This is a genomic window from Roseateles sp., from assembly GCF_965229315.1.
Classification (GTDB): Bacteria; Pseudomonadota; Gammaproteobacteria; order Burkholderiales; family Burkholderiaceae_C; genus Pelomonas.
On the sequence record NZ_CBDDJA010000002.1, the window covers coordinates 3,681,253 to 3,735,697 of the forward strand.

Here is a 54,445-nt window from a genome sequence, read left to right on the forward strand (position 1 = left end):
CAGCCTTCCATCCTCCAGCTTCTGGTTGCCGGCGTTGACGAGCGCGACGGGCCGGCTGGCGCTGGTGTCGCGCAGCGCGTAGAAGCGCTTCACCAGCGACTGCAGCGCCGGGTCCATCGCCACGAGGCGCTCGCGCACGATCTCGCGGCCGTCATAGGCATCGCGCCGCGGCGAGGCCTCGGCGTTGGCGCCTTCGGCGAAGTACTCCCACACCGAGCCGCCCGCGTAGCGCGACAGGAAGCCGTTGCGTGTCGCGGCGTCGCGTGCCTTGGCTTTTTGGTACAGCGCCTCGATCTCGCGCGCCTGGTTGGCCGTCATCACGCCATGGACCTGGTGCGTCAGCTCGTGCAGCACGGTGTTGTACTTGTCGAAGATGCTGCGCTCCACGTCCTCGATGCCGGTGACCGTGAAATAGCCGCCCATGCCGCGCACGTCGTCCCACAGCCGCGAGTCGTAGTCGATGCGGGCGTCCTTCAGCGCATGGGCCTGCGGCGTCTCGGACAGGCGCATCCACATCGGCTTGATGAAGTGCGTCGCGCCGCCCTCCACCAGCACGGGGATGAAGGCCTTCCACGGCGCGACGGACAGCGCCACACGCTTGCGGTGGCGCGGCGACAAGTCGTTCCAGTTCAGCACGTAGCGCTCGATGCCGGGCACGACGGGCATGGGCGTGGCGGCAAAGCGGCGCTCGTAGTCGGCGCGGTGCACGTCGATGGCGAAACGCTGCGACTCCAGTGCCTTGGCCGCGATGGCGTGGGCGCGGCCCAGCTGCGGGCAGCGCTGCAGCACACCCAGGCTCAACGCCAGCGCGGTGTCGAAGTCGCCCTGCTCGAACGCGTCCGACGCGCGCCGCACGTCGGCCAGCAGCGGCGCGAAGCCGTCCCCGAGCCGCGCGGCGAGCTGCGTGTAGTTCTCGCGCGCATAGCCGTTGCCCAACAGGTAGTGCGCGGCCTCGTGGTGGCTGTTCAGCGCCACGGCGCCTTCGGCCGCGGCGATGGCATCCTCGGTGCGGCCCAGGCGGATCAGCGTGTCGGCCAGCGCCGCCAGGCCATCGGCCGTGCGCTCGGCGGCCAGGCCTTGTTCCAGCGCTTTCAGCGACGCATCGAACTCGCGCAGCTGGTAGTGCCGCTGGCCCAGGCCGCGCAGCGCCTGCGCGGTGTCGACCGGTCGCGTGGCCTTCGCCAGCGCACGCTCGAAGCAGGCCCTGGCGCGCGCGAAGTCACGCCGGTCCAGCGCCAGCCGGCCAGCGGCCAGCAGGTCGACAGCGTCTGCCTTGGCGTCGGTCAGCACGCCACGCGTGCGGCGGTCGATGGCGGCACTGTCGTCGCGGGCGTACAGCCATTGGTAGATGACCGCGCGCTCGGCCGCGTCGGGCCGCGGCGCCCGCAGCAGCGCGTCGAGATCGGCACCTGCCGCGGCGAACTGCTGTTCGGCCAGCAGCCGCTGCAGGCGCACGGTGTCGGTCGCCGCATGCGCGGCGGGAACGGTCAAACAAGCGGTCAAACAAACGGTCAAACAAACGGCAAGGCCAACGGCCAGTCGACGCCAGGGCATTCAGGCAGCTCCTCTTGGAGCCGGCATGCTAATCGTCCGACGAGAAACCCGACGCCTTGACCACCGGGCCCCAGTAGTCGCGCTCGGCGGCCAGGCGCGCCGCGTAGTCGGCCGGCGGCAGCGACAGCGGCTCGAAACCCAGCTTGGCCAGCGCCTCCACCACGGCCGGCTCATGCACCGCGGCGCGCGCCAACGCAGCCAGCTTCTCGACCTGCGCCGCCAGCAGACGGGCCGGCGCGAACAGGCCGTAGCTCTCCACGCCGACGATGCCCTTGAAGCCCTGCTCCTCGAACGTGGCCACGTCCGGGGCGAAGCGCGAGCGTGCCTTGTCGGTCACGCCCAGCAGCCGCACGCGGCCGGACGGCAGGTGGGGCAGGAAGTCGCCGATGGAGAAGCAGCCCGACGCGATCTGGCCGCCCATCAGGTCCTGCATGCCGGGCGCGGCACCACGGTAGGGCGCGTGGATGAGCTTGAGGCCCGCGGCACGCTCGAACTGGTTGCCCAGGAAGTGCGGCATCGCGCCGGCCGCGGGCGATGCATAGGCGGCCTTGTCGGGGTTGGCGCGCGCCCAGTCGGCGAACTGCGCCAGCGTCTTCACCGCGGCCGGCACCATCGGGCCCACGCCGAAGCCGCAGGTGGACAGCGCCAGCGGTGCGATGGGCAGCACGTCGGTCACCGGGTTGTAGGCCAGCTTGCGGTAGGCGTGCGGGTAGATCGTGAACATGGACGACGGGCTGACGAGCAGCGTCTGCCCGTCGGATGCCGCGTCCTTCAGCGCGGCGATGGCGATGCGCCCGCCGGCGCCGACCTTCTGCTCCACCAGCACGGTGTCGGCCAGCTTGCCGCGGCAGAACTCGGCGAAGCGGCGCGCGGTGGCGTCCACGGACCCGCCCGCCGGGAAGCCGACGAGCAGCCGCGACGGCTGGCCCTGGGCGCGTGAGACCGAAGGTGAGGCCAGCGGCAGCGCCGCGAACGAGGCAAGAACATGGCGACGGTCGATCATGGTTTCTGTCTCCTGGGCTTGTTGTGGTGCGGAGCTTCGGTGGACTGCGCGGTCGCAGCCCAGGCCAGGCGCTCCAGGCCTGCCTTCAATGCCGCCCCCTGGTCGCCGAGGGCGGCGATCAACATGCGGTCATGCTCGGCGACGGCGGCTTCGAGCTTGGCGAGCAGGCGCCTGCCGGCGGGCGTCAGGTGCAGGCCCCAGGCGCGGGCGTCTTCCGGCGCATCGCGGCGCTCGGCCCAACCCTGCGCGGTGAACCAGTCCGTCAGTCGCAGCGCGCCGCTGCGGTGCAGGCCCATGGCCTGGGCGAGCAGGCCCTGGCGCAGGCCGGGGTTGCGGGCGATCAGCACCAGCGCCGCGAAGCGCTGCGGGCTGATGTCCCAGGCGGCGGTGGCGCGGTAGAAGTCCAGGTACAGCGCGTTCTGCGCGCGGCGCAGCGCGTAGCCCAGCAAGCCGTCCAGCAGGCCGTAGTCCACGCCGGGCACAGGCAGCATCAGGCCTTCGGGCGTGATGTCTCGAAGGCTGTCTGTCTTGCTCACAGCCTCAGGGTAGGTTTTGTTGCATACCGCAACCATCTCGCTTACCCTGAACTGATGGACATCCTCATCGCAGGCGGCGGCATCGGCGGGCTGACGGCGGCGCTGGCGCTGCAGGCGCGCGGCCATGCCGTGACCGTGCTGGAGGCCGTGCGGGAACCCAAGCCCCTGGGCGTGGGCATCAACCTGCTGCCGCACGCGGTGGCCGTGCTGGACGAACTGGGCTTGCTGCCGGCGCTGCGCGCGATGGCCGTCGAGACCTCGGCGCTGGTGTTCGCCAACCGCCACGGCCAGGCCATCTACCGCGACGCGCGCGGCATTGCCGGGGGCTACAGCCACCCGCAGTTCAGCATCCACCGCGGTGAACTGCAGATGAGGCTGTGGCGCGAGGCCGGCGCCAAGGTCACGGTGTTGAGCGGCCAGCGGGTCGCCAACGTGCGCGACGAGGGCAGCCAGGCCATCGCCGAGATCGACACGGCGGACGGCCCGCGCGAGCTGGCGGCGGACCTGGTCGTCGGCGCCGATGGCATCCACTCCGCGCTGCGCCGCCGCCTGGCACCGGACGAAGGCGGGCCCTGCTGGCGCGGCGTCATGATGTGGCGCGGCACGTCCTGGGCGCCGCCCTTCCTGGACGGCCGCACGATGGTGCAGGCCGGCCACAGCCGCGCCAAGTTCGTCGTCTACCCGATAGCCGCGCCGCGTGCCGACGGGCTGCAGCTCATCAACTGGATCGCCGACCGCCGCGTGCGCGAACCCGAGCCGGGCCTGACCGCACCCGACCGCGCCGACTGGAGCCGCGCCGGCCGGCTCGACGACCTGCTGCCCACCTTCGGCCGCTGGCGCTTCGACTGGCTGGATGTGCCGGGCCTGATCACCCGCGCCGAACAGATGCTGGAATGGCCCATGGTGGACCGCGACCCGCTGCCGCGCTGGCGTCTGGGCCGCTCCACGCTGCTGGGCGATGCGGCGCATCCGATGTTCCCCATCGGCTCCAACGGCGCGACGCAGGCCATCCTGGATGCCAAGGCGCTGGCCGATGCGCTCGCGACGCATGCCGACCTCGACACGGCACTCGCCGCCTACGAGGACGCGCGCCGGCCCCTGTGCGCCCGCATCGTCGACATGAACCGGCGCGAGGGGCTGGACGCGATCCTGGACCGCGTGGAGGCGCTGGCGCCCGGGGGGTTCGAGCAACTGGCCGACGTGATCGACCCCGCCGAGGTCGCCGCCGAGATCGCCGCCTACAAGCTGGCAGCAGGGCATCGCATCCGCAGCACAGCCGCCTGAACGGCAGCGCGCGGTGCCTGCCGGGATCAGGTACCGTGTCGGGCATGACAATGCCTCCCCGCCTGCTGGCTGCGGTCGCGCTGGCTGCAGCGACGCTGCAGCCAGCGATCGCACAGCCGCAGCCTGCGGCGTCGGGCGCCGGGGCGGAGGTGCAATGGCTGCGCTACGAGTTGCCGCCTCTGTACATCACCGAGGGCCCGCAGAAGGACGAGGGCGTGCTGGACCGGTTGCTGCGCGACGCGCTGCTGCCGCGGCTGCCTGGGTTTCAGCACCGCATCCTGGCCGTGCCGCCCAAGCGCCTGGAGGCCAGCCTGCAGAACATGCCCAACAGCTGCGCCTTCGGCCTGCTCAAGAACGCCGAGCGCGAGGCCTACCTGTACTTCTCGCGGCCTTTTCCGATCCGGGTGTCGCCCTTGCTGGTGGTGCGCCGGCAGGACCTGCCGCGCTGGCAGGCCATGCTCGACGAGCAGGGCCGGCTGCCGCTGACCGAATGGCTGGCCCGGCCGGACAACCGGCTGGGTCACGCCCCGGGGCGCGCCTACGGTGCCACGCTGGATGCGCTGGTGGCCGCCCTGCCGGCCGGCCGCGTGGAGAAGGTGACCAGCCAGAACCCGGCGCTGAACCTGATGCTGATGTTGCGGCACGGGCGCATCGACGGCATGCTGGCCCTGCCCTTCGAGCTGGCACAGCTGACCCGCGAGGCCGGCATGGCCGGCGAGGAGCTGCAGTTGCTGCCCTTGGTGGAGCAAAGCTCGGCGCGCCAGGGCCATGTGGCCTGCGCACGCAGCGCCCTGGGCGCCGAGGTGGTTCGCCGGGCCGACGCCGTGCTGGCCGAGGCGCCTTTCAAAGACGGTGTCATCACGGCCAAGCGGCGCGCGGTGCCGCCCTGATCAGGCCAGCATCTGCGCCGCGATGAGCCGCACCGGCGCGCTGCCGTAGCTGAGGAACTGCTCGTGGAAGGCCTTGAGGTCGAAGCCCGGGCGTGACTTCAACTGCTCGCGCAGCGCGAAGATCTCGCTGTAGCCGCTGAAGTAGCTGGTCAGCTGCACCGAGCTGAGCTGCACGCGGCGCCACTTTTCCTTGGCCTCGCGCGCGGTCTGGAAGGCTTGGGCGGTCAGCAGGTCCACGGCATCCGCCTCGCTCATGCCCAGCACGTGCACGCTGTAGTCCAGCACGGTGTTGGTCACCGAGCGCAGATGCCACTTGCCCCACATCAGCGTCATCTCGGGCGAGGCGCCGTAGCCGCTCTCGATCATCATGCGCTCGCCGTAGACCGCCCAGCCCTCCACCATCGCGCCGTTGCCGAACAAGGCCTTGACCTTGCTGGGCACGCGGTTGGCGTGCACGAGCTGCGTGTAGTGGCCGGGGATGGCCTCGTGGATGTTGAGGATCTGCAGGATCCAGTGGTTGTACTCGCGCAGCGAACTCTCGGCCTGCTCGGGCGTCAGGTCGTCCAGCGGCGTGACGTTGTAGTAGGTCTTGTCCTGCGGCCGGTAGGCGCCGGGCGCCTCGATGCTGGCGCCGGCGATGCCGCGCTGGTACTCGGGCGTCTCGCGCACCTGCAGCGGCTTGCTCGCATCCTGGCTCAGCAGGTCGTGGTCGCGCACCCAGGCTTCGAGCTGCGGGATCTGCGCGCGGATCTCGTCGACAAACTGCTCGCGCCTGACGTGCTTCTCGCTGAGCTTGTCGATGACGCGGCCGATCAGCGCGAAGCGGTCGGCGGGCGGCGGCTCGCTGCCGATGACCGTGGGCCACAGCGCCGTGGCCTGCGTGTGCATGCTGGCCAGCACCTCCTCACGGCGCTGCTGCGCCAGCTCGTAGGTCTGCCTGGCGGTGCGCGCCGACTGGATGTCGTGCGCGAATTTGGGCTCGTACAGCTCGCCGCCCAGGCGGAAGCTGCGCGCGGGCTTGAGCTTCTTCAGTTGCGCCACGTAGCCACGCACGGCGGCACGCGCGCCGGCCAGTGGCTTGGCGAGGTCCACACCCGCCGCACGCGCATGCTTGGCGATGTCGTCCAGCACGCCCAGCACGCCGGGCGCCTGTTGCAGCGCCAGCTCGGTGTGCTCGCGCGTGACGCCGCTGAGGCTGGCCGCCGCGGCGCGGTAGTAGGCCGGCAGTTGCGCCAGGCGCGGCGCCAGCGCGCGCAGCCGCTCGGGCAGCGGCGCGTAGTCGGTGTTCAGCAGCAGGTCCAGCAGCGCGGCCGGGTTGTGCTCGGCCGGGCTCCACGACCATTCGCGCAGCACGTCCAGCCGCCACAGGTCGGCATCGATCTTGGCAAGCAGCAGCGCACTATCCATGCGCTGGCTGGTGTTCAGCATCGCCTCGGACTGGCTCTGGAAGGTGGCGTGCCAGCGCTTCAGGAAGGCGCGCATGCGGTCGCGTTGCGCGGCGCTCGGCAGCGTCACGCGCGGCGCGAACTCGAACCGGCCGGCGGCGACGGCGGCGTCGGGGTCGATCTGCCACAGCGCCTCGAGGAAGGCTTCGGCCTGCTGGTCGAAGGCGGCGTCCTGGGCGAATGCAGGGAATGCGAAGCCGGCAAGGCCCAGCGCCGCGAAGTCGCGCCTCCTCATGCGAGAGCTGCCTCAAGTGCGTCAATGAACATCTTCGCGACGTCGAAGCCGCTCTGGTCCGTGATCTCCTGGAAGCACGTCGGGCTGGTCACGTTGATCTCGGTGATGTGCTCGCCGATGACGTCCAGGCCCACCAGCAGCAGGCCGCGCGCGGCCAGCGTCGGGCCCAGCGCCTCGGCCAATTCGCGGTCGCGCACGGTCAGCTCGCGGGCCACGCCCTTGCCGCCGACGGCCAGGTTGCCGCGCACCTCGTTGCCCTGCGGGATGCGCGCCAGGCAGTACGGCACCGGCTTGCCGCCGATGATGAGGATGCGCTTGTCGCCCTCGGTGATGGCGGGGATGAAGCGCTGCACCATGACGGTCTGCGTGCCGTCCTTGTTCAGCGTCTCGATGATGCTGCCGAGGTTCAGGCCGTCGTCCTTGACGCGGAAGATGCCCATGCCGCCCATGCCGTCCAGCGGCTTCAGGATGATGTCGCGCTGCTCGGCGTGGAAGGCGCGGACCTCGGCGGCGTCGCGCGTGACCAGCGTGGGCGCGATGAACTGCGGGAACTCCAGGATGGCCAGCTTCTCCGGATGCTCGCGCAGGCTGCCGGGCTTGTTGAAGACCTTCGCGCCCTCGCGCTCGGCCTGGCTGAGCAGGTGGGTGGCGTAGAAGAACTCGCTGTCGAACGGGGGGTCCTTGCGCATCAGCACGGCGTCCACATCGGCCAGCACGAGGTCGGCCGTCGCGGTGACGGTGTACCAGTCCTGCGCATCACCCGTCAGCGCGATCTCCTGCGCGCGCCGCGCCGTCACCCGGCCGCCGCGCTGCCAGACGAGCTGGTTGACTTCGCAGGCGACGAGCGTGTGGCCGCGCTTTGCAGCTTCCCGCATCATCGCGAAGGTGGAGTCCTTGTAGGTCTTGAAGGTGGCCAGGGGGTCGGCAACGAAGAGCAGCTTCATGGTTCAGGCGAGTCAGTGCGGCGTCGGCCAGTGTTGCACAGCACCGGCATCGGGACGCACGCAAGGACTAGCGCCGCGCCACCGCCGGCACTTCGCCGGACCGGCCCTGCGCTTGCCACAGGTGCACCCCCCCCAGCACCAGCACCACCGTGACGACGGCGCCGGCCGCAAGGCCCAGGCGCCGTTTTCTCTGGGCATGCCGCGCGCGCCCGCGGGCTCCGCCCGTGGCTTCGCGCAGTGCCGGATTCAGGGTTGGTGAACGCAGCCGCTTCAGGTTCGCGGCCTGCTTGCGTCCGTCACGTCCGGTCACAATTTCGAAGCTGAGCGTCTCGTCCGGGCGCGGCCCCTCACCATCGGTCGGGAACGCCGCCAGCCCCACGAAGACCTCTTCGCCCCCGTTCACCGGCCGGATCGCGCCATAACCGGCGTCGTGGTTCCACGCGCTCAACACCCCTTCGAATCTCATAAGCACCTCAAGACGACTCCAGGATGGTGGCGTCTTGCGGACCGCGCGGCGCAACGGGATGTAAGCCCGACAATCCACAGCCCTGCAGCCCACGACCCCTGAACCGCATGCCCATCAACTGGTTCCCCGGCCACATGAATTCCACCCGGCAGGCGATCAAGGATCGCGTGCAGGCGGGGCTGGACGTGGTCATCGAGTTGCTCGACGCGCGGCTGCCCGGCTCCAGCAGCAACCCGATGCTGGCCGCACTGACGACCGGCCGGCCGTCGCTGAAGGTGTTGAACAAGCAGGACCTGGCCGACCCGGCCCAGACCGACGCCTGGCTGGCCTTCTACAACGCCCAGCCGCACACGCGCGCCATCGCGCTGGATGCCGGCGAGAAGGCGCCCGCCCGCGCCCTCATCAAGGCCTGCCGCGAACTGGCTCCGCTGCGTGGCGACATGCACAAGCCGCTGCGCGTGATGATCTGCGGCATCCCCAACGTGGGCAAAAGCACGCTGATCAACACGCTGGTGGGCCGCAAGGCCGCCAAGACCGGCGACGAGCCCGGCATCACCAAGCTGGAGCAGAAGTTCGTGCTGGAGCACGGCTTCTACCTGTTCGACACGCCCGGCATGCTGTGGCCGCGCATCGCCATCGAGCAGAGCGGCTACCACCTCGCCGCCAGCGGCGCCATCGGCCGCAATGCGTTCGACGAGGAGGAGGTGGCGCTGGAGCTGATCGCCGTGCTCAAGCGGCGCTACCCCGAACGGTTGCAGGCCCGCTACGGCCTGGCCGAGCTGGGTGCGGACGACTCCGTGCTGGAAGCCATCGGCGTGAAGCGCGGCGCCAAGATCCGCGGCGGCGCGGTGCAGATGCACAAGGCCGCCGAGGCGCTGCTGGTCGACTACCGCCAGGGGTTGCTGGGCCGCATCACGCTGGAGACGCCCGAGGAGATGGCCGCCTGGCGCCGCGAGGCGGCCGAAGCGCAGGACCGCAAGGCGGCTGAACAGGAAGCCGCGCGTGCCGCGGACAAGGAACGCCGCAGCGGCAAGCGCTCGGCGGCCAGCGGCGACGCGTGAATCCCCGGCCTTGACCGTCTCACGGGCGCGCCTATGCTGGGTCGCACCCATAACGACAAGAGACATCATGAGCCGACTCTCCCTGCTCGACCTCGCCTTCTTCATCGCCGAGAACGAGGCCAGTCCCAAGCATGTGGCCGGCCTGCACATCCTGCAGATTCCTAAAGGCGTGAAAGGCGGCGCGAACTTCGCGAAGCAGCTGTACGAGGAATTGCTGACGCACACCGACGTGCAGCCGCCGTTCGACCGCGTCATCCACTTCGTGTCGTCGGCGCTGATGCCGAGCTGGGACACGGCCGGGTCGGTGGACCTGGCGCAGCACGTCTTCTTCCACAAGCTCGCGCGCGGCGCGAACGACCGCGAGGCGCTGTACGCGCTGGCCGCACGGCTGCACGAGCCCATGCTGGACCGCAGCCGGCCGCTGTGGGAGGTGCACGTCATCGGCGGGCTGTGGGACCGGCAGGTCGCCGTCTACTACAAGATGCACCACGCGGTGGCCGACGGCATCACGATGACGCGCTGGGTCGTCGAGTCGCTGCAGGCGACGGCGGACGACGCGACCCTCACGCCGGTCTGGACGCTGGACCACACGCGCCGCGGCCGCAGCCCGTTCAAGAAGCGGCTGGACCCGCAGATGGCCGGCACCGTGTGGAAGCAGCTCACCGCCAACAGCAAGCGCGCCGTCGGCATCGGCCGGCTCACCGCCATGCTGGCGCTGGAGGGCATGAAGCTGACGAAGAACGCCATCGCCCTGCCCTTCATGGCCAGCTGCGACACGCCCTTCACCGGCAACGCCACGCCCGGCCGCCAGTTCGCCACTGCCGCCGTGCCCATGGCGCGCATCGACGCCATCCGCCAGAAGGCCCGCGCCACGCTCAACCACGTGGCGCTGACCTGCCTGGACGGCGCCATGCACCGCTACCTGGCCGACGAGGGCGTGACCCTGGACCGGCCCATCACGATCCAGATGCCGGTGAACCTGCGCCGCGAAGATGAAAAAGGCGCCGGCAACAAGATCGGCATCATCCTCGTGGACCTGTCGCCACCCACCGACGACGCCTACGTGCGCCTGCGCAACGTCGGCTACTCGCTGCGCAGCGTGCGCGCCATGATCGATTCGGTCGCGCCCGAGGCCGTCGAGACCTACACCATCCTGACCGGCCTGCTGGGCCAGGTCGCCGGCATGCTCAAGCTCGCCGACACCCTCACGCCGCTGGGCAACACGCTGGTGTCCAACGTGCCGGGGCCGGCCAAGCCGCTGTACATGAACGGCGCCCTGGTGCGCGAGATGCACCCGCTGTCGACGATGCCGGCCACCCATCTGATGAACATCACGCTGTTCAGCTACGCCGGCACGCTGTACTTCGGCCTGATCGCGACCGACGCGCTGCCCAACCTGCAGCGGCTGGCCGGCTACGTGGAAGACGAGATCGCCGCGCTGGAGAAGGCCGTGGGGCTCTGAGCCCGCTTACTGCGGCGGTGGCGGCGGGGTGCGGATTTCGCCGGCGATGCGCTGCGCGGATTCAGACGCCTTGTTGTACTCCTCCTTGCTCATGCAGCGGCGCACCTTGCGGTTGGTGCCGGTGGGCGCCTCGAAGAAACACACCACGTCGGCCTGAGCCGCGTCGGATGCCGCCACCTTGTCGCCGGCACTGGGCGCGGCACATGCAGCGAGCAACGCCAGCAGGGACAGCGCGCTGGCGAACGAAAGAGAAGGCATCACGTCGAACTCCCTGGTCGGTTGACCGCGCGAATGTAGCGGCAGCCGGGGCGCCGCACCCTGGCAACATCCCCAGATCGCCTGACGAGACCCGACCCATGTTCGATGCCTACCTCTACGACCACTGCCGCACGCCGCGTGGCAAAGGCAAGCCCGAGGGATCGCTGCACGCGGCCACACCGATCTGGCTGATGCGCACGCTGCTGCAGGCGCTGCGCGAGCGCATGCAGCTGGACACCGCGCTCGTCGACGACGTGGTGCTGGGCTGCGTGACGCCGATCGCCGAACAAGGCGGCGACATCGCCCGTATCGCCGTCCTGGACGCGGGCTGGGCCGAGACGGTGGGCGGCGTCACGCAGTCGCGCTTCTGCGCGTCGGGGCTGGAGAGCGTCAACCTCGCGGCCGCCAAGGTGGCCAGCGGCTTCGAGCGGCTGGTGGTGGCCGGCGGCGTGGAGAGCATGAGCCGCGTGCCCATGGGCAGCGACGGCGGCGCATGGCTGCTGGACGAGCGCGTCGTCGACACCGTCGGCTTCGTGCCGCAGGGCATCAGCGCCGACCTGATCGCGACGCTGGAAGGCTTCTCGCGCGCGGACCTGGATGCGTGGGCCGCCCGCTCGCACCAGCGCGCCGCCACGGCCCGCGCCGAAGGCCGCTTCGCGCGGGCCCTGGTGCCCGTGCATGACGAGACGGGCGCACTGCTGCTGGCCGAGGACGAGACCATCCGGCCGCAGACGACCGGCGAGACGCTGGCCGCGCTGAACCCGAGCTTCCTCAAGCTGGGCGCCCGGTTCGACGCGCTGGCGCTGCGCAAGTACCCGCAGGCGTCCGCAATAGCGCACCGGCATCACGCGGGCAACTCCTCGGGCATCGTCGACGGCGCGGCGCTGGTGCTCGTCGGCTCCAGGGCTGGTGGCGACGCGGCCGGCCTGAAGCCTCGTGCGCGCATCCGCGCCGCGGCCGTGACCGGCAGCGAGCCCACGATCATGCTGACCGGCACGACGCCGGCCTGCCGCAAGGCGCTGCACCAGGCCGGCATGGCGGCCGGCGACATCGACCTGTGGGAAATCAACGAAGCCTTCGCGGCCGTGCCGTTGAAGACGGCGCGCGACCTCGGCGTGGACCCGGACCGCATCAACGTCAACGGCGGCGCCATCGCGCTGGGCCACCCGCTGGGGGCGACCGGCGCGATGCTGCTGGGCACGCTGCTGGACGAACTGGAGCGCCGCGACCTTCAGACCGGCTGCGTGACGCTGTGCGTGGGCGGTGGCATGGGCATCGCCACCGTCATCGAACGGCTGTGATCAGAGCCTGACCCACGCGCCCGCGTGCAGGTGCCAGCGGCCACCGTTGTTCTCCCAGCGGTGCGGCTCGTAGCGGTAGCCCGGCCGCGGACGCTCGTAGTAGCCCGGCACCCATTGGTGGCGCCCGCCCGTCCAGCCCCAGTAGCCGTTGATCCAGACGGCGCCCGGGTAGGGCATCACCGGCACGACCTCGGCATACGGCGCGGGCGGCGGCGCGTCGACCACGACGACGCCGGGCGCGGCCACGTAGCCGCGGTGGGAGGGCACGACAACACAGCCCGACAGCAGCGCCGTCATCAGCAGCGCCGGTGTGGCGATCTTGAGCAGCGGCTTCATGTCACCAGCCCCGGCGCGGTGTCTGCTGCGGGCCGTCGTCGCGGCCGCCGCGGTCGTAGCCGCCGCCGTAGCGCGGCGAGTCCACCACCGTCACGTGGGCCGTGCCTTGGTAGCGGCCATAGGGGCGGGGCGGCACGATGATGCAGCCGGACAGCAGCGCGGCGGCGATCAGGACCAGTCCCAGGGTGGTTCGTTTCATGGTGTTCACTCCGGCTGCGAAAACACGCAGCCCGGGTGCTCTAACCCCCGGCGGGCCGCGGCCGATGACCGCGCTCACAACCCGTTACCCCGGCTTTACTTGAGATCACGGTCCACCAAGGCAATGCAATGCGCCGCGCTCAACGCGACTCGCGCTGCACCGCCACCAGCAGCGCCATGCCCGTGGCGAGCACGCCGGCCGTCAGCCACAGCGCCGCGTCGAAGCTGCCGCTGGCCTGCACCATGTGCCCCGTCAGCGCGGGCGCGCTGACCTGCGCGACGCCGTAGCTCAGCGTCAGCCGCGCCATCGCCTTGCCCGGGTTGCCGGGCGAGCGCCGGCCCACCAGCGCCAGCGTCAGGCTGACGATGCCGATGAAGGTGGCGCCGTACAGCAGCGCGCCCGCCAGCGCGGCGACCAGCCCACCGGCCAGCACCGGCAGCAGCACGCCCACGATCTGCACGCCGAACGCGATCAGCAGCGCGCCCACGTCGCCCGTGCGCCGCGCGATGCGGTCCCACACGAACACCGCCGGCGTGGCCGCCAGGCCCACCAGCAGCCAGGCCCAGGGCCCCTGGCCGGCCAGCAGCGGCTGCTTCTCGACGATGGCGACCGTGAAGGTCGCGTTGATGACGAAGCCCCAGCCCGCGCAGAAGTAGGCCGCCACCATCAGCGCCATCCAGCGCCGGCTGGGCGCGCCGGCCGCTGCGGCTTTCGTCGCCGGGGGCGGCACCGGCGGGCGCCACAGCCAGGCCGGCACGAGGAACACCAGCCCCAGCAGCGCAAAGCCTTCCCACTGCGCCGCCCAGCCCAGGCCCAGGCCGCGCGTCATGCCCATCGCGCCCAGCGCCGACACGACGATGCCCAGCCCCAGGCCGATGAAATACAGGCCCAGCTCCGGCCGGCGCCCCGCGCGGATCAGCCAGCCCTGCACCAGCCCCGAACCCAGCAGCATGCCGCAGGCACCGCACAGGCCGCCCACGTAGCGCGACAGCGCCCACACGCCGAAGGAGGTGCTCCAGCCCATCAGCGCCGTGATCCCCAGCGCCAGCGGCAGGCCCCAGACGTAAAGCCGCTGGCGCCACGCGGGGCTCTCGATCCACGCGGCCAGCAGCGCGCCGCTCATGTAGCCGGCGTAGTTGATGGCCGCCAGCAGCCCGCCGTCGGCCACACCCAGGCCGGCCTGCGCCTGCATCTGCGGCAGCATGGGCGTGTAGGCGAAACGGGCCAGGCCGATGGTCAGCACCAGGCCGCAGATGCCCCCCAGCAGCACCTGCCAGGCCTGCAGGCGGGACTCGTGGGCGCGCGGTGTGGTGGACATCCCGACAGGCTAGCGCAGGTCGCCACGCCTGCGGCTAACCCCCTCATGGCCGGGCCCCGGGGTCAACCCGTACTTGCAAAGCCCGCAGTGACACCCCAGTTGACAGGATTGGCAGGGTTGCCAGAGTTGGCAGGCATGAGCCAGCGGGACCGCCCCCTGCCGCTGCACATCTGCGTCATCCGGCCTGCCCCGTCACCGAGCCCGCCCATGTTCCTGCTGATCTTCTTCTCGTCCGTCCTGCTGCTCGCCGCAGGCGTCGCGCTGTGGCCGCGGTGGGTGCGCCACCGCCGCGAGCGCATCGCCAGCCGGCCATTCCCGCCCGCGTGGCGGCGGCTGCTGCGGCGGCGCGTGCCGCTGGTCGCGCGGCTGCCGGCGCGCCAGCAGCTCAAGCTGAAGGCGCTGATGCAGGTCTTCCTGGCCGAAAAGCCCATCCTCGGCTGCCGCGGCCTGCGCGTCACGGACGAGATCCGCGTGACCATCGCCGCGCTGGCCTGCCTGCCGCTGCTGGGCGCGGCGCGCGGCGTCTATCCGGAGCTGCGCCAGGTGCTGGTGTACCCCAGCGCCTTCATCGTCGACCGCCCGGTGACCGAGGCCGGCGGCGTGCTGTCGGACCAGCGCCGCGTGCTGGCCGGCGAGAGCTGGAGCCAGGGCCAGGTGCTGCTGGCCTGGGACGAGGTGCAGCGCGGCGCGGCCACGCCGGGCAACGGGCACAACGTCGTCATCCACGAGTTCGCGCACCAGCTCGACCAGGCCAACGGCAACGCCAACGGCGCACCCGCATTGCCCACGGCCGAGGCCTACCGGCGCTGGTCCACGGTGATGCAGAACGAGTTCGATGCGCTGCGCTGGCGGCTGGCGCGCGGCGAACCGGGGCTGATCGACCCCTACGGCGCCACCGACCCGGCGGAGTTCTTCGCCGTCATCAGCGAGCTGTTCTTCGAGCGGCCCGTGGAGCTGGCCGCGGGCCACCCGGCGCTGTATGCGCAGCTGAGCGACTACTACCGGCTCGACCCGGCCTCCTGGGTCTAGGCTTGCACCCCCGCAAGGGCTGCACGCCGTCAGCGGCGCTCGAACCCGCCCTCGGTGAGGCGCACTTCGTCGCCGACGCGCAGGCCGGGGTCGGCATTGCGCTCGAAACGGCGCAGGCGGCCATCGCGCTCCTGCACCTGCACGACCCACACGGTGTAGGTCTTCTGGTTCTTCTCGATCTCGTTGCCGGCGTAGCCACCACCCACGGCACCGGCCACGGTGGCGATCTTCCTGCCGGTGCCGCCACCGACCATGTTGCCCAGCAGGCCGCCCACGACGGCGCCACCCACGGCGCCCACACCGCTGGCATGGCCTCGGCGCGATTCGGTGTGCACGCTGGTCACGCGACCGCAGCTCTGGCACAACGCCACCGTGTTGCTCGGCTCGACCGGGCGGGTTTGCACTGGCTGCGGCACCTCGGCAGCGGCCAGGCGCTGTGGCGCCGCAGCCTGCGTGGCTGCAGCCACTTGCGCGGCCGTCTCGGCAGGCTGCGTGTCCGCCAGGCGGTCACTGTTCGCCGAACGGCCTACCGCGTAGGCGCCGCCCAGCAGCGCCAGGACGATGGCCGTGCCGGCAACGATCTGCGTGGACTTGAGCGGGATTGACATGCGGGCTCCGGATGTTTTTGTGGTGCCCGCAGCATGCTTGCGCCGCGCGTCTCGACTTGTAGGACGCGACCGCACGGCCAAGCCGGCGATGTCAGCGAATGTGTCAGCCGCGCAGCGGCGCCAGCGCCCGCTCAGCGTCCTCGCGCGTCAGGCCCATGCGCCGCGCCCAGTCGTCGAGCTGGTCGTCGCCGATGCGGCCCACGTTGAAGTACGCCGCGTCCGGGTGCGCCAGGTAGAAGCCGCTGACGCTGGCGGCCGGCGTCATCGCCATGCTGTCGGTCAGGCCCATGCCGATCTCGTCGGGTGCCAGCACGCGGAACATGTCGCGCTTGGCGAGGTGGTCCGGGCAGGCCGGGTAGCCCGGTGCGGGGCGGATGCCAGCGTACTTCTCGGCAATCAGCGCCTCGTTGCTCAGCGCCTCGTCGGCCGCATAGCCCCAGAACTCGCGGCGCACGCGCTCGTGCAGCCATTCGGCGGCGGCCTCGGCGAGGCGGTCGGCCAGGGCCTTGAGCATGATGGCGGCGTAGTCGTCATGCTTGGCGAGGAACTCGGCTTCCTTCTTGTCGACGCCCAGGCCCGCCGTGACGGCGAACAGGCCGACATGGTCGCCCTCGGGCGCGACGAAGTCGGACAGGCAGCGGTTGGGGCGCCTGATCTTTTGACCTTCGGGGCCGTCGATGACCGGCCGCTCGCTCTGCATGCGCAGGCCGTGCCAGGTCATCAGCGTGCCGGTGCGCGAAGCATCGGCATAGACGGCGATGTCGTCGTCGTTGACGCGCGCGGCCGGGTACAGGCCGAACACCGCATGCGCCTGCAGCCAGCGGCCGTCGATGATCTTCTTCAGCATCGCCTGCGCATCGGCGAACACCTGGCGCGCCTCGCTGCCGACGATCTCGTCGTCCAGGATGGCCGGGTACGGCCCGGCCAGGTCCCAGGTCTGGAAGTACGGCCCCCAGTCGATGTAGCGGGCCAGCTCGGCGAGGTCCAGGTTCTTCAACACGCGCCGGCCGATGAACTTCGGCGGCGGCGCCACGCGGCCCAGGTCCAGCACGGCCTTGTTGGCGCGCGCCGCGGCCAGCGTGACCAGCGGCGTCTGCTTCTTGCTGGCGTGCAGCGCGCGGGTCTTCTCGATGTCGGCACGCAGCTCGGCGATGTAGGCCGCGGCGCGGTCGTCGCTGAGCAGTTCGGTGCACACGCCCACGGCGCGCGAGGCGTCCGGCACATACACCACAGGGCCGTCGTAGTGCGGCGAGATCTTCACGGCCGTGTGCACGCGGCTGGTCGTCGCGCCGCCGATCAGCAGCGGCATGTGGCGCGACGAGAAGTACTCGTCGCGCTGCATCTCGGCGGCGACATGCTGCATTTCTTCGAGGCTCGGCGTGATGAGGCCGGACAGTCCGATGATGTCCGCGCCCTCTTCCTTGGCTTTGCGCAGGATGTCCTGGGCCGGCACCATGACGCCCATGTTGACGACCTCGTAGTTGTTGCACTGCAAGACCACCGTGACGATGTTCTTGCCGATGTCGTGCACGTCGCCCTTGACCGTGGCGATGACGATCTTGCCCTTGGGCTTGGCGTCGCCGCCGCCTTCGATGAGCAGGCGCTTCTCTTCCTCGATGTAGGGCAGCAGATGGGCGACCGCGGACTTCATCACGCGGGCGCTTTTCACCACCTGCGGCAGGAACATCTTGCCCGCGCCGAACAGGTCGCCGACGACATTCATGCCGGCCATCAACGGGCCTTCGATGACGTGCAGCGGCCGGCCGCCACCGGCCGAGATGGCCTGCCAGGCCTCCTCCGTGTCGGCCGTGATGAAGTCGGTGATGCCATGCACCAGCGCGTGGCTCAGCCGCTGGTTGACGTCGCCCGCGCGCCAGGCCAGCCGCGCGGAATCATCCTTGCCGGCGCTCTTGGCGCGGTCGGCGATCTCGATGAGGCGCTCGCCCGCCGACATCGGAGGCTCGCCTTCGGCGAGCCGGGGCCGGCGGTTCAGCACCACGTCCTCCACGCGCTCGCGCAGCTCGGCGTCGAGGTCGTCGTACACGCCCACCATGCCCGCGTTGACGATGCCCATGTCCATGCCCGCCTGGATGGCGTGGTACAGGAACACCGTGTGGATGGCCTCGCGCACCGGCTCGTTGCCGCGGAAGCTGAAGCTCACATTGCTCACGCCACCCGACACCTTGGCGCCGGGCAGGTTCGCCTTGATCCAGCGCGTGGCCTCGATGAAGTCCACCGCGTAGTTGTCGTGCTCCTCGATGCCCGTCGCGATGGCGAAGATGTTGGGGTCGAAGATGATGTCCTCGGCCGGGAAGCCGACCTCGTCGACGAGGATGCGGTAGGCCCGCGCGCAGATCTCGGTCTTGCGCGCGAAGGTGTCGGCCTGGCCTTTCTCGTCGAAGGCCATCACCACGGCCGCGGCGCCGTAGCGGCGCACGAGGTTGGCCTGGCGGCGGAACTCGTCCTCGCCTTCCTTTAGGCTGATGGAGTTGACGATGCCCTTGCCCTGGATGCACTTCAGCCCGGCCTCGATGACGCTCCACTTGGACGAGTCGATCATGAGGGGCACGCGCGCGATCTCGGGCTCGCCGGCGATCAGGTTCAGGAAGCGCACCATGGCCGCCTGGCTGTCCAGCATGGCCTCGTCCATGTTGATGTCGATGACCTGCGCGCCGTTCTCCACCTGCTGGCGGGCCACGGCCAGCGCCTGCTCGAACTGGCCGGCCAGGATCATGCGGGCGAAGGCCTTGGAGCCGGTGACGTTGGTGCGCTCGCCGATGTTGACGAACAGGCTGCCGGCGTCGATGGCGACGGGTTCCAGGCCGGAAAGTTTGAGAGGGGGCGGCGAGAGGGTCATCGATGGCGGTCCACAGGGGAGATCGATGAGCGCCGTTGCAGAAATCCGAGCCTGGCAGGCAAAACCCGTCGCAGCGCTCCTCGGATGGGCGGGAATTCTACGCAGCCGCCCCTTCGCACACGGTCAAGCCTGCCTCAAGCCGCGTGAAGCCATGCCGACAATGCAGAAGACATGTCCTCCGACCTGATCCACCTCCCCGCCGGCAAGCTGCGCCTGGGCATGACGCTGCCGCATGACATCTACGACCCCAGCGGCAAGCTGCTGTTCGCGCGCGGCCAGGTGCTGCGCGACTCGCCGCTGGTGCGCGGCCTGATGGACGGCGGCGCCTGGGTCCTTGCCGAGGACACCCCCGAGTACCAGCGCGCGCTGGCACACCGCATGGACACCCTGGTCCACCGGGACTCGACGCTGGCCGACATCGCCTCGGCCGACAGCCAGTTCCACTTCGACCCGACGCCGGTGCGCGTGGAGCAAGGGCCGCGCGAGGCCTGGTCGGACCTGCTGCTGCGCCTGCACAACCTGCTCAAGGCGCCCGACCCCGACGGCTTTGCCGCACGGCTGAACACGCTGCGCGACGCGGCGCTGAAGCGGTTGAACGCGCAGCCCGACGCCACGCTGATGCTGCAGATCTTCGAGAGCAGCCAGGAGTACGACGACTACAGCGCCCGCCACGCGCTGCTGACGCTGCTGCTGGCCGACCTCGTCGCGCAGCAGCTCCAGCTGTCGCCGGCGCTGCGCGAGTCGCTGCAGGGCGCCGCGCTGACGATGAACTACGGCGCCGGCGCTGCGCACGACCGGCTCGCCAGCCAGGCCGAGCCGGCCACCGCTGCGCAGCGCCAGTCGCTGCACGACCACGGCGTGCATGCCGCGCAACGGCTGGCCCAGGTCGGCGTCGACGACCCCGTGTGGCTGGCCGCCGTGCGGCTGCACCATGACGCCGGCCCCGGCCCGCTGGCCGCGCGCAGCGACGGCGAGATGCTGGCGCGTCTGCTGCGCCGCATCGACCTGTTCGGCGCTCGGCTGTCGCCGCGCCGCAGCCGCCAGGCGCTCAGCGGCGCCGCGGCGACGCGCGCCGTGTTCCTCGACGAACTCGGTCAGCACGACGAAAGCGGCATGGCGCTGATCAAGACCGTGGGCCTGTACCCGCCCGGCACCATCGTGCGGCTGGCCAACGGCGAGATCGGCATCGTCTTCAAGCGCGGCTTCAGCGCCACCGAACCGCAGGTGGCCGCGCTGATCGGCAAGAGCGGCAACCCACTGAGCAACCCCGTGCCACGCGACACCCGGCTGGCCAGCCAGGCCATCGCGGCCAGCCTCACCCCGGCGGAACTGAAGCTGCGCGTGAACCTGGAGGCGCTGCTGAAGCTCTGAGCGGCGGCAGCGGTGCGTTAAGTGATCTGCAGGCTGCGCCAGATCAGCCCGGTGATCAGCGCATGCGCGGCGTCGAAGTCCTCGTCGTCCAGCGCGGGCTTACCCATGTAGAGCGAGAACTGCGGCCCCAGGTCGGCGTAGGCCTGCGTGGACGACCAGATGAGGAACATCAGGTGCGTGAAGTCCAGGCGCCGGATCAGGCCCTGGTCGGCCCAGTGCTCGAAGCGCTCCACGTCGGCATGCAGCAGCGGCATGACCTGGGCCTTCAGCACGTCCTGGTAACGCGGCGCGCCGGCCATGATCTCGCGAGTGAACACCGCGTTGCCGCTGGGCCGGTCGCGGCTGAAACGTAGCTTCACCGCCACATACGTGTGGATGGCCGTCTCGGGTTCGTCGGCCTCGGCGATGGCCGTCATGTTGGCCATCCACTCGCCCATCACACTGTCCAGCACGGCGCGGTAGAGCTCTTCCTTGCTGGGCCAGTGGTACAGCAGGTTCTGGCGCGACAGATCGAGCACGGCCGCGATGCTGTCGAGGCTGACGCCCTCGAAACCATAGCGCGCGAACTGGCGCTCGGCTTCGGCCAGGATGGCCTCCTGCTTGCGCAGCGTGGCGGCGCGCGGGACGCGCAGGGCGGATGGGAGGGCTGACATGCACCGATTCTGACGAGCGCGCACCAACGCGAGGCTGCGGGTTTTTACGCTTCGGTCAATTTTTACAGGGTAGTAATGTTTGCCCAGTTTCCAGGAGACTTCCGATGGACCTTGCCGACCTGAAAGCGGGGCGCTTGAGCGCTGCCGACTATGCCAGCAACTTTGCCGACGCTCATCCGCCACTGAACCGGCCACAGGCGCTCATTGAAGCAGAGCGCTGCTACTACTGTTATGACGCCCCGTGCCAGACGGCCTGCCCGACCGGCATCGACATCCCGACGTTCATCCAGCGCGTCGCGCAGGACAACGTGCGCGGCGCGGCCGAGGCCATCCTGACGGCCAACCCGCTGGGCGGCATGTGCGCCCGCGTCTGCCCGACCGAGGTGTTGTGCGAGCAGGCCTGCGTGCGCAACACCAACGAAAGCAAGCCGGTGGAGATCGGCCTGCTGCAGCGCTACGCGGTGGAGGGCTACCTGGCCCACCCGGGCAAGCCGCTGTTCACGCGCGCCACGCCGACCGGGCGGCGCGTGGCCGTGGTGGGCGCAGGCCCGGCGGGCCTGGCTGCGGCGCACGGCCTGGCGGTGCACGGGCATGACGTGACGCTGTTCGATGCCAATGCCAAGCTCGGCGGGCTGAACGAATACGGCCTGGCGACCTACAAGGTGGCCGGCGGCTTCGCGCAGAAGGAAGTGGACTGGCTGCTGTCCGTCGGGGGCATCACGCCGAAGCTGAACTGCCGGCTCGGCCGCGACATCACGCTCGACGGCCTGCTGGCTGAGCACGACGCGGTGTTCCTGGGCTTGGGCCTGGCGGGCGTCAATGCGTTGGGCATTGCCGAACCCGAGCTGCCCGGCCTTCGCGATGCGGTGGACTTCATCGCCGAACTGCGCCAGAGCGAGCCGTCGCAAGTGGCCGTGGGCCGCCAGGTTGTCGTCATCGGCGGCGGCATGACGGCGGTGGACGCCGCAGTGCAGAGCAAGCTGCTGGGCGCCGAGCAGGTCACCATGGTCTACCGCCGCGGCATGGACGGCCTGTCGGCCTCCACGCACGAGCAGCACTGGGCGCAGACGAACGGCGTGACCCTGCGCTGCTGGGCGCGCCCGCTGGCCGTCGAGGCCGAAGGCGGCGTGCTGACCGGCATGCGCTTCGCGGCCACGAAGCTGGAGGGCGGCAAGCTGGTGGACACCGGTGAGCAGTTCACGCTCAAGGCCGACCTGGTGCTGCGCGCCATCGGCCAGACCTTCGACGCAGCGCCGGCCGGCGCCGCCATCGAGCTGCAGTCGGGCCGCATCAAGACCGACGACGACGGCCGGACCAGCCTCGCCCGCGTCTGGGCCGGCGGCGACTGCCGCGCCGGCGGCAAGGACCTGACCGTGGAAGCCGTGGAACACGGCAAGCGCGCCGCACTCTCCATTCACACCGCACTGACGGGGGTGGCCCATGGCTGACCTGAGCACCAACTTCCTGGGCATCAAGAGCCCGAATCCCTTCTGGCTCGCCTCGGCCCCGCCGACCGACAAGGAGATCAACGTGCGCCGCGCCTTCGAGGCGGGCTGGGGCGGCGTCGTCTGGAAGACGCTGGGCGAGGACCCGCCGGTCGTCAACGTCAACGGCCCGCGCTACGCCACGCTGTGGAGCCAGGACCGCCGCGTCATCGGCTTCAACAACATCGAGCTGATCTCCGACCGGCCGCTGCAGACCAACCTGGACGAGATCCGCCGCGTCAAGCGCGACTTCCCGGACCGGGCCATGATCGTCTCGCTGATGGTGCCGGTGAACGAGGCGAGCTGGAAGGCCATCCTGGCGCGCGTGGCCGACACGGGTGCGGACGGCGTGGAACTGAACTTCGGCTGCCCGCACGGCATGAGCGAGCGCGGCATGGGCTCGGCCGTGGGCCAGGTGCCGGAGTACATCCAGCAGGTGACCGAGTGGTGCAAGACCCACACGAAGCTGCCGGTCATCGTCAAGCTCACGCCCAACATCACCGATGTGCGCTTCCCGGCCCGCGCCGCGCATGCGGGCGGCGCCGATGCGGTGAGCCTGATCAACACGATCAACTCCATCATGGGCGTGGACCTGGACACCATGGTCATGAGCCCGTCCACCGACGGCCAGGGCTCGCACGGCGGCTACTGCGGCCAGGCCGTGAAGCCCATCGCGCTGAACATGGTGGCCGAGATCGCCCGCGACCCGGCCACCGCCGGCCTGCCCCTCAGCGGCATCGGCGGCATCACCACCTGGCGCGACGCGGCCGAGTTCATCGCCATGGGCTGCGGCACCGTGCAGGTCTGCACCGCGGCCATGGTCTATGGCTTCAAGATCGTGCAGGACCTGTGCTCGGGCCTGTCCAACTTCATGGACGAGAAGGGCTACACGTCGCTGGATGACTTCCGCGGCCGCGCGGTGCCCACCGTGAAGAACTGGAACCAGCTCAACCTCAACCACGTCGACAAGGCCGTCATCAACCAGGACAGCTGCATCCAGTGCGGGCGCTGCCACATCGTCTGCGAAGACACCTCGCACCAGGCCATCTTCGCGACCAAGGACGGCCAGCGGCACTTCCATGTGAACGACGCCGAATGCGTCGGCTGCAACTTGTGCGTGTCGATCTGCCCGGTCCCTGGCACCATCACGATGCGCGCGCTCCAGCCCGGCGAGACCGATGCCCGTACCGGGCGGGTCATCGACGGCAGCTATGCCAACTGGACGACGCATCCGAACAACCCGATGAGCACGAGCTGCAGCTAAGGAATTGCGATGAGTCACTACGAAGTGGGCCACTGGATCAACGGCGCCGTGAGCCGCGGCACCGGCGAGCGCCAGCAGGACATCTACAACCCCGCCACCGGCGCCGTGCAAGGCCAGTTGCTGCTGGGCAGCGCGGCCGACCTGGACGCCGCCGTCGCCAGCGCCACGCAGGCCGCCAAGGCCTGGGCGCAGACGCCGCCGCTGGCGCGCTCGCGTGTGCTGTTCAAGTTCCTGACCCTGTTGCAGGAGCGCCGCGAACTGCTGGCCGAGGCGCTGGTGCGCGAGCACGGCAAGACGCTGCCCGACGCGCTGGGCGAGGTGGCGCGCGGCATCGAGGTGGTCGAGTTCGCCACCGCCATGCCGCAGCTGCTGAAGGGCGAATACACCGAGCAAATCGCCCGAGGCATGGACGCCTGGAGCATGCGCCAGCCGCTGGGCGTGGTGGCCGGCATCACGCCGTTCAACTTCCCGGCCATGGTGCCGATGTGGATGTACCCCATCGCCATCGGCTGCGGCAACGCCTTCATCTTGAAGCCCAGCGAACGCGACCCGTCGGCCTCGCTGCTGATGGCCCGCTGGCTGCAGGAAGCCGGCCTGCCTGACGGCATCTTCAGCGTCATCCAGGGCGACAAGGACATCGTGGACGCCATCCTGGCCCACCCCGGCATCGCCGCGGTCAGCTTCGTCGGCTCCACCCCCGTGGCCGAGCACATCTACAAGGTCGGCAGCGCCCACGGCAAGCGCGTGCAGGCGCTGGGCGGCGCGAAGAACCACATGGTCGTCATGCCCGATGCCGAGCTGGACGGCGTCGTCGACGCGCTGATGGGCGCGGCCTACGGCTCGGCCGGCGAGCGCTGCATGGCGATCTCCGTCGCCGTGGCGGTGGGCGACATGGGCGACAAGCTCGTCGCCGCGCTGGCCCCCAAGGTCCGCGCGCTGAAGATCGGCGAAGGCCACGCGGCCGGCGCCGAGATGGGCCCGCTGATCACGCGCGCGGCGCAGCAGCGTGTCGAGAAGCTGATCGGCGAAGGCGTGACCGCCGGCGCCACGGCCGTGGTGGACGGCCGCAACCTGCGCGTGCCGGGCCATGAAGACGGATTCTTCGTCGGCGGCACCCTCCTGGACTGCGTCAGCGCCGACATGAGCTGCTACACCGAAGAGATCTTCGGCCCGGTGCTGTGCGTCGTGCGCGTGCCGGACCTGGCGGCCGCCATCGCGCTTATCGAAGCCAACGAGTACGCCAATGGCGTGGCCATCTTCACGCGCGACGGCCATGTGGCGCGCGAGTTCGTGCACCACATCCAGGTCGGCATGGTGGGCGTGAACGTGCCGCTGCCGGTGCCCATGGCCTTCAACAGCTTCGGCGGCTGGAAGCGCAGCCTGTTCGGCGACCACCATGCCTACGGCCCGGAAGCCATCCGCTTCTACACGCGCCACAAGGCCGTCATGCAGCGCTGGCCCGACTCGACCCCGAAGGGCCCGCAATTTGCTTTCCCGCAGAACACGTAAAACCCAAGGGATCTGCCCATGAATGACCCGACGCTGAGCAACCCGGACCTGATCCCGACGACGGCCGCTCAGCGAACGTGGCGCTGGTATCACTTCGCCGCGCTGTGGGTGGGCATGGTGATGTGCATACCGGCGTACACGCTGGCGGCCAGCCTCATCGAGTCGGGCATGAGCTGGGATCAGGCGGTGGGCACGGTGTTCCTGGGCAACCTGATCGTGCTGGTGCCGATGCTGCTGATCGGCCACGCCGGCGCCAAGCACGGTATCCCGTATGCGGTGCTGGCGCGCGCGTCGTTCGGCACGCGCGGCGCGCGGTTGCCGGCGCTGCTGCGCGCACTGGTCGCCTGCGGCTGGTACGGCATCCAGACCTGGTTCGGCGGGCAGATGATCTACACGCTGGCCGGCGTGCTGATGGGCCACCCGCTCAGCGGCGACCCATTGCCGGGCCTGGGCATCAACGCCGCGCAGCTGGGCTGCTTCCTGCTGTTCTGGGCACTGCAGTTCTGGTTCGTCGTGCACGGCATCGACGCCATCCGCAAGCTGGAGACCTACACGGCGCCCATCAAGATCGTCATCTGCTTCGTGCTGCTGTGGTGGGCCTGGGACAAGGCCGGCGGCTTCGGCCCCATCCTGCATCAGCCCTCGGCCTTCGAGCCGGGTGGCGCCAAAGCCGGCCAGTTCTCGGCCGTGTTCTGGCCATCACTGACCGCGATGGTGGGCTTCTGGGCGACGCTCGCGCTGAACATCCCCGACTTCACGCGCTTCGCCAGGACGCAGCGTGACCAGCTCGTGGGCCAGGCCATCGGCCTGCCGCTGCCCATGGGCCTGCTGGCGGCGCTGGCGGTGTTCGTCACGTCGGCCACCGTCGTCATCTACGGCAAGGCGCTGTGGGACCCGGTGGACCTGGCCAGCCGCATGACCGGGGCGGCCGTGCTGATCGCGCTCATCGTGCTGCTGATCGACACCGTCAGCGTCAACCTCGCCGCCAACCTCGTCGGCCCGGCCTACGACTTCTCGGCGCTGGCGCCCGGCCGCATCAGCTACAAGCTGGGCGGCATCATCACCGCCGGCATCGCCATCGCGATGATGCCGTGGAAGATCCTGGCCTCCACCGAGGGCTACATCTTCACGTGGCTGATCGGTTACTCGGCGCTGCTGGGGCCGGTGGCCGGCATCCTCATCGTCGACTACTACGGGCTGCGCAAGACCGAGCTGGTGGTCGATGACCTCTACGTTGAGGGCGGCCGCTACAGCTACCGCGGTGGCTGGAACCTGGCCGCCGTCATCGCCTTCGCCGTCGGCGTGGCCCCCAACATTCCCGGCTTCCTGAATGCCGCCTTCCCGGCCGCCTTCCCCGAGGTCGGCGCGGCGTTCAAGGCCATCTACACCTATGCCTGGTTCGCCGGCCTCGCTCTCGCCGCCATCGTCTATGGCGTGCTGATGGCGGGCAAGACCCAATCCCAACCGCTCACCCGGAGCGCGACATGACCACTTCTCCTTTGCTGATCCGCGGCGCCATCGTCGTCAATGCCGACGCCGAGACCCGCACCGACGTCCTGTGTATCGACGGCCGCATCGCCGCCCTCGGCGAGCGCGCCGCGAAAGAGGCGCCGGCCGGCACCACCACGCTGGACGGCACCGGCCAGTACCTGATCCCCGGCGGTATCGACCCGCACACGCACATGCAGCTGCCCTTCATGGGCACGGTCACGCAGGACGACTTCTTCACCGGCACCGCAGCCGCGCTGGCCGGGGGCACGACGAGCATCATCGACTTCGTCATCCCCAACCCGCAGCAGCCGCTGATGGACGCCTACCGCACCTGGCGCGGCTGGGCCGAGAAGAGCGCGGCCGACTACGCCTTCCACGTGGCCGTGACCTGGTGGGACCAGAGCGTCAGCGACGACATGGGCACGCTGGTGCGCGAGGAGGGCGTGAACAGCTTCAAGCACTTCATGGCCTACAAGAACGCCATCATGTGCGATGACGAGACGCTGGTGAACAGCTTCAAGCGCTCGCTGGAACTGGGCGCCATGCCCACTGTGCACGCCGAGAACGGCGAGTTGGTCTACCTGCTGCAGGCCGAGGTCGCCAAGATGGGCATCACCGGCCCCGAAGGCCACCCGATGTCGCGCCCGCCCATGGTGGAGGGCGAGGCCGCCAACCGGGCGATTGCCATCGCCGACGTGCTGGGCGTGCCCATCTACGTCGTGCACGTCAGCTGCATCGAGAGCGCCGAGGCCATCGCCCGCGCGCGCGCCCGCGGCCAACGCGTCTACGGCGAAGTGCTGGCAGGCCACCTGCTCATCGACGACAGCGTCTACCGCGACCCCGACTTCAACAAGGCGGCGGCTTACGTGATGAGCCCGCCCTTCCGCCCCAAGATCCACCAGGAGTTCCTGTGGCGCGGCCTGCAGTCGGGCCAGTTGCACACGACCGCGACGGACCACTGCACCTTCTGCGCCGAGCAAAAGGGCATGGGCCGCGACAACTTCGCCAAAATCCCCAACGGCTGCGGCGGCGTCGAGGAGCGCATGGCCGTGCTGTGGGACGCCGGCGTCAACTCCGGCCGGCTCACGCCCAGCGAGTTCGTTGCCATCACGTCGGCCAACGCCGCGAAGCTGTTCAACATGTACCCGCGCAAGGGCGTCATCGCCGAGGGCGCCGACGCCGACCTCGTGCTGTGGGACCCGGCCGGCACCAAGACGCTCTCCGCCAAGACGCAGTTCTCGAAGAACGACTTCAACATCTTCGAGGGCCGCACCGTACGCGGCATCCCCAGCCACACGATCTCGCAAGGCCGGGTCGTGTTCGCCCGCGGCGAGTTGCGCGCCGAGCAAGGCAAGGGCCGCTATCTGAAGCGCCCGCCGTTCGGGGCGCAGTTCGACGCCGCGGCCAAGCGCGCCCACGACCTGGCGCCCACCGCCGTCGCGCGATGAGCGCGCAAACCGTCATCCCTCAGCTGCGCATGACGGACGCGGCGCGAGCGCAGGCGTTCTACGTCGACCAGCTCGGCTTCAGCATCGACTGGCAGCACCAGTTCGAGCCCGGCCTGCCGCTGTTCCTGCAGCTCACGCGTGAAGGCCAGACGATCTTCCTGAGCGGCCACGCCGGCGACTGCGCACCCGGCGGCGCCGTCTACTTCTGGGTGCCCGACGCCGATGCCGCCTACGCCGCGTTCATCGCGCGCGGCGTGACGCCGGTCAAGCCCATTGAAGACATGCCCTGGGGCGTGCGCGAGTTCCTGCTCGTCGACCCCGACCACAACAAACTGCGCTTCGGCACGAAGCTCTAGGAGTCCAGGATGGACATGCCCACCAAGACCGACATCACGAAACTCCGCGTCAACGGCCAGCGCCTGTGGGACTCGCTGATGGAGCTCGCGCAGATCGGCGCCACCGAGAAGGGTGGCGTCTGCCGCCTGACGCTGACCGATCTGGACAAGCAGGGCCGCGACCTCGTCACGCGCTGGGCGCGCGAGGCCGGCATGACGGTCACTGTCGACAAGATCGGCAACGTCTTCATGCGCCGCGCGGGCCGCAGCAACATGCCGCCCATCATGACCGGCAGCCACATCGACACCCAGCCCACCGGCGGCAAGTTCGACGGCAATTACGGCGTGCTGGCCGGCATCGAGGTCGTGCGCACGCTGAACGACCATGGCATCGAGACCGAGGCACCCATCGAGGTCGCGTTCTGGACGAATGAAGAAGGCTCGCGCTTCGTGCCCGTCATGATGGGCTCGGGCGTGTTCGCCAAGGCCTTCACGCTGGAACATGCCTACGCGGCCACCGACACCGAAGGCAAGACGGTGAAGGGCGAGCTGGCGCGCATCGGCTACATCGGCGAGCAGGAGCCCGGCGACCACCCCATCGGCGCCTACTTCGAGACCCACATCGAGCAGGGCCCGGTGCTGGAAGACCACGACAAGACCATCGGCGTCGTCACTGGCGTGCTGGGCATCCGCTGGTACGACTGCGTCGTCACCGGCATGGAGGCCCACGCCGGCCCCACGCCCATGGCGCTGCGCAAGGACGCGCTGCAGGTGGCCGCGAAGTTGATGCAGGAGGTCGTCGCCTGCGCCCACCGCCACCCCCCCCACGGCCGCGGCACGGTGGGCATGGTGCAGGTGCACCCCAACAGCCGCAACGTCATCCCCGGCCGCGTGAAGTTCAGCATCGACCTGCGCAACGCGACCGACGCGCTGTGCGAGGCGATGGACGCCGACATCCGCGCCGTGGCCGCCAAGCTGAGTGCCGAAAGCGGCCTGTCCATCGAGATCACGCCCGTCAGCGCCTACCCGGCCCAGCCCTTCCACGCCGACTGCATCGCCGCCGTGCAAAAGGCTGCCGACACGCTGGGCTACAGCAACATGCGCGCGGTGTCCGGCGCCGGCCACGACGCCGTCTACATGGCGCGTTTGGCGCCGGCCGGCATGATCTTCATCCCCTGCAAGGACGGCATCAGCCACAACGAGATCGAGGACGCCCAGCCGGCGCACATCGAGGCGGGGTGCAATGTGTTGTTGCAGGCGATGCTGGAGCGGGCGGGCTGATTTTTCCTAGGCGGCGTAGTCACGGCGCCGGCTTCGGCGCTTTGGACATTGATCCCACGGGTGGCTTGGTGATGAATCCCTGGTGAGGGATGAACACCACCATCGCCGGCTCCAAGTAGCCGAGCAAGAGCTCGTCTTCAGGCTCGTACTCCGCCAAGTTGGCTACCAGCACGAGTGAGGCGCCGTTCGTGAAACTGAGTCGCACCCTGGTGGCCGCGTTAGCAACGATCTCACACAGCTCGCTGCCTTCCAGGATTGCAAGACGCTCGTTGTTGCTCGCTGCGGCGCCATCCGAGTCGATGAGGCCGCCTTGAGGACCCCGGAACGTCCAATCCGCCAGATAGACGCGCAGCACCAGATCCGCACCAGTCGCCGCCGTGCAACTCAGTTTGATGAAACTGCCGAAATACTGATGCGCACGCCTGACCCGCGCCGGCAGCGCGAGCGCAAGCACATCGGGAACGCTCAGCGGATGGATCGACACGTTGGCAGCTGGAGGAGATCACCCCTCCAGTTGGCTGAGGTCTCGCACCGCCCCCTTGTCCGCCGACGTCGCCAGCAGCGCGTAGGCCTTCAGCGCCGCCGACACCTTGCGCGGGCGCGCCTCGACCGGCTTCCAGCCCTTGGCATCCTGCTCGGCGCGGCGCTTCGCCAGTTCTTCATCGCTGACCAGCACATCGATCGTGCGGTTCGGGATGTCGATGCGGATGCGGTCGCCATTGCGAACCAGGCCGATCGCGCCGCCCGCCGCCGCCTCGGGCGAGCAGTGCCCGATGGACAGGCCCGACGTGCCGCCGGAGAAGCGGCCGTCGGTCAGCAGCGCGCAGGCCTTGCCCAGGCCCTTGGACTTGATGTAGCTGGTCGGGTAGAGCATCTCCTGCATGCCGGGGCCGCCCTTGGGGCCTTCGTAGCGCACCACCACCACGTCGCCGGCCTTGACCTGGTCGTCCAGGATGTGGGCGACCGCCTCGTCCTGGCTCTCCACCACGTGGGCCGGGCCTTCGAACACCATCAGGTTGTCGTCCACGCCCGCGGTCTTCACGACGCAGCCGTCCAGCGCGATGTTGCCGCGCAGCACCGCCAGGCCACCTTCGAGCGAGAACGCATGCGCCACGGCGCGGATGCAGCCTTCGGCGCGGTCGGTGTCCAGGCTGGGCCAGCGGGTGGCCTGGCTGAAGGCGACCTGCGTGGGGATGCCGGCCGGGCCGGCCCTGTAGAAGGTCTTGACGGCCTCGCTGGGCGAGCGGGCGATGTCCCACTCGTCCAGCGCGTCCTTCATGGTCTTGGTGTGCACGGTGGGCACGTCGGTGTGCAGGCGGCCGGCGCGGTCCAGCTCGCCCAGGATGGCCATGATGCCGCCGGCGCGGTGCACGTCCTCGATGTGGTACTTGTTGGTGTTGGGCGCCACCTTGCACAGCTGCGGCACCACGCGCGACAGCCGGTCGATGTCGTTCATGTCGAAGTCTATGCCGGCCTCCTGCGCCGTCGCCAGGATGTGCAGGATGGTGTTGGTGGAGCCGCCCATGGCGATGTCCAGCGTCATCGCGTTCTCGAAGGCCTTCTTGCCGATGGCGCGCGGCAGCACGTTCTCGTCCTCGCCCTCGTAGTAGTTGCGGCACAGCTCGACAATGCGCCGGCCCGCGCGCTTGAACAGCGCCTCGCGGTCCGCATGGGTGGCCACTACCGTGCCGTTGCCGGGCAGGCTCAGGCCCAGCGCCTCGGTCAGGCAATTCATGGAGTTGGCCGTGAACATGCCCGAGCAGCTGCCGCAGGTGGGGCAGGCCGAGCGCTCGACCTCGGCGAGGTCCGCGTCGCTGACCTTGCTGTCCGCAGCCATCACCATCGCGTCGATGAGGTCCAGCTTGCGGATCTCGATCTTGGACGTGCCCGGCACCGCCAGGCGCACCTTGCCGGCCTCCATCGGGCCGCCGGAGACGAAGATGACCGGCACGTTGATCCGCATCGCGGCCATCAGCATGCCGGGCGTGATCTTGTCGCAGTTGGAGATGCACACCATCGCGTCGGCGCAGTGGGCGTTGACCATGTACTCGACCGAATCCGCAATGATGTCGCGGCTGGGCAGCGAATACAGCATGCCGTCGTGGCCCATGGCGATGCCGTCGTCCACGGCGATGGTGTTGAACTCCTTGGCCACGCCGCCCGCCGCCTCGATCTCGCGCGCCACCAGCTGGCCCAGGTCCTTCAGGTGCACGTGGCCGGGCACGAACTGGGTGAAGGAGTTCACCACCGCGATGATGGGCTTGGCGAAGTCCTCGTCCTTCATGCCCGTGGCGCGCCACAGCGAGCGAGCGCCAGCCATGTTGCGGCCAGCGGTGGAGGTCTTGGAGCGGTAGGTGGGCATGGCGGGCCTGTGCGGTTCGGAGCGGGAACCGTGATTTTCCGGCACGGCGGGCCTGGCGTCTCGCCGCAGTTGTGTTTCTGACGCCGAACCGAAAGCTCGGTTGCGCCATGCCGAATGCTCGGCCAGGGCCCGCTGGCGCGCCGACCGCTGCGCTAGGCTGTCACAGCCTGCCCCTGAATTCCATGCGCAACGACGACATCCCGGCTGCCCCGCCTCACGCCAGCGCGAACCGCCTGCACTGGCCCACCCGCCTTGCCCGCACCCCCTGGCGGGCCGCCACGCTGCTCGCTCTGGGGCTGGCGCTCGTCACCGTTCCGGCCGGGCTGGGCACCGCCTTGCTCGCCCATGCCGCGCTCGCGCCCGCCTGGTTCGGCTCCTCGGCAGCCAGCAGCATCGGGGCACTGAACGGCCCGATGTTCCTGCTCGTCGGCGTGCTGTTGATGCCGGCACTGGAAACCAGCTTCGGACAGGCCGCACCCATGGCCCTGTTGCGCCGGCTGCGCGTGCCGCCGCCGGCCCGCGTCATCGCCTGCGGCGTGTTCTTCGGCAGCCTGCACTGGCTCGGGGGCGGGCTGGGCCACGGCCTGTCCACGACGGCGTCCGGGTGCCTGTTCGCGTTGGCCTACGAGATGTGCCGCAGCGTGGGGTTCTGGCCCGCGGCGTACGCGGCCTTCGCCACTCACGCCACCCACAATTTCCTGATGTGGTTCGTGCTGGGGCCGCTGCTGTGACGACCCGGCCTCAGCCGCCCAACCTCGCCAGCCGCCGCGCCGCCTCAGCCAGCGTCTCGTCCCGCTTCGCGAAGCAGAAGCGCACGTGGCCGCGCTCCTGGGGCTGCTGGTAGAAGCCCGACAGCGGGATGGCCGCGACGCCGATCTCCGTGGTCAGCCACCTCGCGAAGTCCAGTTCCGGCAAGTCCGACACCGCGCGGTAGTCCACGGTCTGGAAGTAGGTGCCTTCGCAGGGCAGCAGGGTCAGCGGCGTGGCGGCCAGCGCCGCACGGAACCCATCGCGCTTGGCCTGGTAGAAGTCGCTCAGGCCTTGCCACGGCGCCGGGTCGGCCAGGTAGGCGGCCAGCGCATGCTGCGTGGGCGTGTGCACGGTGAACACGGTGTACTGGTGCAGGCGGCGGAAGGCCGCGCTCAGGGCCGGCGGCGCGGCGACGAAGCCCACCTTCCAGCCCGTCACGTGGAAGGTCTTGCCGAAGCTGCTGACGAGGAAGCTGCGCGCCGCCAGCGCCGGGTGGCGCGCCACGCTCTCGTGGCGCTCGCCGTCGAACACCATGTGCTCGTAGACCTCGTCGCTGACGACGAACAGGTCGTGCTGCTCGGCGATGCGCGCCAGCTCGCGCAGGTCGTCGGCGCTGGCGACACGGCCGCTGGGGTTGTGCGGCGTGTTGATGACCAGCGCGCGCGTGCGCGGCGTGATGGCGGCGCGCACGGCGGCCCAGTCCAGCCGATAGTCGGCCGTCATCGGCACGCCCACCGGCACCGCGCCCGCGAGACGTATGGCGGGGTCGTAGCTGTCGTAGGCAGGCTCGATGATGATGACCTCGTCGCCCGCGCCCACGCAGGCGTGCAGCGCGGTGATGAGGCCTTGCGTGCCGCCGGCGGTGATGGTGATGTCGCGGTCGGCGTCGTAGGCCGAGCCGTACAGCGCGTTGAGCTTCGCGGCAATGGCCTGTCGCAGCGCCGGCACACCGGTCATCGGCGGGTACTGGTTGTGGCCGGCGGCCATGGCGTCGGTGACGGCCTGCAGCAGCGCGGGGTCGGCACCGAAATCGGGGAAGCCCTGGCCGAGATTGACGGCGCCATGCTCGGCGGCGAGCGCCGACATGACGGTGAAGATGGTGGTGCCGGTGTGGGGCAGCTTGGTGGGCAGGACAGGCATGAGGCAGGAAAGCAGGGAGTCAACCGCACAGGCCGCCGATTGTGGCGGGGCCTGGCGGCTGCCGTCCCGCCGCTCAGGTGAGCGACGCCTGCTGCAGACGTTCGATGCGCTGCGCCATCGGGGGATGGCTGGAGAACCAGGCCAGCCAGCTGCCGGGCCGCGCGCTGATGCCCATGGCCTGCAAGGCCTTGGGCATCTCGCCGGGGTCGAGACCCTGCAGCCTGGCCAGCGCATGGATCATGGGTTGCTTGCGGCCCATCAGCTGCGCCGCACCGGCATCGGCCCTGAACTCGCGCTGCCGCGAGAACCAGGCCACCACCAGCGCCGCCAGCACGCCCAGCAGCAGGTCCAGCACCACGGTGGTCACGTAGTAGCCCACGCCCGGTCCGTCCTGGTTGTTGCGCAGCACGAGCTTGTCCACGACGTAGCCGACCACGCGCGACAGGAACACGACGAAGGTGTTCATCACGCCCTGGATCAGCGTCATGGTCACCATGTCGCCGTTGGCGACGTGCGCCACCTCATGGCCGATCACGGCCTCCACCTCCTCGCGGGTCATGGACTGCAGCAGCCCGGTGGAGACGGCCACCAGGGCCGAATTCTTGAACGCCCCCGTGGCGAAGGCATTGGGCGGCCCCTCGTAGATGCCGACCTCGGGCGTGCGGATGCCCGCCGCCGCCGAGAAGCGCGCCACCGTGGCCACCAGCCAGGCATGCGTGGCATCCGGCGAGCCGTTGATGACCTGAAGCCGCGTCGTCCACTTGGCCACGGGTTTGCTGATCAGCAGCGAGATGAAGGCGCCGCCAAAGCCCATCACCAAGGCAAAGCCAAGCAGGCTGCCCAGGTTCAGGCCGTTGGCGCTGAGGAACTGGTTCAGCCCCAGCAACTGAACGGCCAGTCCCAGCACGAGCATGACCCCCAGGTTGGTCAGCAGGAACAGCAAGACTCGCTTCATGGAGAACGCTCCTTTCAGGGGTTGGGGTGGTGGGGCTCAGTCGAAGATGTCGCTGAGCCAGGACTTGCGGCGGTGGCCGCCATGCCGGCCATAGTCGGAGTCGACGAAATCGGGGCGCCGCTGGCCCTGGGCCTGCGGCACCGGCGCGGGTGCACTGATCGCGGTGGAGCGCTCGATGAGCTTGTCGAGCTCGCCACGGTCCAGCCAGACGCCCCGGCAACCGGGGCAATAGTCGATCTCGACGCCCTGGCGCTCGGTCATGACCAGCGTGGCGTCGGGGCAGGTGGGGCATTTCATGGTCGAACCTCGTTCAGAGTCAGGGAAGAGGGCGGGCGCGTCATGGGGCGTCCGCGCCCAGGCGGCGCAGCGGCGTGGCGCGGCGCGGCAGCCGGTGCAGCAGGCGCGGCAGCAGCCGCAGCGCGCGGGCCAGCGCGTCATCGAAGGCCGTGCGCCACTGGCTGGCCACCGAGCGCACGATCACGGTGCCGGCGCCGGCCGTGTGCAGTTCCAGTCGGCAGTGCTTGTCCACGCCACCCCGCGGGCCATTCACGTCGGACAGCTGGACGGTGACCCTGGGCACCCGCGACGACAACCGCTGCAGGGCCGCCTTCAGCCGGGACTGGGCCAACTCACGCAGGTCGCCGGCATGCGGCGCGCGACTCTTGAACAGGACTTGCATCACGGAACTCCAGCGGTTGAGAGAGCCCGTAACTTAAGGGCGCGCCACCGCGGCTCACAGCAAGTAATCCGGTAGCGTCACTTCCAAGGCCCGGAAGCCAGGCGCCGTGAAGCCCGCGTCAGCGATGACCGTGCACAGGCCCGGGCGGCCCTTTCAGCTCGACGACGTTGCCCTCGGGGTCGCTGAGGTAGATCGACGGCCCCTCGCCCTCAGCACCGTTGCGGCTCTCCGTGTCGCCAGCCACCACGCCATGCGCCACGAGGTGGGCGCGGATGGCATCGCCGTCGAAGGGCTCCACCCGCAGGCAGAAGTGGTCCATGTTGCGGCCCTCACGGCCCGGTGCCGCACCGCCCATGCGGCCCAGCTTGCCGTGCACGGGCACGAGGTCGATCAGCGAGTGGCCGGCGCGCAGTTGCACCAGGCCGATCTCGTCCTGGCGCCGCTCGATGCTGCAGCCCAGCGTGCCGGTGTAGAAGCGCAGCATCGCGTCGAGGTCGACGACGCGCAGCACGAGATGGTCCAGGCCTTGCAGCTTCAGCATGGCGCCAGCATGCCGCGCGCCCACACCCATGCCGAAAGTGACGACGGGTTTGTCCCGAGTAACGCCCGGGGGGTGTCGCGCTCAATAGGGGCATGCAATCTCTGCAGGCCCCTTCACCATGTTGCCCGACATGAGCTGGCTGACCCGGCTCGGCTTCGTCGCCCCCGGCGCCGCGCCCGCTGCCGCGGACGACGCCGCGCTGCTCGCCCGCCTCGCCGCGGGTGACGGCGATGCGCTCGCGGCGGTCTACCGGCGCGAGAGCGGCGCGGTCTACCGCTACGCGCTGGCGCTGGCCGGCGACGAGGCCGCGGCGCTGGACGCCGTGCACGAGGCTTTCGCCCAGTTGCTGCGCGGCACTCAGGGTTTCGACGCCGGCCGCGGCACGCTGGGCGCCTACCTCGCCGGCATGGCGCGGCACCAGTTGCTGGCCCAGTGGCGCGACGCGCGACGCCATGTCGAGCTGGACGAGGCCGACGAAGACGGCGCCGCGCCCGGGGCCGCCAGCGACGCCAGCGACACCCGCCTGGCCGAAGCGCAGCAGCACCACCAGCTGTGGGCCGCCATCCGCCGGCTGAGCTGGCCGCAGCGCGAGGCCATCGTGCTGGTGGACCTGCAGGAGCGCTCGTACGACGACGCCGCCGCGATTGCCGGCGTCAGCACCGATGTATTGCGCACCCGCCTGCACCGTGCCCGCCAGCGGCTGGCCGACCTGCTGGCCGTGGGAGAACGCCGATGACACACCGCCCTCAAGACGACACGCCGGACTGGCTGAGGCCGGCCCGCGCCGAGTTCGCACGCCTGCAGCCCGACGCCGCGCAGGACGCCGCGCTGCTGGCCCGGCTCACCCAGCTGCAGCAGTCCCGCCATGCCCGGCAGACGCACGCCGACGACCTGGCCGAGCCGCACTGGCTGCGCCGCCTCGCCTGGGGTGCCGGTGGCCTGGGCGCCACGGCCGCCGCGCTCCTGTGCGCGTTGCTGCTGCTGGACCCGCCGGGCACGGCCGGCAGCGCACATGCGGCCACCACGGCGGCGGGCAGCGGCTTCATCCCGCTGGTGCCCGAGGCCGAGTTCCGCGCCGCGCTGAAGGCGGATCGCGGTGCTGCCGTGTGGCTGCAGCCCGCCGAACTGCCACGCGAACGCCTGGCGCTGCTGGGCCTGCCGTTCGACGCGGCTCGCGCCGACGAGCTGGTGCGCGCCGAACTGATGCTGAACCCGAGCGGCCAGGTGCTGGCCGTCCGCATCCTGAACTGATGCCGTTGTTGTCGATGGAGACCCGATCATGAAAAAGCCCCTGATGAGCCTGGCGCTGTGCGCCCTCGCCGCCTCGGCCTGCGCGCTGGACGTTGAACCGGCGCAGCGCGAGGCCCAGCAAGCCCAGCGGGAGGCGCAACGCGAAGCCCAGCGCGAGGCCCAGCGACAGGCGCGTGACATCCAGCGTGACGTGCAACTGCAGCGCGAGGTGCAGCGCAATGTCGAACGCGAGGTGGACCGCGCCATGGCCGAGATGCCCATGCAGCTGGCGATGGCCGACCAGGCGCTCGCGTTTGCCGGCCGCGAGCTGGAGGGCGAGCGCGTGGTCAAGGGCGCGCCCTACTGCGCGACGGCCGTGCACGAGAACGTGCAGACGCTCGCCGACGGCAACCGCATCGTGCGCCAGCAGCAGAGCCAGCTCTGCCGCGACGGCGAGGGCCGCACGCGCCGCGAGGTGCAGCGCGAGGGCGGTGCCAAGGTCATCTACCTGAACGACCCTGTGGCCCGGGAGAGCTGGGTCATCTACCCCGACCAGAAGCGTGTGCAGCGCCTGCGCGGCAACGCCGTGTTCATGCATGGCGGTCAGGACGAAGCCATGTCGGCCTGGCAGGACTCGATGCAGGACTGGGGCGAGCGCATGAAGGAGCAGGCGGCCCGCTGGAAGGAGTGGGCCGGCCGCGTCGCCGAGCGCGGGAAGGTGGCGGACGAACAGCGCCTGCGCAGCCGCACGACGGGCGGCGAGCCGGGCATCATCATCGAGCGGGAGATCGTCGTGCCGTCCGCCTCAGGCGCCAGAGCCACGGAGCGCCGCCGCGAGGTGCGCGTCATCCGTGCCAGCGAGCTGCCGGCGCTGCCGGCCCTGCCGGCCCTCGCCGCGCCACCGGCCATCCCCGCGCCGCCTGCGCCGCCCGCCCCGCCCGCACTCGTCGCGCCGCTGCTGGTGCAAAGCCCGCTGCTGCCGCGCGAAGGCGGCACGACAGCGGCCTTGCCCGCCAAGGAGATCGACGGCCTGAAGCTCACCGGCGAGCGCACGACCTGGACCATCGCGGCCGGCAAGATCGGCAACGAGAAGCCCATCGTCATCAGCCGCGAGGTGTGGCGCAGCCCCGATCTGATGCTGACCGTGACCAGCCGTGACGCCGACCCGCGCTCGGGCGAACAGAACTACCGGCTGGAGAAGATCAGGCGCGGCGAGCCCGACGCGGCGCTGATGAAGCCGCCCGCCGACTACGCCGAAGGCCGCCGCAACGCGCGGCCCGCAGCGAGCGCGCCGACCAAGGGCGCCTGAGACAGGTCACTCGGCCGGCGTGGCCGGCACCGGTGCCGGCGCCGGTTTCATCATCGCCGCCAGGTTGTGCGCCAGGCCGGTGATGCCCTGGTTGGACAGGCCCGCGTCGTGCATGACGGCGTCGACGATGGGCTTGGCGACCTGGTACTGCAGCGCCGAGTTCATGACCTGCTCGGGAAAGGTGGCGCCCGAAGCCGCGCCGCCTTCCGTGCCGCTGCCGCCGCCCTGCCCCGGCATGCCGTTGACCTGCACGATGCGGATGGAGTCGATCTTCTCCATCGGCTTGACCGCCTCGGCCAGGATGGTGGGCAGCTGCTGCAGCAGCTGCGTGCGCACCTGCAGGTCGATCTGAGCGGCCGACAGCATGTTCAGCGCCTCGTTGATGGCGCGCCGGCCCTCGGCCTCGGCGATGGCTGCGGCCTGCTTGGCCCTGGCCTCGATGGTCAGCGCCTCGGCGCGGTCGATGGCGGCCTCCTTCTCGGCGGAGGCCGACACCTTGACTGCGATGGCGTTCTGCTCGGCGTCCTTGCTGGCCTCGATGAGCTGAATCGCCTTGTCCCGCTCGGCCACCGCCACCTGGCGCGCAGTGTTGACGGTTTCCTCGGCCTTCACGGCTTCGGCCCGCGCCAGGTTGGCGGCCGCGTCGGCCTCGGACTGCTCGCGCGACTTGGTGGCGATGGCGATCTGCGTGTCCTGCCGCGCGATCTCGACCTGCTTGCGCTGCTCGGCGCGCTTCATCTCGGTCTGGCGCTCCTGCTCGATCTCGCGGGTCTGGATGACCAGCGTCTTCTCGATCTCGGCGGCCTTGATCTCGCGCTCGGCCTCGATGCGGCGCTGGCCCACCTGGCGCTCGGCCTCGATCTTCACCGTCTCCGCCTCCCGCGTGCGCTCGGCCTGCTGAGACGCGATCTGCGCGGACTGCTCGGCGCGCGCCATCTCGATCTCGCGCTTCTGCGACAGCGACGCGAACTCCTGGTCCTTCTCGATGGTCAGCTTCAGGCGCGAGGCTTCCAGGTTCTTGGTGCGCACCTGCACCTCGGTGTCCTGCTCGACGTCGTTGCGCTGCTTGCGCCGCGCCTCGGTCTGCTCGGTCAGGCGTGTCAGGCCCTCGGCGTCGAACGCGTTGTTGGGGTTGAAGAACTGCTTGTCCGTTTGATCGAGACTCGTCAGCGACACCGACTCCAGCTCCAGGCCGTTCTTCTCCAGGTCTTCGGCGACGGCGTTCTGCACCGCCTGCACGAAGTCACGGCGCTTGTCCTGCAGTTCCTGGATGGTCATGGTCGCGGCCGTGGCGCGCAGGCTGTCGACGAACTTGTCCTCCACCAGCGCCTTCAGCTCGTTGGGGCTCATCGTGCGCGCGCCCAGTGTCTGCGCGGCGGTGCTGACCGCTTCTTCCGTCTGCTTGACGCGCACGAAGAACGCCGCCGTCACGTCCACGCGCATGCGGTCGCGGGTGATCAGGCTCTCCCGCTCGCGGCGCAGCACTTCGAGCTTGAGCGTGTTCATGTTGACCAGCACGCGCTCGTGGAACACCGGCAGCACGATGGCGCCCCCGTCCATGATGACCTTCTGGCCGCCCAGGCTCGTGCGCACGAAGGCCAGCTCCTTGGTGCTGCGCTTGTACAGCCGCGCGAAGATGAAGCCGATGGTCAGCAGCCCCAGCAACGCGATACCGGCGATGCCGGCGATTTCGATGATGTTGTCCATGTGGTTTCTCCCTCAGATCAGGTTGGGATGGGGATTGGCGATGCAGCGGTAGAACGCCCCAAGCTTGCGCACGATGAGGATCTGCGCGCCCTCTTCGAACACTTCGTCATCCAGGTCGGGCTCCACCATCAGGTAGTGCGTGCGGCCGTGGGCATCGCGCACCCGCGCCTGCGCCGCCAGCCCGCGCCGTGCCGCGCCCGCGCTGACGACGCCCGCCCGGCCCACCAGCGACTGCTCGCTGACGGCGCTGCTCTCGTCGCGCAGCACGATGTGCGCCACCAGGCTGCCCAGGCCGCGCACCGTGGCCAGCCCCGGCGGCACAGCCAGCAGGCCCGCCACCCAGGCGGGCAGGAAGCCGCCGAGCAGGTTGAACGCCACCTTCTGCAGCGCATAGCCGAACAGCGCATAGCCCAGCAGGAACAGCAGCAGCAGCACCAGCGCCGGCACGCGACCCAGGTGCAGCCAGCCCAGCACGCGGTCCAGGCCGCTGTCGGTGTCGATGTCCGGCAGCCAGTGGTCGAGCAGGTTGCTCGGGCTCAGCGCCATCAGCATGCCCAGGCCTTCCAGCAGCGCAACGGCCACGATCAACGCGACCGCGACACCGAAGGGCAGCGTCTCGGGCGAGGTGAAGAGATTCATCGGATCGGTCCTGGGTTGTGGGCGTTAGCAGGCAGGAGTGTCAGGCCTGGCCAGCCTTGATCCGGGCCATGCGCTCGGCGATCTTGTGGTCGCGTACCAGTTGCTCCAGTTCGCTCAGGCGGGCGGCCTGGTCGAGGTTGCCGGCGCGCTGCATGCCGTTCAGGCCCGTCTGGCGCTGGTAGATCCTGTCGAACGCCTCACCCACCTTGCCCATGCGCTGCTCGACGTGGGCCTGCCCCAGCGGCTGCGCGGCCGATTCGGTCGCCGCGCGGCTCTTGCGGAACTCGGCCAGCGCCTCCTGCATCTCGCGCTGCTTGGCCAGCAATGCCGCGGTGAAGCCCTGCAGCTCCTGCTCCTGGCGCGCCAGGTCGGCCAGCGTCGTCTCCAGCACCGGGATCTGCGCCTCGATGTCGATCTGACGCGACACGGCGGCGCGCGCCAGGTCCTCGCGCTGCGCGGCGAGCGCCTGGGCGATCTGGTCGCGCAGGTCCTCGTGGCCGCGATTGAGCCTGGCGTGCTGCTGCTGTGCCAGGTGGCGGTTGGCGCTGACGGTGCCCAGTTCGTGGCGCACGTCGTCGATGACGGCATCGGCCTCGCGGATGGCCTGCTCCATGGCGGCCTGCGGGTTGAGGTCCTCGATCTTGTCCAGCAGCGCGTGCACGCCACCGGCGATCACGCGGCCCACGCGGGTCTTCAGGGAATCGGCCATGTCAGGCTCCTTGGGTGATGTTGAGCGTCGAGGCCAGCTCGACGGTGGGGCCGAGGTGGCGCTTCACCACCTCGGGGTCGAAGGCATGCGCGCCGCTTGTCGTGGCCTGGCGCAACAACGATTCGCCGAGCAGCGCGGCACGGCGCACCAGCGCGTCTTCCAGCTTGGCGGCATCGGCGGCGTTGGCCGGCGCGGCGCTGATGACCAGCGCCATCAGCGTCGTGACCTGCTCCACCAGCAGGTTCAACACCTCGGAATGCCGGCCTTCGGCGCCCTCGATGCGCACCAGCGCCTCGCGCAGCCGGTGCGTCAGCTCGCGCGCCCAGCCGTGGGCGGCCACGTAGTCGAACGCGCCGTCATGCTGGCGCTTGAGCTGCCCGAGCAGCACGCGCAGCTTGTCGCTGTTCGTCGTCGCGCCCTCCACTTGCAGCTGGGCCAGCCACAGGTAGAGGTCGCTCGGGATGCGCGCCGACAGCGGCTCCATCGTGAGGGTCTGGGTCGCCATGCGGTACCTGCCTTCAAATGAGTTCGAACGAACACAAATGTATTCGTTTGAATTTATCTGTCAACACCACGGCACCGGTCCGCCCTTAGCATGCACCGCCACAGGAGGCAGCCATGCCCGAATCCCCATCCGCACCCACCGCCCCGCGCGTCTTCACGCCCACCGTGCTCGCCTGGCTGGGCGCCCTCGGCGCGGCCGTCGCACCCACGGTGCAGTTCATCAACGGCTACTGGCAGAACCAGCTCAAGCAGACCGAGATCGCCCACCAGATCGCGCTCGATTTCGCCAAGCTCGCCATCGCCGACAAGGCTTCGCGCGAGTACCGGCGCGACACGCTGAAGGTCATCGCATCCATCGACGGCAACCCGCTGCAGGGCTGGGCGCGCACGGAGCTGGCCGAGCGCAGCACCGAGCAGCAGGCCGTGATGGACGCGCTGCGCAGCCGGCTCGAAGGCCGCCGCTACACGACGCTGGCCGAATGCAAGGTCTACCTGGAGCAGCAGCTCAAGGTACAGAGCTACCTGGTGGCGGAAACCTTTGACCGCAAGGACATGAAGGACACGGTGGGTGCCGCCATCAAGGACGACTACACGACGTCCGTGGAGCGCGACTGCCGCGACCTGGAGACGGGCGGCCGCCCACCGCCCGCGGTCGTGGTGGCAGCCGCCGGCCCCATCAAGCTCTCCCCCGCGTCTGCCGCCTCGGCAGCGCCTGGCACGGCTGCGCCAACTCGCGTCTGTGAGCAGGGCAACGGCAACCCGCTGGAGCAGCTGTCGCCAGCCAAGCTGGCGCGCATCTACCCGCGCGCGCGCCCGGCCGATCTCGACACCTATGCGCCCCTGCTGCGCAAGGGGCTGGCCCGCGCCGAGATCAACACCTGCGCACGCGTGGCCATGTTCCTGGCGCAACTAGGCTACGAGAGCGGCGAGCTGCGCTTCACCGAGGAGCTGTCCTCGGGCGAAGCCTACGAAGGGCGGGCGGGCCTGGGCAATATCCAAGCCGGCGACGGCCCGCGCTTCAAGGGCCGCGGGCTGATCCAGATTGTCGGCCGGAGCAACTACCAGGCGTTCGCCAGCGCGACCCACCACGCCGAGGTGATGGACAACCCGGCGCTCGTCGCGACTGACCCCGAACTCGCACTGGAGACGGCGCTCTGGATCTGGACCCGGGCCAAGCTGAACACCCTGGACGACGACGTGGCCGTGGTCACGCGTCGCCTCAACGGGGGCGTCAACGGCCTGGAGCAGCGCCGCACCTACCTGGCCGCAGCCAAGGCGGTGCTGTGAACGCTCAGGCGGCGTCCAGCATCTGGCTGAAGAACTTGTCGCCGCTGACGCGCGGCTTGTAGGCCGAGACGGCCTTGGCGATGGCCGCGATGTGGTCGGGCGTGGTGCCGCAGCAGCCGCCGGCGATGTTCAGGAAGCCGGCCTTGGCGAACTCGCCCACCAGGCGCGCCGTCACGTCGGGCGTCTCGTCGAAGCCGGTGTCGCTCATCGGGTTGGGCAGGCCGGCATTGGGGTAGCAGCTGACCGCCGTGTCGCCCGCCACCTTGGCCAGTTCCTCGATGTAGGGCCGCATCAGCGTGGCACCCAGCGCGCAGTTCAGGCCGATGGCGATGGGGCGGGCGTGGCGCACCGAGTGCCAGAAGGCCGCGACGGTCTGGCCCGACAGGATGCGGCCGGAGGCGTCGGTCACGGTGCCCGAGATGATGACGGGCAGGCGCTCGCCGGTGTCTTCCATCAGCTCGTCCAGCGCGAAGATGGCAGCCTTGGCATTCAGCGTGTCGAAGATGGTCTCGACGAGGAAGAGGTCGCAGCCGCCGTCGAGCAGCCCTTGCGCCTGCTCGTAGTAGGCGGCGCGCAGCGTGTCGAAGTCGACGTTGCGCGCGCCGGGGTCGTTCACGTCGGGGCTGATGGACGCGGTGCGCGGCGTGGGGCCCAGCGCACCGGCCACGTAGCGGGGCTTGTCCGGGGTCGAGTACTTGTCGCAGGCGGCGCGGGCGATCCGCGCGGCGGCCACGTTCATCTCGTAGGCCAGGCCGGCGAGGTCGTAGTCCTCCTGCGCGACGGAGGTGGCGCCGAAGGTGTTGGTCTCGATCAGGTCGGCGCCGGCGGCGAGGTACTGCTCGTGGATTTCGCTGAGCACGTCGGGCCGCGTGAACATCAGCATCTCGTTGTTGCCCTTCAGGTCCTTGGGGTGGTCCTTGAAGCGCTCGCCGCGGTAGTCGGCCTCGGTGAGCTTGTAGCGCTGGATCATGGTGCCCATCGCGCCGTCGAGCACGGCGATGCGGTTCTGCAGCAGGGCCGGCAGGCCTTGGGCGCGGGTGTAGGCAATGGGTTTCATGCGGCGATTTTCGCAGCCTCGGCAATCGCCTGTCCCAGCTGGGCGCATGACGAAGTACCGCCCAGGTCGGGCGTCTTGGGCGCGGCCGGGTCGGCCAGCACGGTCTCGATGGCAGCCATGACGGCGTCGTGCGCGGCGCGGTGGCCCAGGAAGTCCAGCATCATCGCGCCGGCCCAGATCTGGCCGATGGGGTTGGCGATGCCCTTCCCCGCGATGTCCGGCGCCGAGCCGTGCACGGGCTCGAACAGGCTGGGCCACTCGCGCGTCGGGTTCAGGTTGGCCGACGGCGCGATGGCGATGGTGCCGGTGCAGGCCGGGCCCAGGTCCGACAGGATGTCGCCGAACAGGTTGCTCGCGACGACCACATCGAAGGCCTGAGGCCGCTGCACGAAGTGGGCGCAGAGGATGTCGATATGGAACTTGTCGACCGCCACGCCGGGGAACTGCGCGGCCATGGCTTCGACGCGCTCGTCCCAGTAGGGCATGGTGATCGCGATGCCGTTGCTCTTGGTGGCCGAGGTGAGCTTCGCGCGCGGCCGCCTGGCGGCCAGTTCGAACGCGAAGCGCAGCACGCGGTCCACGCCGACGCGGCTCATCACCGTCTCCTGGATGACGATCTCGCGCTCGGTGCCGCCGTACATGCGGCCGCCGACGCTGGAGTACTCACCCTCGGTGTTCTCGCGCACGATCCACATGTCGATGTCGCCCGGCTTGAGCGGCTGGCCGCGGCGGTCCACCAGCGGCGAACGCACGCCGGGCAGCAGCCGCGCGGGGCGCAGGTTCACGAACTGGTCGAACTCGCGGCGGAACTTCAGCAGCGAGCCCCACAGGCTGACGTGGTCGGGCACCGTGTCGGGCCAGCCGACGGCGCCGAAGAAGATCGCGTCGTGGCCGCCGATCTGCGCCTTCCAGTCGTCGGGCAGCATGCGGCCGTGCTGCGCGTGGTAGCGGCAGTGCGCGAAGTCGAACTCGTCGAAGCGCAGGTCCAGGCCGAAGCGTTCGGCCACCGCGCGCAGCACGCGCAGGCCCTCGGGCATCACCTCGGTGCCGATGCCGTCGCCGGCGATCACTGCAATCTTCTGCATAAGGGGGCTTTCCTCACTACGGGATTCGGTGCGAGAGGGTCTGCGCGGGTGCAGGGCTAGGCGTGCGACGCCGCCTGGGCTCATGCCCAGGCAAGGCGCGCAACGACGCCATGCGCCCGCGCAGACCCTCTCCCGAAGGGTTGTCACTCAAAAGCCCGCGCGCGGCGTTGCGAAGTCTCGCTGGGGATGGCCCCAGTTTCGACTTCGCGCCTTGCTCGCGGGCTTTTGAGTGGCAACGCATCCGATTCCCGTAGTGAGGAAAGCCCCCTAGTCCTTGAAGAACTCGGTGGCCTCGGCCAGCACCACGTCCGGTGCCTCCTCGGCGATGTAGTGGCCGCTGTCCACGGCGCGGCCTGAGACGTTCTCCGCCGCGGCGTGCCAGAGCTTCAACGGCTCGAAGCAGCGGCCCACGACGCCGTTCGCGCCCCACAGCACGCGCAGCGGCTGCGTCACGCGCCGGCCCGCGTCGCGGTCGGCGCGGTCGTGGTCCAGGTCGATGCCGGCGCCGGCACGATAGTCGGCGCAGATCGCCGCCGCCGTGCCGGGGCGGGCGATGCAGCGTTCGTATGCCGCCCAGGCCCGCTCGTCGAAAAACCCGCCGCCGCGCCGGCCCATGCCGTCGCGCAGGTAGGCCATCGGGTCGGCCTCAATGAGACGCTCCGGCAGCGGCGCGGGCTGGATCAGGAAGAACCAGTGCCAGTAGGCGCGCGCGAACGCCTCGGTGGTGCCCTCGTACATCGCCAGCGTGGGCGCGATGTCCAGCAGCATCAGCCGCGTGACGGCTTGCGGGTGGTCCAGCGCCAGCCGGTGCGCCACGCGCGCGCCGCGGTCGTGCGCCAGCACGGCGAAGCGGGCATGGCCCAGCGACTGCATCAGCGCGATGGCGTCCCGCGCCATCTCGCGCTTGGCGTAGGCCGCGCTGGCCTCGCCGGCTGGCGGGCGGTCGCTGTCGCCGTAGCCGCGCAAATCCATCAGCACGACACGGCGGGTCTGCGCCAGCACCGGCGCCACGCGGTGCCACATGGCCATCGTCTGCGGGTGGCCGTGCAGCAGCAGCAACGGCGGCCGCGTGTCGGCAGCGGGGCCGCCGTGGCGGGCGTAGATCTTGACGCCGTCGCGCTGGACAGTCAGGGGTTGGAAACCGGTCCACATGGCGGCGATTCTGACCGGCCGCGCCCTCGGCCTTTCGCGCCGCAAAAGGTATAAGCTTTTGTTATGCCCCGTGGCGTCGCCCGCGCTTGCGACGCTGCGGGACGCTCCGAACAATCCCCGCACACCCGCTTTCGCCCTGCCGCCATGAAGCTCGCCGCTCCCCTGCTGTCCGCCGCCCTCGCCTTGCTGGCCCCCGCCGCCGTGCTGGCCCAGGGCAAACCGCTGGTCTATTGCGCCGACGCCAGCCCCGAGGGCTTCGATCCCGGCATGTGGGACAGCGCCAGCACCAACATCGTCAGCGCGCAGATGTTCGACGGCCTGCTGGGCTTCAAGCGCCCGACGACCGAGCTGACCCCGAAGCTGGCCCTCAGCTACGAGATCTCGCCCGACGCCAAGAGCTTCATCTTCAAGCTGCGTCCCGGCGTGAAGTTCCACAGCACGCCGTGGTTCAAGCCGACGCGCACGCTGAACGCCGATGACGTGGTGTTCACGTTCACGCGCTTCATCGACCCCAGCCTGCCGTTCAACAAGGCCTTCCCGACCAATTTCGTCTACCCGCAGAACCTGGGCCTGGCCAAGCTCATCGACGGCATCGACAAGGTGGACGACATGACCGTGCGCTTCCGCCTGAAGCAGCCCAACGTCACCTTCGTCGCCAATGTCGCGTTCGCATGGGCCGGCATCCAGTCCGCCGAGTACGCGGCGCAGCTGCTGAAGGACGGCAAGGCCAGCCAGATCAACGTGCAGCCGGTGGGCACCGGCCCCTTCCAGTTCAAGAGCTACGCCAAGGACGACGTGCTGCGCATGACGGCCAACCCCGACTACTGGGGCGGCAAGCAGCCGACGACCAACCTCGTCTTCAGCATCAGCCGCGAGCCCAACGTCCGCGTGCAGAAGATCGCCGCGGGCGAATGCCACGTGACGGCGGCCCTGCGCGACGTGGACGTGGGCACGCTGGCCAACAACCCCAACATCAGCATCGAGAAGATCCAGGCGCTGAACATCTCGTATCTCAGCTTCAACCTGAAGAAGCCGCCCACCGACAAGCGCGAAGTGCGCGAGGCGCTGGACATCGCCATCGACCGCGACGCCATCTTCAAGGCGCTGTTCCCGCGCGGCGACGCGACGCAGGCCGTCAGCGCCTTCCCGCCGTCCATCCCCGGCTACAACAAGAAGCTGAAGAACGAGTTCGACCCCACCAAGGCCAAGGCCCTGCTGGCCAAGGCCGGCTTCCCCAGCGGCTTCGAGATCGACCTGTGGGCGCTGCCCGTGCAGCGCCCCACCAACCCCAACGGCCAGCTGATGGCCCAGCTCATCCAGCAGGACTGGGCCAAGATCGGCGTGAAGGCCCACATCAAGACCTTCGAATGGGGCGAGTACCTCAAGCGCGCCAACAACGGCGAGCACAACGTCTACATGAGCGGCTGGAGCGGCGAGACCGGCGACGCCGACGACTTCCTGACGCCCAACCTGAGCTGCGCGGCCAACAAGAGCGGCATCAAGTTCTGCAACGCCGAGTTCGAGAAGCTCATCGACGAAGCCCGCGCCACGCCCGACCAGACCAAGCGCATCGCGCTGTACGAGAAGGCGCAGGAGATCTTCAAGCGCGAGCGGCCATGGATCACGATGGCGCACTCCACCGTCTACATCCCCATCCGCAAGGACGTGGTGGGCTTCAAGATGGCGCCGAACGGCTCGGTGGACTTCGAAGGGGTCTACCGGAAATGATCGTCAAGGCCGTCGTGCATTCCTGGGCCGAGCGCCGGGCCGCCCCAAGCCGGCCCTCGCGGCCGCCGGCCGGGCTCCTGGCCCGGGCGTCGGTCGGCCCCCTCGGGGGGCGGACCAGCGGTCACGCTGGGCCGGGGGCCCCATGAGGCTCCGTCACATCGAAGTCTTCCACGCCATCATGCAGGCCGGCACCATCAGCGGTGCCGCGCAGTTGCTGCACATCTCGCAGCCGGCCGTCACCAAGGTGCTGCAGCACTGCGAGCTGCAGTTGGGCATGCCGCTGTTCGACCGCGTGCGCGGCAAGCTCTATCCGACACCCGAGGCGCAGCGGCTGTTCGTCGAGATCGACAAGCTCAACCGCGACCTGGTCGGCATCCGCCGACTGGCCGCCAACCTGAAGAGCGGCGAGAGCGAGCAGGTGCGGCTGGTGGCCACGCCGGCGCTCGCCATGGCCATCGTGCCCGCCGCGATGACGCCCTGGTGCAAGGCGTACCCCAACGCCAGCTGCTCGCTGGCCACGCACCACACGCGCGAGATCGTCTCCGCGCTGCTGCTGGGCGAGGCCGACCTGGCGTTGTCGCTGCAGGACCCGCGCCACCCCGGCATCAAGGCCGAGGCCATCGCCGGCGGCACCATGGTGGCGCTGTGCCCGCTGGGCAGCCCGGAGGCGAAAGGCGACGGCCCGCTGGCGCTGGCCGACATCCGCACCGAGATCGTCGGGCTGGAGAGCGACGACCCGCTGGCCGGCCTGCTGCACCATGCCGGCGAGGCGCTGGGCACGCCGCTGGCGAGCCGCATCACCGTGCAGACCTACCAGCTCGCGCGGGCCCTCGTCGAAGCCGGCGTGGGCATGACGCTGGTGGACCCGTTCACCGCCGCCAGCGCCGACCCGGCCAAGGTGCGCGTGCGGCCACTCAGCCCCGCCGTCACAGTCAACCTCTACCTGCTCAGCGCCGCCAGCGCGCCGCTGGGCCAGGCCTCGCGCCGCCTCGTCAAGTTCATCACCGCCGCTGCGCACGAACATCTGGCCCGACTGCCTTGAACAGCCTCCACATCGAAGACATCGCCGGCCACCCGGACTTCCGCCGCCTGGACACGCTGCGCCACGGCATCGCCACCGAGCTGCGCTACGCGACGGCCGACAACTTCGTGGGCCACCCGGTCTACGCCGGCATCGACTGCGCCTGGCTGCGCCGCGAGGCCGCCGACGCGCTGGAGCACGCGGCCGCGTGGCTGGCCGAGCGCCGCCCCGGCTACCGCCTGCTGGTGCTGGACGCGCTGCGCCCCCAGCGCGTGCAGCAGCGCCTGTGGGACGAGCTGCAGGGCACGCCGCTGACGATGTACCTGGCCCACCCCGAGCGCGGCTCCATCCACAGCTTCGGCATGGCCGTGGACGTGACGCTGCTGGACCCGGCGGGCCGCGAGGTCGACATGGGCAGCGGCTTCGACGAGATGACGCTGGCCTCCCACCCCGACCACGAGGCCGAGCATCTCGCTTTAGGCGCGCTGACGGCGCAACACGTCGCCGAGCGCGGCTGGCTGCGTGCGGCGATGCGCGAGGCGGGCTTCCACGCCATCAGCACCGAGTGGTGGCACTTCGACTTCGGCGACCGCGTGGCGGTCCGGCGGGATCTGCCGCGGGTGTTGTAGTAAGAACAAGCCCTACACCGGCACGGCGGTCGTGTTCTTCAGCCGCTCCAGCACGAAGCTGGTCTTGCAGTCCTGCACGGCGGGGTGCATCAGCAGCGTGTCGCTGATGAAGCGGGCGTAGTGCTGCATGTCCTGCACCAGCACGCGCAGCAGGTAGTCCATCTCGCCGGTCAGCGCCGCACACTCGACCACCTCGGGCCAGGCCTGCACGGCGGCGCGGAACAGGTCGCGCGGGTTGCGCAGCGGGTTGTCGGTCTGCTTTTCCAGCCGCACGTTGATGTAGGCGGTCAGGCCCAGGCCCACGCGCTCGGGCGGCACCAGGGCCACGTACGACGCGATGACGCCGGCCTCCTCCAGCCGGCGCACGCGGCGCAGCACGGCGGACGACGACAGCCCCGCCTCGCCGGCCAGCGCGTCGTAGGTGACGCGGCCGTCCTGCTGCAGCGCGCGCAGGATGCGGCGGTCGATGGCGTCGAGCTCGATGGCGGCTTCCATGGGCGGCATTTTGCAGCTTTCCAGCGTCGCGTAGGCTTGCAGCGCCGCAGATTGCATGAAACCTGCGCCCTCTGCGCCGCAGAATTTCCGGCTTCACACATTTCACCGACGAGGCAGACATGGCCAAGTTCACTCCCTGGGACAACCCCATGGGCACCGACGGCTTCGAGTTCATCGAGTTCGCCGCGCCGGACCCGGCCGCGCTGGGCCAGCTGTTCCAGACCATGGGTTTCACGGCCGTGGCCCGCCACCGCCACAAGAACGTGACGCTGTACCGCCAGGGCGGCGTGAACTTCATCATCAACGCCGAGAGCGACTCGTTCGCGCAGCGCTTCGCGCGGCTGCACGGCCCGTCGATCTGCGCCATCGCCTTCCGCGTCGACAACGCCGCCCACGCCTACCAGCGCGCGCTGGAGCTGGGCGCCTGGGGCTTCGACAACAAGACCGGCCCGATGGAGCTGAACATCCCGGCCATCAAGGGCATCGGCGACTCGCTGATCTACCTGGTCGACCGCTGGCAGGGCAAGGGCGGCGCCAAGCCCGGGGCCATCGGCAACATGTCCATCTACGACGTGGACTTCGTGCCCGTGCTGGACGCGCAGGGCCAGCCGGTGGACCCGAACCCGGTGGGCAACGGCCTGACCGACATCGACCACCTGACGCACAACGTCTTCCGCGGCCGCATGAAGGAATGGTCGGAGTTCTACGAGCGCTTCTTCAACTTCCGCGAGGTGCGCTACTTCGACATCGAGGGCAAGCTGACCGGCCTGAAGAGCAAGGCCATGACCAGCCCCTGCGGCAAGATCCGCATCCCGATCAACGAGAGCAGCGACGACAAGAGCCAGATCGCCGAGTACCTGGCCCTGTACCACGGCGAGGGCATCCAGCACGTCGCCCTGGGCACCACCGACATCTACGGCACGGTCGAAGGCATGAAGGCCGGCGGCGTGGAGTTCCAGGACACCATCGACACCTACTTCGACCTGATCGATAAGCGCCTGCCGGGCCACGGCGAGAACCTGGCCGAGCTGCGCCGCCTGCGCATCCTGATCGACGGCGCCACGCACATGGGCGCGGACGATGAGCTGCTGCTGCAGATCTTCACCAAGGAAGTGATCGGGCCGATCTTCTTCGAGCTGATCCAGCGCAAGGGCAACGAGGGCTTCGGCGAAGGCAACTTCAAGGCCTTGTTCGAGAGCATCGAGCTGGATCAGATCCGCCGCGGCGTGCTGACCGACACCGCAGCCAAGGCGGTCTGAAAGATCGCCCACACGCGCGGGTCGTTGACCAGCCCCACGTGGCCCACCGCGTCGATGCGGTGGGCTGCCGCGCCCGGCACCACGGCCGTGTGCGCGGGGATGACCATCTGGTCGCACGGCGTCCACACGCAGGTCAGGCGCGGCAGCGGCGGCAGCGCGGCCATCCAGTCGCAGTCCAGGCGCATCTGCCGCGCATTGAAGGCCGGCGAGAACGCCGCCAGCAGTGTGCCGCGGTGCGGCGTGCCCAGCGTGATGACCTGCGGCGCGTCCGCTCCGCCATGTCGCCGCCACCAGGCGCGCACGGCGACGCCGCCCATGCTGTGGCAGACGATCAATGGCATGCGCCCCGCCATCCCGGGCAAGGCGCGCAGCCGCTGCACGTCGGCCTCGATGGCATCGGCGTAGTCGTCGATGCTGCCGAACGCCGGCTCCAGGCTGGGCGCGACGAAGGCCACGCCCTGCTGGCGCAGCCGGGCCATCCACGGATTCCAGAACGCACGGTTGCAGCTGAAGCCATGCACCAGCAGCACCGCGGCGGTCGCATCCGGCGGCAGGTGGTCGGCCTCGGCGTGCGTGCGCCACGGCTGGCGCCAGCCGAAGCTGCGCTCAGTGGCCCCCACCTCCAGCGCCCAGGCCCGCAGCAGGTCGCCCCAGGCGGGCTGCGCCTCGCCGCGGTTGACCCAGCGCAGCGCGATGAACGAGGGCGGCAGCACCAGCAGCGGGTAGGCGAAGTACGCCACGAGGCCCGCGCCCCAACCGAACCGCCAACCCACACCGAAGCCGATGACCAGCCGGGCGAAGAACCAGATCCTCTGCAGTCGTGCATTCATGGCGCCAGTGTAGGAAGGCAGAATCGCCACCGACCCATGGACGAACTCAGCGCCGAATCCCTGCTGGCCGATCTGAAACGCGTCGAGGCCGAACGCACCCGCCGCGCCGCGGACCCGGCGCTTGAAGCGCGGGTGCTGGCGCTGAAGGCCTTCCAGCAGCGCCGCTTCGCGCACACCTACGCGGACCTGCTGACCGACCCGCGCTACCAGCCGGCGACGCGCTTCTTCCTGCATGAGCTCTACGGTCCCGACGACTACCGCCAGCGCGACGCGCAGTTCGCCCGCGTCATCCCGACGCTGACGCGCCTGTTCCCCGACGAGGTCGTGGACACCGTCGCCAAGCTGGCGCGGCTGCATGCGCTGTCGGAGCGGCTGGACACGCGCATGGCCGAGCACCTGCCCTCCCCCGACCTCACGCCGGCGGCCTACGTGGCCGCCTGGCGTGCCTGCGCAGAGCCGGCCTCGCGCCGCGAGCAGATCGCGCTGACGATGGCCGTCGGCGAATCGCTGGACCGGCTCACGCGCAAGCCGCTGCTGCGCCAGACGCTGAAGCTGATGCGCGGCCCTGCGCAGATGGCCGGGCTGGGTGCGCTGCAGCATTTTCTTGAAAGCGGCTTCGACACCTTCCGTGCGATGCGCGGCGCCGGCGAGTTCCTGGCGACGGTGCGCCGACGCGAGGACACCCTGGCGCAAGCGCTGTTCGACGGTGACATGCAGGGTCTTTCCGGCCTCTGAATGCGGGCTTCGTCCCGAAACGATGGGACGCCGGCGCCATGCCGTGTCACCCAGGCGTCAGCATTCTCTGTTTCGTGCTAGGGCAAGTCCCCTGGCCTGAATCCGCATCGCGCGCGAGCATCAACGGCTCCATTCGAAGAGGCCCGCCATGACCGCCGCCGTTGCTGAAGCAGCCCCTGAAGTGACCTCCCGCGCCAAGCCCTGGCTGGCCAGCTACCCGAGCGGCGTGCCGGCCGAGATCGACACCCGCGTCTACGGCTCGCTGGTGCAACTGCTGGACGAGGCCTTCCGCAAGCATGCGCAGCGCGACGCCGCCCTCTGCATGGGCCAGCGCATGACCTTCGCCGAGATGGACCGGCTGTCGGTGCAGCTGGGCGCGTGGCTGCAGGCGCAGGGGCTCAAGCAGGGCGACCGTGTCGCCCTCATGATGCCCAACCTGCTGCAGTACGGCGTGGCCATCTCGGCCATCCTGCGCGCGGGCTTCGTGGTCGTGAACGTGAACCCGCTGTACACGCCGCGCGAGCTGGCGCACCAGCTCAAGGACTCGGGGGCGCGCGCCATCGTCGTGCTGGAGAACTTCGCGCACACGCTGGCCGAGGTCATCGACGAGACCGACGTGCACCACGTCGTGCTGGCCTCCATGGGCGACCTGCTGAGCTGGTGGAAGGGGCCGCTGATCAACTTCGCCGTGCGGCACGTGAAGAAGATGGTGCCGGAGTTCCGCCTCCCCGCCGGAGAAGGCCGCACCGTCGTGCGCTTCAACGAGGCGCTGAGCCACGGCGACCGGCTGCACCTGAAGAAGCCCGAGCTCGGCCCGGACGACGTCGCCTTCCTGCAGTACACCGGCGGCACGACCGGCGTGTCCAAGGGCGCAACGCTGCTGCACCGCAACATCGTCGCCAACATCCTGCAGGTCGAGGCCTGGTTCCAGCCCATGCTGGCCCGGCTGCCGCAGGACATGCAGTTCACCAACGTCTGCGCGCTGCCGCTGTATCACATCTTCGCGCTGACGGCCTGCTT

General features: G+C 69.9%; 54 protein-coding genes and 1 riboswitch (2 of these 55 running past the window's edge). Of the genes, 25 read left to right on the top strand and 29 right to left on the bottom strand.

From position 1 onward, the window contains the following. The 3 genes from ACO07H_RS21800 to ACO07H_RS21810 form a co-directional block, all read right to left on the bottom strand. Positions 1-1,491, bottom strand: the 5' portion of a protein-coding gene (locus tag ACO07H_RS21800) for a tetratricopeptide repeat protein (RefSeq protein ID WP_422018079.1). The gene continues 879 nt to the left of window position 1, outside the view; only the first 1,491 of its 2,370 coding nucleotides appear in the window; its start codon is at positions 1,489-1,491; its stop codon lies off the left edge, out of view. Positions 1,492-1,582: 91 nt separating this feature from the next. Beyond that, on the bottom strand, positions 1,583-2,557 hold the full coding sequence (locus ACO07H_RS21805; protein WP_422018081.1) for a tripartite tricarboxylate transporter substrate-binding protein: 975 nt from the start codon (positions 2,555-2,557) through the stop codon (positions 1,583-1,585). Further along, on the bottom strand, positions 2,554-3,093 hold the full coding sequence (locus ACO07H_RS21810) for a MarR family winged helix-turn-helix transcriptional regulator (RefSeq protein ID WP_422018083.1): 540 nt from the start codon (positions 3,091-3,093) through the stop codon (positions 2,554-2,556). Before ACO07H_RS21810 ends, ACO07H_RS21805 begins: the two co-directional genes overlap by 4 nt. A 54-nt stretch (positions 3,094-3,147) precedes the next feature. Between ACO07H_RS21810 and ACO07H_RS21815 the strand changes: the two genes are divergently transcribed. Beyond that, positions 3,148-4,377 carry an FAD-dependent monooxygenase gene (locus ACO07H_RS21815; protein WP_422018085.1) on the top strand — a complete coding sequence of 410 codons (1,230 nt, stop codon included), beginning with the start codon at positions 3,148-3,150 and terminating at the stop codon, positions 4,375-4,377. A gap of 44 nt (positions 4,378-4,421) precedes the next feature. After that, on the top strand, positions 4,422-5,267 hold the full coding sequence (locus ACO07H_RS21820; protein ID WP_422018087.1) for a TIGR02285 family protein: 846 nt from the start codon (positions 4,422-4,424) through the stop codon (positions 5,265-5,267). Here ACO07H_RS21820 and ACO07H_RS21825 read toward each other — a convergent pair whose 3' ends face one another. From ACO07H_RS21825 to ACO07H_RS21835, 3 genes are all read right to left on the bottom strand, one after another. Continuing rightward, positions 5,268-6,947: a DUF885 domain-containing protein gene (locus tag ACO07H_RS21825; RefSeq protein WP_422018089.1), complete on the bottom strand. Its 1,680-nt coding sequence runs from the start codon at positions 6,945-6,947 to the stop codon at positions 5,268-5,270. Beyond that, positions 6,944-7,891, bottom strand: a complete 948-nt coding sequence (gshB, locus tag ACO07H_RS21830) for a glutathione synthase (protein WP_422018091.1) — start codon at positions 7,889-7,891, stop codon at positions 6,944-6,946. The genes ACO07H_RS21825 and gshB overlap by 4 nt, the downstream gene beginning before the upstream one ends. Before the next feature lie 67 nt (positions 7,892-7,958). Continuing rightward, positions 7,959-8,357: a cold-shock protein gene (locus ACO07H_RS21835; protein WP_422018093.1), complete on the bottom strand. Its 399-nt coding sequence runs from the start codon at positions 8,355-8,357 to the stop codon at positions 7,959-7,961. 107 nt (positions 8,358-8,464) lie between these two features. Here ACO07H_RS21835 and ylqF point away from each other — a divergent pair, with 107 nt between their 5' ends. Then, on the top strand, positions 8,465-9,418 hold the full coding sequence (gene ylqF / locus ACO07H_RS21840; RefSeq protein WP_422018095.1) for a ribosome biogenesis GTPase YlqF: 954 nt from the start codon (positions 8,465-8,467) through the stop codon (positions 9,416-9,418). 67 nt (positions 9,419-9,485) lie between these two features. Next, entirely contained in the window at positions 9,486-10,880 is a 1,395-nt protein-coding gene (locus ACO07H_RS21845) for a wax ester/triacylglycerol synthase domain-containing protein (protein WP_422018097.1), read from the top strand. 6 nt (positions 10,881-10,886) lie between these two features. Here the strand turns inward: ACO07H_RS21845 and ACO07H_RS21850 are convergent, their stop codons facing one another. Beyond that, on the bottom strand, positions 10,887-11,138 hold the full coding sequence (locus ACO07H_RS21850) for a hypothetical protein (protein WP_422018099.1): 252 nt from the start codon (positions 11,136-11,138) through the stop codon (positions 10,887-10,889). Between the two features lie 98 nt (positions 11,139-11,236). Here ACO07H_RS21850 and ACO07H_RS21855 point away from each other — a divergent pair, with 98 nt between their 5' ends. Further along, positions 11,237-12,439, top strand: a complete 1,203-nt coding sequence (locus ACO07H_RS21855; protein WP_422018101.1) for an acetyl-CoA C-acetyltransferase — start codon at positions 11,237-11,239, stop codon at positions 12,437-12,439. On the opposite strand, the gene ACO07H_RS21860 is transcribed toward ACO07H_RS21855, so the two are convergent. From ACO07H_RS21860 to ACO07H_RS21870, 3 genes are all read right to left on the bottom strand, one after another. Then, positions 12,440-12,775 carry a hypothetical protein gene (locus ACO07H_RS21860; protein ID WP_422018103.1) on the bottom strand — a complete coding sequence of 112 codons (336 nt, stop codon included), beginning with the start codon at positions 12,773-12,775 and terminating at the stop codon, positions 12,440-12,442. Between the two features lies 1 nt (position 12,776). Next, complete coding sequence (locus ACO07H_RS21865) at positions 12,777-12,974, bottom strand: hypothetical protein (RefSeq protein WP_422018105.1); 198 nt, start codon at positions 12,972-12,974, stop codon at positions 12,777-12,779. Positions 12,975-13,113: 139 nt separating this feature from the next. Continuing rightward, positions 13,114-14,292 carry a YbfB/YjiJ family MFS transporter gene (locus tag ACO07H_RS21870; protein ID WP_422018107.1) on the bottom strand — a complete coding sequence of 393 codons (1,179 nt, stop codon included), beginning with the start codon at positions 14,290-14,292 and terminating at the stop codon, positions 13,114-13,116. A gap of 207 nt (positions 14,293-14,499) precedes the next feature. Here ACO07H_RS21870 and ACO07H_RS21875 point away from each other — a divergent pair, with 207 nt between their 5' ends. After that, positions 14,500-15,321 carry a zinc-dependent peptidase gene (locus tag ACO07H_RS21875; protein ID WP_422018109.1) on the top strand — a complete coding sequence of 274 codons (822 nt, stop codon included), beginning with the start codon at positions 14,500-14,502 and terminating at the stop codon, positions 15,319-15,321. Positions 15,322-15,350: 29 nt separating this feature from the next. On the opposite strand, the gene ACO07H_RS21880 is transcribed toward ACO07H_RS21875, so the two are convergent. Next, positions 15,351-15,929 carry a glycine zipper 2TM domain-containing protein gene (locus ACO07H_RS21880; protein WP_422018111.1) on the bottom strand — a complete coding sequence of 193 codons (579 nt, stop codon included), beginning with the start codon at positions 15,927-15,929 and terminating at the stop codon, positions 15,351-15,353. A 103-nt stretch (positions 15,930-16,032) separates the two neighbouring features. Next, the gene (gene metH / locus ACO07H_RS21885; protein WP_422018113.1) at positions 16,033-18,786 is read right to left on the bottom strand and encodes a methionine synthase; all 2,754 of its coding nucleotides are present in this window, start codon (positions 18,784-18,786) and stop codon (positions 16,033-16,035) included. Positions 18,787-18,806: 20 nt separating this feature from the next. Next, positions 18,807-18,874, bottom strand: a riboswitch (S-adenosyl-L-homocysteine riboswitch). An 83-nt stretch (positions 18,875-18,957) separates the two neighbouring features. On the opposite strand from metH, the gene ACO07H_RS21890 reads away from it, so the two are divergent. Further along, complete coding sequence (locus tag ACO07H_RS21890; RefSeq protein WP_422018115.1) at positions 18,958-20,157, top strand: hypothetical protein; 1,200 nt, start codon at positions 18,958-18,960, stop codon at positions 20,155-20,157. Positions 20,158-20,174: 17 nt separating this feature from the next. Here ACO07H_RS21890 and ACO07H_RS21895 read toward each other — a convergent pair whose 3' ends face one another. After that, entirely contained in the window at positions 20,175-20,810 is a 636-nt protein-coding gene (locus ACO07H_RS21895; protein ID WP_422018116.1) for a TetR/AcrR family transcriptional regulator, read from the bottom strand. Positions 20,811-20,914: 104 nt separating this feature from the next. On the opposite strand from ACO07H_RS21895, the gene ACO07H_RS21900 reads away from it, so the two are divergent. The 7 genes from ACO07H_RS21900 to ACO07H_RS21930 are packed head-to-tail and all read left to right on the top strand — an operon-like array spanning position 20,915 to position 29,622. Continuing rightward, the gene (locus ACO07H_RS21900; protein ID WP_422018118.1) at positions 20,915-22,258 is read left to right on the top strand and encodes an NAD(P)-dependent oxidoreductase; all 1,344 of its coding nucleotides are present in this window, start codon (positions 20,915-20,917) and stop codon (positions 22,256-22,258) included. Continuing rightward, on the top strand, positions 22,251-23,558 hold the full coding sequence (gene preA, locus ACO07H_RS21905; protein WP_422018120.1) for an NAD-dependent dihydropyrimidine dehydrogenase subunit PreA: 1,308 nt from the start codon (positions 22,251-22,253) through the stop codon (positions 23,556-23,558). Before ACO07H_RS21900 ends, preA begins: the two co-directional genes overlap by 8 nt. Before the next feature lie 9 nt (positions 23,559-23,567). Beyond that, positions 23,568-25,067: a CoA-acylating methylmalonate-semialdehyde dehydrogenase gene (locus ACO07H_RS21910; protein WP_422018122.1), complete on the top strand. Its 1,500-nt coding sequence runs from the start codon at positions 23,568-23,570 to the stop codon at positions 25,065-25,067. A gap of 18 nt (positions 25,068-25,085) precedes the next feature. After that, positions 25,086-26,555, top strand: a complete 1,470-nt coding sequence (locus ACO07H_RS21915) for an NCS1 family nucleobase:cation symporter-1 (RefSeq protein WP_422018124.1) — start codon at positions 25,086-25,088, stop codon at positions 26,553-26,555. Beyond that, positions 26,552-28,006: a dihydropyrimidinase gene (gene hydA / locus ACO07H_RS21920; RefSeq protein ID WP_422018126.1), complete on the top strand. Its 1,455-nt coding sequence runs from the start codon at positions 26,552-26,554 to the stop codon at positions 28,004-28,006. Before ACO07H_RS21915 ends, hydA begins: the two co-directional genes overlap by 4 nt. Then, the gene (locus ACO07H_RS21925) at positions 28,003-28,362 is read left to right on the top strand and encodes a bleomycin resistance protein (protein ID WP_422018128.1); all 360 of its coding nucleotides are present in this window, start codon (positions 28,003-28,005) and stop codon (positions 28,360-28,362) included. The genes hydA and ACO07H_RS21925 overlap by 4 nt, the downstream gene beginning before the upstream one ends. Before the next feature lie 9 nt (positions 28,363-28,371). Continuing rightward, a complete protein-coding gene (locus ACO07H_RS21930) occupies positions 28,372-29,622 on the top strand; it encodes a Zn-dependent hydrolase (RefSeq protein WP_422018130.1) in 1,251 nt (416 codons plus the stop codon). A 19-nt stretch (positions 29,623-29,641) separates the two neighbouring features. Here the strand turns inward: ACO07H_RS21930 and ACO07H_RS21935 are convergent, their stop codons facing one another. Next, on the bottom strand, positions 29,642-30,106 hold the full coding sequence (locus tag ACO07H_RS21935) for a hypothetical protein (RefSeq protein ID WP_422018132.1): 465 nt from the start codon (positions 30,104-30,106) through the stop codon (positions 29,642-29,644). An 18-nt stretch (positions 30,107-30,124) separates the two neighbouring features. Beyond that, positions 30,125-31,984: a dihydroxy-acid dehydratase gene (gene ilvD, locus ACO07H_RS21940; RefSeq protein ID WP_422018134.1), complete on the bottom strand. Its 1,860-nt coding sequence runs from the start codon at positions 31,982-31,984 to the stop codon at positions 30,125-30,127. A gap of 182 nt (positions 31,985-32,166) precedes the next feature. Here ilvD and ACO07H_RS21945 point away from each other — a divergent pair, with 182 nt between their 5' ends. Then, positions 32,167-32,715, top strand: coding sequence for a hypothetical protein (locus ACO07H_RS21945; RefSeq protein WP_422018136.1), 549 nt, complete (start codon positions 32,167-32,169; stop codon positions 32,713-32,715). Positions 32,716-32,725: 10 nt separating this feature from the next. Here ACO07H_RS21945 and ACO07H_RS21950 read toward each other — a convergent pair whose 3' ends face one another. The 5 genes from ACO07H_RS21950 to ACO07H_RS21970 all read right to left on the bottom strand — a co-directional run bounded on the left by ACO07H_RS21950 (position 32,726) and on the right by ACO07H_RS21970 (position 36,049). Further along, positions 32,726-33,874 (bottom strand): methionine aminotransferase, encoded by a 1,149-nt coding sequence (locus ACO07H_RS21950; RefSeq protein ID WP_422018138.1) that lies wholly within the window; start codon positions 33,872-33,874, stop codon positions 32,726-32,728. A 73-nt stretch (positions 33,875-33,947) separates the two neighbouring features. Further along, positions 33,948-34,829 (bottom strand): protease HtpX, encoded by an 882-nt coding sequence (htpX, locus tag ACO07H_RS21955; protein WP_422018140.1) that lies wholly within the window; start codon positions 34,827-34,829, stop codon positions 33,948-33,950. A 36-nt stretch (positions 34,830-34,865) separates the two neighbouring features. Further along, a complete protein-coding gene (locus tag ACO07H_RS21960) occupies positions 34,866-35,126 on the bottom strand; it encodes a zf-TFIIB domain-containing protein (RefSeq protein ID WP_422018142.1) in 261 nt (86 codons plus the stop codon). Positions 35,127-35,166: 40 nt separating this feature from the next. Then, positions 35,167-35,508 carry an HPF/RaiA family ribosome-associated protein gene (locus tag ACO07H_RS21965; RefSeq protein ID WP_422018144.1) on the bottom strand — a complete coding sequence of 114 codons (342 nt, stop codon included), beginning with the start codon at positions 35,506-35,508 and terminating at the stop codon, positions 35,167-35,169. 118 nt (positions 35,509-35,626) lie between these two features. Next, a complete protein-coding gene (locus tag ACO07H_RS21970; protein WP_422018146.1) occupies positions 35,627-36,049 on the bottom strand; it encodes a VOC family protein in 423 nt (140 codons plus the stop codon). Between the two features lie 130 nt (positions 36,050-36,179). Between ACO07H_RS21970 and ACO07H_RS21975 the strand changes: the two genes are divergently transcribed. Genes ACO07H_RS21975 through ACO07H_RS21985 form a run of 3 tightly spaced genes read left to right on the top strand, consistent with a single transcriptional unit; the run spans position 36,180 to position 38,588 of the window. Beyond that, entirely contained in the window at positions 36,180-36,785 is a 606-nt protein-coding gene (locus ACO07H_RS21975; RefSeq protein WP_422018148.1) for an RNA polymerase sigma factor, read from the top strand. Continuing rightward, entirely contained in the window at positions 36,782-37,300 is a 519-nt protein-coding gene (locus ACO07H_RS21980) for a hypothetical protein (protein WP_422018150.1), read from the top strand. The genes ACO07H_RS21975 and ACO07H_RS21980 overlap by 4 nt, the downstream gene beginning before the upstream one ends. Before the next feature lie 28 nt (positions 37,301-37,328). Next, complete coding sequence (locus ACO07H_RS21985) at positions 37,329-38,588, top strand: hypothetical protein (RefSeq protein ID WP_422018152.1); 1,260 nt, start codon at positions 37,329-37,331, stop codon at positions 38,586-38,588. 6 nt (positions 38,589-38,594) lie between these two features. Here ACO07H_RS21985 and ACO07H_RS21990 read toward each other — a convergent pair whose 3' ends face one another. From ACO07H_RS21990 to ACO07H_RS22005, 4 genes are read right to left on the bottom strand one after another with little or no spacing between them, the layout of a single operon-like run. Beyond that, positions 38,595-40,295, bottom strand: a complete 1,701-nt coding sequence (locus tag ACO07H_RS21990) for a flotillin family protein (RefSeq protein WP_422018154.1) — start codon at positions 40,293-40,295, stop codon at positions 38,595-38,597. A gap of 12 nt (positions 40,296-40,307) precedes the next feature. Beyond that, entirely contained in the window at positions 40,308-40,934 is a 627-nt protein-coding gene (locus tag ACO07H_RS21995; protein WP_422018156.1) for a YqiJ family protein, read from the bottom strand. Between the two features lie 40 nt (positions 40,935-40,974). Beyond that, complete coding sequence (locus ACO07H_RS22000) at positions 40,975-41,643, bottom strand: PspA/IM30 family protein (protein ID WP_422018158.1); 669 nt, start codon at positions 41,641-41,643, stop codon at positions 40,975-40,977. Between the two features lies 1 nt (position 41,644). Then, positions 41,645-42,148, bottom strand: a complete 504-nt coding sequence (locus ACO07H_RS22005; protein ID WP_422018160.1) for a hypothetical protein — start codon at positions 42,146-42,148, stop codon at positions 41,645-41,647. Positions 42,149-42,261: 113 nt separating this feature from the next. On the opposite strand from ACO07H_RS22005, the gene ACO07H_RS22010 reads away from it, so the two are divergent. Then, positions 42,262-43,434 carry a glycoside hydrolase family 19 protein gene (locus ACO07H_RS22010; RefSeq protein ID WP_422018162.1) on the top strand — a complete coding sequence of 391 codons (1,173 nt, stop codon included), beginning with the start codon at positions 42,262-42,264 and terminating at the stop codon, positions 43,432-43,434. Positions 43,435-43,438: 4 nt separating this feature from the next. Here ACO07H_RS22010 and ACO07H_RS22015 read toward each other — a convergent pair whose 3' ends face one another. The 3 genes from ACO07H_RS22015 to ACO07H_RS22025 all read right to left on the bottom strand — a co-directional run bounded on the left by ACO07H_RS22015 (position 43,439) and on the right by ACO07H_RS22025 (position 46,728). Continuing rightward, positions 43,439-44,491, bottom strand: a complete 1,053-nt coding sequence (locus tag ACO07H_RS22015) for a homocysteine S-methyltransferase family protein (RefSeq protein ID WP_422018164.1) — start codon at positions 44,489-44,491, stop codon at positions 43,439-43,441. After that, positions 44,488-45,576, bottom strand: coding sequence for a tartrate dehydrogenase (locus tag ACO07H_RS22020; protein WP_422018166.1), 1,089 nt, complete (start codon positions 45,574-45,576; stop codon positions 44,488-44,490). The genes ACO07H_RS22015 and ACO07H_RS22020 overlap by 4 nt, the downstream gene beginning before the upstream one ends. A gap of 267 nt (positions 45,577-45,843) precedes the next feature. Continuing rightward, positions 45,844-46,728 (bottom strand): alpha/beta fold hydrolase, encoded by an 885-nt coding sequence (locus ACO07H_RS22025; RefSeq protein ID WP_422018168.1) that lies wholly within the window; start codon positions 46,726-46,728, stop codon positions 45,844-45,846. Positions 46,729-46,872: 144 nt separating this feature from the next. Here ACO07H_RS22025 and ACO07H_RS22030 point away from each other — a divergent pair, with 144 nt between their 5' ends. From ACO07H_RS22030 to ACO07H_RS22040, 3 genes are all read left to right on the top strand, one after another. Then, positions 46,873-48,456 (top strand): ABC transporter substrate-binding protein, encoded by a 1,584-nt coding sequence (locus ACO07H_RS22030; RefSeq protein WP_422018170.1) that lies wholly within the window; start codon positions 46,873-46,875, stop codon positions 48,454-48,456. A 142-nt stretch (positions 48,457-48,598) separates the two neighbouring features. Further along, entirely contained in the window at positions 48,599-49,498 is a 900-nt protein-coding gene (locus ACO07H_RS22035) for a LysR family transcriptional regulator (protein ID WP_422018172.1), read from the top strand. After that, entirely contained in the window at positions 49,495-50,106 is a 612-nt protein-coding gene (locus ACO07H_RS22040; protein ID WP_422018174.1) for a M15 family metallopeptidase, read from the top strand. Before ACO07H_RS22035 ends, ACO07H_RS22040 begins: the two co-directional genes overlap by 4 nt. Before the next feature lie 12 nt (positions 50,107-50,118). Here ACO07H_RS22040 and ACO07H_RS22045 read toward each other — a convergent pair whose 3' ends face one another. Next, positions 50,119-50,601, bottom strand: coding sequence for an Lrp/AsnC family transcriptional regulator (locus tag ACO07H_RS22045; RefSeq protein ID WP_422018176.1), 483 nt, complete (start codon positions 50,599-50,601; stop codon positions 50,119-50,121). 119 nt (positions 50,602-50,720) lie between these two features. Between ACO07H_RS22045 and hppD the strand changes: the two genes are divergently transcribed. Continuing rightward, on the top strand, positions 50,721-51,860 hold the full coding sequence (gene hppD / locus ACO07H_RS22050) for a 4-hydroxyphenylpyruvate dioxygenase (protein WP_422018178.1): 1,140 nt from the start codon (positions 50,721-50,723) through the stop codon (positions 51,858-51,860). Here hppD and ACO07H_RS22055 read toward each other — a convergent pair. Beyond that, the gene (locus ACO07H_RS22055; RefSeq protein WP_422018180.1) at positions 51,812-52,690 is read right to left on the bottom strand and encodes an esterase/lipase family protein; all 879 of its coding nucleotides are present in this window, start codon (positions 52,688-52,690) and stop codon (positions 51,812-51,814) included. The genes hppD and ACO07H_RS22055 overlap by 49 nt on opposite strands. Positions 52,691-52,726: 36 nt before the next feature. Here ACO07H_RS22055 and ACO07H_RS22060 point away from each other — a divergent pair, with 36 nt between their 5' ends. Both ACO07H_RS22060 and ACO07H_RS22065 read left to right on the top strand, forming a co-directional pair. Beyond that, complete coding sequence (locus tag ACO07H_RS22060) at positions 52,727-53,425, top strand: FFLEELY motif protein (protein ID WP_422018182.1); 699 nt, start codon at positions 52,727-52,729, stop codon at positions 53,423-53,425. 148 nt (positions 53,426-53,573) lie between these two features. Further along, positions 53,574-54,445, top strand: partial view of a long-chain-fatty-acid--CoA ligase gene (locus tag ACO07H_RS22065; protein ID WP_422018184.1) — the 5' portion only. 862 nt of this gene lie beyond the right edge of the window; only the first 872 of its 1,734 coding nucleotides appear in the window; the start codon lies at positions 53,574-53,576; its stop codon lies off the right edge, out of view.

Excerpts from the sequence above, each read along its gene's own strand:
- ACO07H_RS21900 (WP_422018118.1), top strand. The coding sequence starts at position 20,915 with ATGGACCTTGCCGACCTGAAAGCGGGGCGCTTGAGCGCTGCCGACTAT.
- ACO07H_RS21815 (WP_422018085.1), top strand. The coding sequence starts at position 3,148 with ATGGACATCCTCATCGCAGGCGGCGGCATCGGCGGGCTGACGGCGGCG.
- ACO07H_RS21945 (WP_422018136.1), top strand. The coding sequence starts at position 32,167 with ATGCGCAACGACGACATCCCGGCTGCCCCGCCTCACGCCAGCGCGAAC.
- hydA (WP_422018126.1), top strand. The coding sequence starts at position 26,552 with ATGACCACTTCTCCTTTGCTGATCCGCGGCGCCATCGTCGTCAATGCC.
- ylqF (WP_422018095.1), top strand. The coding sequence starts at position 8,465 with ATGCCCATCAACTGGTTCCCCGGCCACATGAATTCCACCCGGCAGGCG.
- ACO07H_RS21855 (WP_422018101.1), top strand. The coding sequence starts at position 11,237 with ATGTTCGATGCCTACCTCTACGACCACTGCCGCACGCCGCGTGGCAAA.
- ACO07H_RS22025 (WP_422018168.1), bottom strand. The coding sequence starts at position 46,728 with ATGTGGACCGGTTTCCAACCCCTGACTGTCCAGCGCGACGGCGTCAAG.
- ACO07H_RS21970 (WP_422018146.1), bottom strand. The coding sequence starts at position 36,049 with ATGCTGAAGCTGCAAGGCCTGGACCATCTCGTGCTGCGCGTCGTCGAC.
- ACO07H_RS21930 (WP_422018130.1), top strand. The coding sequence starts at position 28,372 with ATGGACATGCCCACCAAGACCGACATCACGAAACTCCGCGTCAACGGC.
- gshB (WP_422018091.1), bottom strand. The coding sequence starts at position 7,891 with ATGAAGCTGCTCTTCGTTGCCGACCCCCTGGCCACCTTCAAGACCTAC.
- ACO07H_RS21890 (WP_422018115.1), top strand. The coding sequence starts at position 18,958 with ATGTCCTCCGACCTGATCCACCTCCCCGCCGGCAAGCTGCGCCTGGGC.
- ACO07H_RS22015 (WP_422018164.1), bottom strand. The coding sequence starts at position 44,491 with ATGAAACCCATTGCCTACACCCGCGCCCAAGGCCTGCCGGCCCTGCTG.
- ACO07H_RS22005 (WP_422018160.1), bottom strand. The coding sequence starts at position 42,148 with ATGGCGACCCAGACCCTCACGATGGAGCCGCTGTCGGCGCGCATCCCG.
- ACO07H_RS21915 (WP_422018124.1), top strand. The coding sequence starts at position 25,086 with ATGAATGACCCGACGCTGAGCAACCCGGACCTGATCCCGACGACGGCC.
- ACO07H_RS21835 (WP_422018093.1), bottom strand. The coding sequence starts at position 8,357 with ATGAGATTCGAAGGGGTGTTGAGCGCGTGGAACCACGACGCCGGTTAT.
- ACO07H_RS21925 (WP_422018128.1), top strand. The coding sequence starts at position 28,003 with ATGAGCGCGCAAACCGTCATCCCTCAGCTGCGCATGACGGACGCGGCG.
- ACO07H_RS21960 (WP_422018142.1), bottom strand. The coding sequence starts at position 35,126 with ATGAAATGCCCCACCTGCCCCGACGCCACGCTGGTCATGACCGAGCGC.
- ACO07H_RS21880 (WP_422018111.1), bottom strand. The coding sequence starts at position 15,929 with ATGTCAATCCCGCTCAAGTCCACGCAGATCGTTGCCGGCACGGCCATC.
- ACO07H_RS21805 (WP_422018081.1), bottom strand. The coding sequence starts at position 2,557 with ATGATCGACCGTCGCCATGTTCTTGCCTCGTTCGCGGCGCTGCCGCTG.
- htpX (WP_422018140.1), bottom strand. The coding sequence starts at position 34,829 with ATGAAGCGAGTCTTGCTGTTCCTGCTGACCAACCTGGGGGTCATGCTC.
- hppD (WP_422018178.1), top strand. The coding sequence starts at position 50,721 with ATGGCCAAGTTCACTCCCTGGGACAACCCCATGGGCACCGACGGCTTC.
- ACO07H_RS21950 (WP_422018138.1), bottom strand. The coding sequence starts at position 33,874 with ATGCCTGTCCTGCCCACCAAGCTGCCCCACACCGGCACCACCATCTTC.
- ACO07H_RS22000 (WP_422018158.1), bottom strand. The coding sequence starts at position 41,643 with ATGGCCGATTCCCTGAAGACCCGCGTGGGCCGCGTGATCGCCGGTGGC.
- ACO07H_RS22010 (WP_422018162.1), top strand. The coding sequence starts at position 42,262 with ATGCCCGAATCCCCATCCGCACCCACCGCCCCGCGCGTCTTCACGCCC.
- ACO07H_RS22020 (WP_422018166.1), bottom strand. The coding sequence starts at position 45,576 with ATGCAGAAGATTGCAGTGATCGCCGGCGACGGCATCGGCACCGAGGTG.
- ACO07H_RS21865 (WP_422018105.1), bottom strand. The coding sequence starts at position 12,974 with ATGAAACGAACCACCCTGGGACTGGTCCTGATCGCCGCCGCGCTGCTG.
- ACO07H_RS21975 (WP_422018148.1), top strand. The coding sequence starts at position 36,180 with ATGAGCTGGCTGACCCGGCTCGGCTTCGTCGCCCCCGGCGCCGCGCCC.
- ACO07H_RS21895 (WP_422018116.1), bottom strand. The coding sequence starts at position 20,810 with ATGTCAGCCCTCCCATCCGCCCTGCGCGTCCCGCGCGCCGCCACGCTG.
- ACO07H_RS21820 (WP_422018087.1), top strand. The coding sequence starts at position 4,422 with ATGACAATGCCTCCCCGCCTGCTGGCTGCGGTCGCGCTGGCTGCAGCG.
- preA (WP_422018120.1), top strand. The coding sequence starts at position 22,251 with ATGGCTGACCTGAGCACCAACTTCCTGGGCATCAAGAGCCCGAATCCC.
- ACO07H_RS21910 (WP_422018122.1), top strand. The coding sequence starts at position 23,568 with ATGAGTCACTACGAAGTGGGCCACTGGATCAACGGCGCCGTGAGCCGC.
- ACO07H_RS22030 (WP_422018170.1), top strand. The coding sequence starts at position 46,873 with ATGAAGCTCGCCGCTCCCCTGCTGTCCGCCGCCCTCGCCTTGCTGGCC.
- ACO07H_RS21850 (WP_422018099.1), bottom strand. The coding sequence starts at position 11,138 with ATGCCTTCTCTTTCGTTCGCCAGCGCGCTGTCCCTGCTGGCGTTGCTC.
- ACO07H_RS21825 (WP_422018089.1), bottom strand. The coding sequence starts at position 6,947 with ATGAGGAGGCGCGACTTCGCGGCGCTGGGCCTTGCCGGCTTCGCATTC.
- ACO07H_RS22035 (WP_422018172.1), top strand. The coding sequence starts at position 48,599 with ATGAGGCTCCGTCACATCGAAGTCTTCCACGCCATCATGCAGGCCGGC.
- metH (WP_422018113.1), bottom strand. The coding sequence starts at position 18,786 with ATGACCCTCTCGCCGCCCCCTCTCAAACTTTCCGGCCTGGAACCCGTC.
- ACO07H_RS21980 (WP_422018150.1), top strand. The coding sequence starts at position 36,782 with ATGACACACCGCCCTCAAGACGACACGCCGGACTGGCTGAGGCCGGCC.
- ACO07H_RS21990 (WP_422018154.1), bottom strand. The coding sequence starts at position 40,295 with ATGGACAACATCATCGAAATCGCCGGCATCGCCGGTATCGCGTTGCTG.
- ilvD (WP_422018134.1), bottom strand. The coding sequence starts at position 31,984 with ATGCCCACCTACCGCTCCAAGACCTCCACCGCTGGCCGCAACATGGCT.
- ACO07H_RS22045 (WP_422018176.1), bottom strand. The coding sequence starts at position 50,601 with ATGGAAGCCGCCATCGAGCTCGACGCCATCGACCGCCGCATCCTGCGC.
- ACO07H_RS22060 (WP_422018182.1), top strand. The coding sequence starts at position 52,727 with ATGGACGAACTCAGCGCCGAATCCCTGCTGGCCGATCTGAAACGCGTC.
- ACO07H_RS21985 (WP_422018152.1), top strand. The coding sequence starts at position 37,329 with ATGAAAAAGCCCCTGATGAGCCTGGCGCTGTGCGCCCTCGCCGCCTCG.
- ACO07H_RS21845 (WP_422018097.1), top strand. The coding sequence starts at position 9,486 with ATGAGCCGACTCTCCCTGCTCGACCTCGCCTTCTTCATCGCCGAGAAC.
- ACO07H_RS21875 (WP_422018109.1), top strand. The coding sequence starts at position 14,500 with ATGTTCCTGCTGATCTTCTTCTCGTCCGTCCTGCTGCTCGCCGCAGGC.
- ACO07H_RS21860 (WP_422018103.1), bottom strand. The coding sequence starts at position 12,775 with ATGAAGCCGCTGCTCAAGATCGCCACACCGGCGCTGCTGATGACGGCG.
- ACO07H_RS21870 (WP_422018107.1), bottom strand. The coding sequence starts at position 14,292 with ATGTCCACCACACCGCGCGCCCACGAGTCCCGCCTGCAGGCCTGGCAG.
- ACO07H_RS21965 (WP_422018144.1), bottom strand. The coding sequence starts at position 35,508 with ATGCAAGTCCTGTTCAAGAGTCGCGCGCCGCATGCCGGCGACCTGCGT.
- ACO07H_RS21995 (WP_422018156.1), bottom strand. The coding sequence starts at position 40,934 with ATGAATCTCTTCACCTCGCCCGAGACGCTGCCCTTCGGTGTCGCGGTC.
- ACO07H_RS22055 (WP_422018180.1), bottom strand. The coding sequence starts at position 52,690 with ATGAATGCACGACTGCAGAGGATCTGGTTCTTCGCCCGGCTGGTCATC.